Raw genomic sequence first — 57,671 nt, forward strand, 5'->3', positions numbered from 1 at the left:
TAATGCTCCTGTATTGACTTTCCTTTAATCTGCTTGTAAATTAGATGCATACATGATCCATGAATTATTCCTTTTGCAAGTGAATCATAAAAGTACCGATCCCTGCCTCTGCTTTTGTAGGTGGCACTTCCAATACGCAGCCAAAAATTTCACTTTAATTACAAATAAAAAATATTGCAGACCCATACTGTATAAGGTACTAAACCCAAATATTATCCGAAACAATTACTATCTCCGACAGTAATCAAGATGAACTACAGATATTTTTGACACGTCTATTTGATACAGATACTCTTGTTTAGGAATTATTGCTTCTGCCTGGAAACCACATTAAACAGTCTCATACTTAAGTCAACTTAAGTTATCCTATAAATTAAACCATGCCAATTAACCCGATTGGCAGAATTCTTAATTTAAAACCCAAACAAAATGAAACAGACTTTTACTTTTTTACGATTTAGAAATTTATGTATTCTGAACCTGTTGCTATTAATTGGTTTAATCTTAAACGCTCAAACGGTAGTTTGGCAGGAGGATTTTGAAGGTGACTGGACAAATGATTGGCATGTTGATTATGGTACATGGGATGCTGGTATCCCAACATCCGGCCCTGGTTCATCTTTTGAAGGAAACAACTGCGCTGCAACAAATCTTTCTGGCAATTACACTGAAGAAATAGCAACGAGATTGATACGTCATACAAGTATTCTTATTCCACAGGCATCTGAAAACCCACGTCTCCGTTTCTGGCATTGGTTTAGTATCGCAATTGAAGATGCCGGATATGTGCAAATTCGTCGTGTAGGGGAAACTGATTGGACAACTTTAGAAAATGGTAGTTTTTCAGCTGGCAGTGGTAATACACTGCATAGCTGTTCTAAGTGGACAAGGCCAATGTTTGTTCTTTCAGATTATGCCGGAGAATCAATTGAACTTGCTTTTTATTTTACTTCACATAATTCATATCATACTGCAGATATAAGTGCAGGTTGGTATATCGACGAAATAAGGATAGAAACAGGTGATTTTGTTTTCAACAATCCGGAAAATTGGGAAAGTGGAATTGACAATTGGTATACCGATCGAGGAATTTGGGAAATTGGCGAACCATCAAGCGGTCCAGGGAGCGCGCACGACGGAACTAATTGCGCAGGGACAATACTTGACGGTAGTTATTCTGATTATTTACATAGTCGTCTGATAAGTAGTGAATTTATTGTCCCTGAACTGTCAGAAAACCCACGCCTCAGGTTCTGGCATTGGTTTAGTATTGCTATTGAAGATTTGGGATATGTTCAAATTCGAACTTCAGAAAATTCAGAATGGACAACACTAAATGGTGGAAATTTTTCGGCTGGTAACAGTCATACTCTTCATAGTTGTTCCAAATGGACACGGCCTTTACTTGATTTATCGGAATATGCCGGACAAACCGTTCAACTCTCCTTCTACTTTTACTCTAACAACACATACCATACTACAAACACAAGTACAGGTTGGTACATAGATGATATAATGATAGAAACAGGTGACTATGTCTTCAATAATCCCGAAGATTGGGAAAGTGGAATAGATGATTGGTATACCGATCGGGGAATCTGGGAGGTTGGCCTACCAACCAGCGGCCCTGAGAGTGCAAATAACGGAACTAATTGCGCAGGAACAATACTTGACGGTAATTATTCAGATTATTTATATAGTCGATTGATAAGCCCAATAATCACTATTCCTACTACAACAGCTAATCCTGCCTTAAGATTCAACCATTGGTATAACTTTAATATTGAAGACTTTGGATATGTTCAAATTAGAGTTTTGGGTGAAAACAATTGGGAAAATCTAGATGAATATAGCGGATATGTTGGCAATGGTGGATGGACACCTCTTACATGGATATCGCTCATTGATTATGCGGAACAAGATGTTCAACTATCTTTCTACTTCTATTCAAACAACACATACCATACTACAGATGTTAGTAGTGGCTGGTACATAGATGACATTACTATTACTGGAATTCCTACCAACATTGACAAAAGTCAACATGTAGCTAACGAATCTTTCATACTCCAAAACTCCCCCAACCCATTTACCTCTTCCACAGAGATAAAGTACTCTTTGGAAAAGACAGGATTAGTCAGTTTGGAGATTTACAATTGTAGTGGAGTCAAAATAAAGTCTTTGGTCAATGCAGTACAAAGCACAGGGGATTATTCTATTTCTCTTGATGCAAGTGATCTTTCAAGCGGTATGTATTTCTATAGTTTACAAGTGGACAATAAAACAATTGCCACCAAAAAGATGGTGGTTGTGAAATAGTATTATGACCCAATCGATGGCTATGCAGGAAAAACTTTCTGCGTAGCCATTGACACTCAAATAAACTAATCACTTAAATTTAATTATTATGAAAAAAGCAACAACATTACTATTGGTAACAGCAATAAGCTTGTTGAGCTTTCAGACCTATGCCCAGACCTTTGGGATAAAAGGCGGTTTAAATCTTTCAAATGTGCTGGCAAAGGATGATGACGATACCTATAGCGACGATTTTAAAATGAATCCCGGATTTCACATTGGCCCTACGGTAGAATTTCCATTAAACGAAATGGTCTCATTTGAATCCGGCTTACTTCTTTCCACCAAAGGATTCAAATCAAGTGAAAAAGAAACAGATATGGGCGATACCTGGGAATATGAAGTGAAGCTGAATGCTGTATATATTGATATACCGTTAACTGCTAAAACCACATTTGATGTAGGAGGAGCTAAAATCTATGGGATTTTTGGCCCTTATGTTGGAATTGGTTTAAGTGGAAAAGAAAAAGAGGAATATACCCAAGATGGTGAAACTGAAACTTACGAAGCGGATATTGAATGGGGCAATGACGAAGACGAAGATCATTTGAAACGTTTGGATTATGGTCTCACAGCCGGAGCAGGAATAATAGTAAACAACATCCAGCTTGGTCTCTCCTATGATCTAGGGTTGGCCAATATTTCTGCATATACCGGTGATGGGACAAAAATTAAGAATAAAGTATTGAGATTTTCTGTTGGTTATATGTTTGGAGAATAAAAATGTAGACCTTTTCTAAATTCTAAAGACTAACAGTTCAGACCATAGTTTCATTTATCGCCAAGGAGCTCTTCCGGGCAGTATCAAACTTTTGGATACAAATGGCGATGGTATGATAATGTCCTATGCCAGGGTGAATCATAACGCAATCTACGGGATTACATCAGGAACGGTCGTCATAGAAAATTTTTATATAGGGGAATAATGACAGATTATTTATTTATTACTCGACCTAAAGCCATATGGTTATATAAGTCCCAAGGGCATGGGCAAAATAAATGAACAGTTTCTTTGGAAGAAAAGGGAAAGTTTTTCGGTTAATTGTTGATAGCACAGGTAATAACGGATCGGGAAGTATTGTCCACTGCAAGCTTGTCAGCGGGCGTATCCCCCAAGAGGGTGGAAAGTTCTGCATTGAGCGCTCGGGGAAGATTGGAACAATAACCACCTCAACTTCTCTGGCTGAAGCTATTTCGGAGCTTAATGTAATATCGATTGGAGGTGGTTTTGGCAACATGAATGCATCGGTATCTTTTTTAACCCCCGACATGGCCCCTCATAACTTTTTAAATGGCGATATAATCCTAAATATTTAACTCTCCATGGACTACAAAATCATAACCAATAAGAAAAAGAATACCACCCAGATTAGAATTCCGCTCGATTCGTCGAAAATTGCGGAACCAGAATTTGGAAGCCTGATGTTATCGGCCAAATACGAGCACCTGCTAAGCAAACAATGGACTCTTGGACATTTCAAGTTAGATACTACGCCCGGAGTCTTTCTTTTAATACGGGCAGATGGGTATGTCCCTTTGGTAAAAGAAGCTTCTCTCGAATTGGTGTATTCGTTTTATAAAATGCCTTCCGGTGGTATATTTGGAATTTTTTTACACGTTGATTCAAAAAAATTAGCTGGTGTGTCTCCGCACGGTTTTCCGGTTTTTGAGTGCCTACTGGGACTCGATTACCACGAAACCATTGACTTAATAGCCGAGGCACTGGAGCAATACAAGGTTCATTTGTGCGTTGCCGATAAATCACCCAATGCAGAAACCACTGTAATGTCAGATAGTGGAGATTGGATAGACCTGAGCAATCCTGAATGCATTTTTGATTTGGTACAGGAAATTACCCCTGAACTAAGAAGTGCCATAATAGAAAACTTTAAAGACCTACTTATGTATCATGCCAAAAGCCCGGGTAATTTCCAGCAAAGCATGCACGAATTAGATGAACTTTTTCCAACAAGCGAAAGCCCATTGCTGGAGCCCCCAAAACCAGGATTCTTCCAAAGGTTATTCGGGAATAATAAATCTAAGGATATAATTGAAGCTAATCCTTTCGACGAAAAAAAGAAACACCTGGTAGGGCACATGGAAACGCAATACCCTAAGTTAACCAACGTACCTGATGAGATCATCGAACGGTACAGGAAAACATTCGATCGCAACCTGGACAATATTGTGCGTAACATAACCGACTGTGAATTAAAAAATAATGATTCCGATTTTGAATATTTCGATGAAGAAACGTGTGTGTATTTGTTTGTATCGGTGTTTAATAAACCCAAAGAACAAGTAACCGATTACTATGTAGACATTTCAACAGAACCCGACTTTGCATATTTAAACTTTTATGCCAACCAGTTTTTAAACAACTGGCCTTCAACCAAATTGCGCTACCTTATGCACCTTATTGTATGCAACTCAAACGATGGTAGTTTCCAGATTCATAATGCCGTTAGCCAGTATGGTGGCAGTCCTAAAGCCCGTGGTGATTTTATTGTTTTTCCTATCGATATATTAACGGAAAATGAGAGAGTTATGCTTTTTAACAATTAATTGTAAATAATTTATCTATTATGCGTCTAATCATCTCAATCATCATCATGATTATAATGGCAACTATTGCCAACAAGAAGGGTTTCAATCCTTGGCTGTGGTTTTTAGCTGGAGGAATACCTGGTTTTATTATTTTGTTAGTGCTTCCATCTGCAAATGCAGAAGATATCGACAAAGAAATAATTCTTAAAAGGAAGAAGATTGGAAATAATACTGGTGCAGTTATTACCACAATTGCAATTATAGCTATTGTGATTGTTTTTATAGTACTCAGCAGCTTGTAACAACCATTGTATTAATACGATATATAAAGCCCCCAATTGGCGGCTTTTTTTTGTTTTGTATAATTAAATTCTACATCAACCCTTTAGCCTTCAGCAACCCTGCCATTTCCTGCTGAACCTCTTTGGCTGCTTCACCCGCTTTTTCGGCAAAGTCTTTATCAGAGCTGGCGTAAATAATCCCACGTGATGAGTTGACCAACAGACCGCATTTATCGTTTAATCCGTTTTCAGCTACTTCTTTTAGACTACCACCCTGAGCTCCAACTCCAGGAACCAATAAAAAGTGGTTAGGGATGATATCCCTGATTTCTTTTAGTTTTTCGGCTTTGGTAGCACCAACCACATACATCAGGTTTTCTTCCGTACCCCACTCTTTCGAGGTTTTGATTACCTTTTCAAAAAGTTTTTCACCGTTTTCGGTTACATACTGAAAATCAGCTGCTCCTTTGTTGGATGTCAGTGCCAACAGGATGACCCATTTGTCCAAATGGGTCATAAAAGGTTTTACCGAATCCTCGCCCATATATGGGGCAACCGTTACCGAGTCAAAATCCATGGTATCAAAGAATGCCTTGGCGTACATATTTGATGTGTTTCCGATATCGCCACGTTTGGCATCTGCTATGATAAACATATCAGGGTAATTGTAACGGATATAGTTCACTGTTTTCTCAAGACTGTTCCACCCCGAAACGCCCATACTTTCATAAAATGCCAAATTAGGCTTATAAGCTACAGCATACTCATGGGTAGCGTCGATTATCTCTTTGTTAAAGGCAAAAAGAGGGTCGGTTGTTTCCATCAGGAAACGGGGAATTTTATTGATGTCGGTATCTAATCCTACACAAAGAAAGCTTCCCTTCCTTTTTATGTTTTCAAATAGTTCTTGAGAAGTCATATTACTTAGTTTGTAAAGTTGAAAGTTCTTAAAGTTGAAAGTTCTTAGAGTTGAAAGTTTGTAAAGTTGAAAGTTTGTAAAGTTGAATGTTCTTAGAGTTGAAAGTTTGTAAAGTTGAAAGTTCTTAGAGTTGAAAGTTCTTAGAGTTGAAAGTTTGTAAAGTTGAAAGTTCTTAGAGTTGAAAGTTCTTAGAGTTGAAAGTTTGTAAAGTTGAAAGTTTGTACTTTATAACTTTACAAACTCAATACTTTATAACTTTACAAACTCAATACTAGAGAGTTTTTATCAGACCGGAAAGCATTTTTGAAATTTCGATGGTTAAATCTCTTAATTCGTTACATTTACTCTCTTCGATCATTTGAAGTTCTGAAACCAAATACAACATAGACCTAACTTCTGCACAAGAGCCTTTCGCTACATACAAAAAATATCTAAACTCTTTGTTACCTTGTCTTTCAAAACCTTCTGCAATGTTATTCATAATTGACACAGAAGCTCTTTGAATTTGATCTTTAAAAGAATAATCTCTACTTTCTGAAAGCTCTTTATAAATTTGAACAGTAAGTCCTTTAGCCTTTTGCCAAGCTTTAATATCTTCAAATCTTTCAATCTTCATATCATTTTTCTTTTAACTTTATAAAGTTCAGACCTTTTCACTCTTTTACAACTCACTCGCTTTTAACCTTTCTGCGTTTTCCTCTACAATTAGCTTGTCGATGATCCCTTGAATGTCGCCATCCATCACGGCAGGTAAATTGTACATCGTAAAGTTAACCCGGTGATCGGTTACCCTTCCTTGCGGATAGTTATAGGTTCTGATTTTTGCCGAACGATCTCCTGTAGACACCAATGTTTTACGCTTAGATGAAATTTCATCCAAATATTTTTGATACTCCAGGTTGTAAAGACGTGTTCTTAACTCGACCATCGCCTTATCCAGGTTCTTCAGCTGCGATTTCTGATCCTGACAAGTCACCACAATACCCGAGGGAATATGTGTTAATCGTATGGCTGAATAAGTGGTATTTACCGATTGTCCACCAGGCCCTGAAGAGCAGTAGGTATCTTTACGGATATCCTCTGTACGCAAATCAATATCAAACTCTTCTGCTTCCGGCAATACTGCCACCGAAGCCGCAGATGTGTGCACTCTTCCTTGTGTTTCGGTTTGCGGTACACGTTGCACACGGTGCACCCCGGACTCGTACTTAAGGATACCGTATACACCATCACCGGTTACGTTAAACACCACCTCTTTAAAGCCTCCCGAAGTGCCTTCGCTCTTGTGGGTCACATCAACCTTCCAGCCTTGCTTTTCGCAGAATTTGGTGTACATACGGAAAAGGTCACCCGCAAATATACTGGCCTCATCTCCACCTGTACCGGCACGAAGTTCTACCACACAGTTTTTACCGTCTTCCGGATCGGCAGGGATCAACAATAGTTTGATTTCCTCTTCCATTTCTGGAAGTTTTCCTTCCAGCTCGTCCAGCTCCATTTTGGCCATTTCCTTCATCTCGGCATCATCCTCTTCTTTCAGGATCGTTTTTGCCTCCGAAATATTTTCAAGGGTTGTTTTATATTCGTCGTGGGCTTTTGCCACACGTTCCAACTCTTTATATTCCTTGTTAAGCTTTATGTATCGTTTTGTGTCGGCAATCACCTCAGGATCGGTTATCTGCTCCGATACTTCCTGAAAACGGATCACTACACCGCCCAACATTTCCAATAATTTATTTTCGCTCATTTTTAATTTTTTATGCTATTACATTTTCGATTTATACCACAAATACGCAAAGAAACACAACAGTTTCTTTCTCCCCAAAACTCAAATAACTTTATATAAATCCTGAAAATAGCATTACAGTATTTTTAATTATCTTATTCAGATTACAATGTTTGACGATATTTGCATATATTTCTATCACACAGAATTACTTTACAAACTTTTTATTTTAAGCACTAAATACTAATACTTAAAAGTACCAAACTCACTTTTGATGGTAAGCTCCTTTTTGTCGCTCGCTTCACATCGTCCAACAATCTGTGCATCTATATTAAATGACCTACTGATTTCGATTAAATCAACAGCAATTTCTTCCGGCACATACAGTTCCATACGGTGTCCCATATTGAATACCTTATACATCTCGTCCCAGGCAGTTCCTGATTGTTCCTGGATGGTTTTAAACAATGGAGGCACTGGAAATAAGTTATCTTTGATTACATGTACATTATCCACAAAGTGAAGCACTTTGGTTTGTGCTCCACCCGAACAATGCACCATACCGTGAATCTGTGAACGATACTTATCCAACATCGTCTTAATTACAGGTGCGTATGTTCGCGTTGCCGACAACACCAATTTTCCTGCATCGATTTTCACCCCTTCAACAGCATCGGTTAGTTTTAATCCACCTGAATAAACCAATTCCGTTGGCACTGTCGGGTCAAAGCTTTCAGGGTATTTTTCTGCCAGATAATGGGCAAAAACATCATGACGGGCCGAGGTCAGTCCATTACTTCCCATTCCCCCATTATATTCTTTTTCGTAAGATGCGGTTCCCGAAGAAGACAAACCGACAATAACGTCGCCAGCCGTGATATTCTTATTGTCAATCACATCAGATCGCTTCATGCGGCAAGTCACCGTAGAATCAACAATGATGGTACGCACCAAATCACCCACGTCGGCAGTTTCGCCACCCGTGGAATAAATAGACACTCCCATTTCCCTAAGCTCGGCCAATAATTCCTCGGTACCGTTGATGATGGCTGAAATTACTTCGCCAGGTACCAGGTTTTTATTTCGGCCAATGGTAGATGAAAGCAGAATATTATCTGTAGCACCCACACAAAGCAGGTCGTCCAGATTCATGATCAGTGCATCCTGGGCAATTCCTTTCCATACTGAGATATCACCCGTTTCCTTCCAATACATGTAGGCCAGGGAAGATTTTGTGCCCGCTCCATCGGCATGCATTATATTACAGTAATCCTCATCGCCACAAAGAATATCGGGAATAATTTTACAAAATGCCTTAGGATATAAACCTTTGTCGATGTTTTTTATGGCGTTATGCACATCCTCTTTAGATGCGGAAACCCCTCTTTGATTGTACCTTGAATCTGAACTCACTGAAAACTTTATTTACAAAATTCGGAGCACAAAAATAATACAATTATTTGGGAAAACAGGACAAGTAGCGTGTTATAAATTAATAGATCTTTAGAATTTAGACAAGAGATTAAGTACTTATTTACAAAGCACTTAAATCCAATCATTTATCCAAATAAATTTTAATCACACAAATTACTCAGAATCTGACGATTAAAAACCAGCCAGTATCGATAAGTAGTAATTGTAAAACTTCTGCATTACTTGCCTCCCTCTTCAGCTCTCCAACATCCATTTCGAAAGAAGACACCCACTTCTCTTTCGTAAAGGCTGCACTGCCTATCCTGGCAGCATTATGGGAGGTTAAGTGAGTCAATTATTTGCACACTGACTGTGCCAGACTGGCGGCTATGCCGGATTTAATTATTAACAAGCTTGTTTATCATCTTGTCAACAACCAGCAGTAATGCTAATCCAATTGCCACCATATAAACCAAAGTAGGGATGGACTCGAAAGCGGCCAAAGAACTACCCATCAACTGTATTAAAGACTCTTTAAACGCATCAACACCAAACCATGATTTTTCGCCACCCATCTGTTTTACGTCGACAAAATAAACCAGAACGACTGCCAATACACTTGAAATACTTATCCAAATTTTATTTTTGACACTCATACCGGTATTCATGAAAATAGGCTGGCTCGACCACTCTTGAAGAACGGCATTCATGGTTCCCTTAATAAATCCTTTGGAAGGCGCCGATGGACTAAAGGAATCAAAAAGCTCCCTCACCAATCTATCTTCTTCGTTATATTTTTCTTTATCTTCCATGGCTTACGCTTGAATTAACGACATTGCCCGACCGTTCATCATTGTCTGCAATTGTTCGTACATATTTTTACGGGCTCTGTGCAGTTTAACTTTTACATTACTTACCGAATACCCTGTTAGTTCGGCCAACTCTTCTATATTTAATTCCTGATAATAATACAATATTAACAAAAATCCTTCGTCCTCCTTCAACCTGCTTATGGCCGTTTTAATAATCTTTTTCCTGTCGAGTCTTTCCAATGATTCCGGTTGGTTTTCACTTAGCTTTTCCGATTTCACTTCATTTTCATCTAAGGATTGCCATTGTTGTTTCTTAATTCTCATTTTACTTAGTGCGGTGCGATAAACTATCTGGTACAACCAAGTGCTAAATTTTGATTTCCCTTTAAACGAACGCAAATTTTTATACGCTTTTACAAAGGCATCTTGTGCCACCTCTTCGGCATCTTCATTATTTTTAGTTATGCTAACAGCCAAGGAATATGCCAAATTCCGGTATCTATCGACCAAGATGGCGTATGCAGAAACATCGCCCTGTTGAATTTGTTTTAGAATTATTTTATCACCTTGGCTATTCATTCTACACAATTTGACGCTTGACCCTACTGGCAAGTTACAACAGAATTCATTTTTTTTCAATTCTAATCGATTTCACCATCGGTAATATTAAATTCTTATTTTTTTAACTTTATAATAGATTGAAAAATAAACACATATATCCCGTACAAAAAAAAACATTCAAAAAATCACTTAACACTATTGGTTGATAACAAATAATCACATACATTTGCATCCGCAAAAAAGAAATAAATGTTCTAACGAAAACATACGGTTTTGCAACAAAATGGCGAGGTAGCTCAGCTGGTTAGAGCGCGTGATTCATAATCACGAGGTCGGCGGTTCAAGCCCGCCTCTCGCTACAAAAAAAGAGGTTATAACTGCTTTAGTTATATCCTCTTTTTATTTGCACTTAATTTGAATAAAAAAATTCTAATCTATTTTAGGGATCACCCACAAAGTTATTCAGCTGTTAAATACTGTTGCCCTTATTTTAGGATGTTTATTGGCAGCAATTGCTACACCTTCTGCACTGCCACAAATGAGTATCCCTAATTCAACCTTATTACTTTCAACGGTTTCAGCCAAAGGGTGCACATAATCGGGATAATCAACTGAGTCGTTTGAGTCAGTCCCAAGGTTAATCAATTCGTATCCTTCTTTAGTCAGAAACTCAATTAATTTAAATTTCAACTCCGTTCCGGCATGGTCGTTTGCTATTGCTAATTGCTTATTCATTGTTTATTTATTACTGATGAAATTACAACAGTATATTGGTAAGTAAAAAATTGTATTAATTGGATCCCCAAAACAATCAATATTGTTACCTCCTTCAATACATTTTAAGTAATGCTGATTTATTTATATTTTTTGTTATTTATTAAAATGAGTACATCACTCCAATTATTTTATCAACCCCATTTTTGAAACATCTAATGGCTCAATACCCAGATTTAAAGCCGGACTTCCCTCCTTAAAACTAAAATCTCCACCTGCAGGATCAGCAAACAATGGATCGGCAAATACACTTTCTGTTTCTTTACCTATGGCATGCATTCTATGCAAATGCTCATCCATCCATTCAGGGTTTGTTGGATGATAATAAATATTGGAGTCCATTTTGGTTTCTTCAATATCAGGAAGATTAGTCGTTTGATCTTTACGAGGTCTTTCGTTATGCGCATGACCACCATCGGGGTGAGATATAATTATATTCTTGTAGACCTTTGAACCCGGAACCGGTACCCATTCATAGCTAAGATAACCAGATCTGGGAGCATTACTCGGAGCAACAATAAAGTTATTGATAATGTCGTTCACTCCTTTTGAGGCAATTCTTGCACTAAATCCAAAGTTATTGTAGAGGACATTACCATAAATAAGCGTTTCATGTTGATCGTCGTCGCAACGGATAGGTGCTGGCATAGACTTTTCTATATTGTCGTGCAAATAATTGTATCGGACAATATTCCCAGTACCTGCTCCTGAAACATAAATACAATTCCCATCGGAAAGTAATTGTACGGCATGTGTTATCTCATTGTATTCAACAACATTATGACGGGCATGATTATACTTTTCACGAACCTTCCAGTTTTCATAAGTTTCTGTAGTATTCTCAATAACTTCCATAGGAATTTCATGGTGCCGTACTGTTCTTCCTCCTTCTCCATCCAATTTTCTATTTGGCTCAATACGATTGGTTATCAATACGCCTGCATATCCACTATGATGAATATAATTGTTGGCTATGCGATTCGATCCACTTTGCCAAGCCCAAATACCAGGAGAATGCCACGTTATCTGACTAAAATGATGAATGTGATTATTCACAATTTCGTTGTGGTGATTCACGTCTTTGGTACCAGGTCCATAACCCGCAAGGAGAATCCCCGCTTCACCCAAATGGGCAAATTCACAGTTTTCAACTTTATTCCGTTGTGCATGCAAATCGAAACGAACACCCGATCCACCAGAGTTTACAAATTTACAATTGATAACCTGACAATGCTCAGCTCCTCTAAAACGCAGTGCTGCAGTTGGTCGATCGAACATATCCCAATCGTGTTGCATCCCCCACCCTAGCTGATCCTCATCACTCGTCCATGCACGGCGGTCGGCCTGAGTAAAGGTTATGCCCAAAAAGGCAATTCCCACAACAGGTTTATCTGTAGTTCCTCGATAATCGATTTCACCTTCTACACGAATAAGTTCGGTGGTAGTTGGTGCAAGAATTCCCTTTGGTGAACCATCGCTTGCTGGATTCGCAGGCCACAAATAAACTTTACGAGTTTTAGAATTAATAACCCATTCTCCAGGTTCGTCCAATGCTTCCAGCGTATTTTCAATCCAAGCAGAACAACCATCCTTAGAGTGCACCCAAGCGGATAAAGGAGACATTTCGTAAGTTGCAGTAACGCTAGTTTTTGCCATACCCATTTCTTCATCAACCATGTTTATTGGAAGCATATTTATTGCCCAAGCTCGTCGCGGCCTAATATTTAATTCTACATCTTGAAGGTTATCCCAATTTTTCATTTTTCCCTTAGGAAAATAGACCGTTCTTTTATCTCCTGCCTTAACGGGAACAAAACCTTTTGCTCTTGCACGTTTTAATCGTCCATTCCTATCATAAAGCGTATAGAATTTTTCAAGGCCTTCAGGAATTTCTGCAACCCATATTTTAGCAACAGAATTTATGGGTAAATCGTCAAGGCTTGCTTCCAGTAATTTCCATCCTTCAACAGGAATTCCTGAACTAATCATTGGTTCTTCTCCCGGATAGGCCGCAAAAGTTAATTGAGCTTGTGCTAATTCTCCCGCACCTGGCTGTCCCGTGTTTTCATGGTGAGGTATTGAAGATATCCCATCTTCAACTCCCAACACCAATGTTTCACTTAAATTATGACATCCTTCTCGTAAGTATATGGTTGCAGGATTTGAATTACCGTTATTTCGCAACTCACGAACTGCCTCAACTGCTTTTTGAATGGTTGCCAATGGTTCTGTAATACTTCCGACGGCATTGTCATTTCCATCAATAGAAACATACAGCTCAATACTTTGTTTTGTATTGCAAGCTACACACATTAAGATGGATAGCATTCCAGATAGAGCAAGCTTTTTCCAATTATTTATAAGCTTAAATGAAATCATAATTCAATTTGTTTATCTATATTTCTCTTTCAAAACTACATTGTCCCACCAGCAAATTCCATTAAAATCGGTAGTTGTTGTACAACGCAGATTTATTTTTTTGGTGTCTCCACTGTTAAAGACACTTTTAAACTCAATCCATTCATCCGCTTTTGTTTCAGCATCAAGGTCGAATTTGCAAATTTCATCACCCCCCTCTTTCGCATCGAATATTACTTTGCCTATGGTTCCTGATTTTATTCTCAGCATAACACTAAACCTGTAGTCTGTATGGGTAGTAACCTTTACCTGTTGAACTATCTCTCTTGGACTTCCTTTACCTTTGTATTGAAGAGAATAATATCCTTTAGCTGTATTATCTAATTGACTAGTAAACTGCATACTTTTACTTCTCCAATACTTAACTAACTTTTGCGTTGTTAGCTCAAAGGATGGATTTTTCACCAAGTTATCCACTTTAACCTTCGAAACCTTTATTGATGAAATAATATCACTACAGGCCATTTCATTCAAATCAATTCTATCTTCCTCAAAAGTCCAGTGTTTGCCTTTAAAATTATCCTTTTCGAAGCATTCAACAACATAACCTTCGGGAATCTGAATGGAAGATATCGCATTTACCAGAATACCTGCTTTTTGCATTTTAGTTTTTTTGTATTCTCCAACTGGCAAAGTCCCAAGCATTTCGTTAAAATTAATCGCCTTATGGAAAGTTGGCAATTTTACACCCAAGGATTTACTTACCTTTTGAATAGTACCATCTTCGTTAAAATTTACAGGATCGAAACAGACTGAACGATTGGTGGCAATACCTCCTGACAATTCTCCATTATGATAGAATATGTACCATTGCCCTTTAAATTCTACCATTGAACCGTGCATGGTAATAATGTTGTTATGTTCCAGGATAACTCCTTTTGGTTTCCATGGTCCCAACGGACTATCGCTCATAGAATATTGCATCTCGTTATAAGGTCGTTTATGGTCGGGATACAACATATAATATTTGCCCTTACGTTTAAATACAAACGGACCTTCACGATGTTCATCTACACCAACTTGGTGAGCCATTTCACTTTCAATCTCCATCATATTATCCTTAAGCTTAGCTGCATAACACTTAGCATCTTGAACCGCATAAAGATAAGCCTGGCCATTATCGTCGACAAAAACGCATGGGTCGCAAAAAGCATTACCTCCATTAACATAGCCTTGTAACTCAAAATTAGCTGCAGGGCTTTTACTGGTAGCTATTCCGATCTCCCAAACTCCCTTTTTATTTTTATGTGGAAAATAGAAATAGTAAGTTCCATTTTTGTAAGCACAATCAGGCGCCCACATTAATCCACCTTTGTCTGTTCCCCAACTCACGTCTCTGGAATGAAGTATTTCGCCATGATCCGTCCAGGTAATCATATCATCTGTTGAAAATATATGATAACCATCCATTGTTGAATATCCTCTTGATGGTGCCACATCTGTTGAAGGATATACGTACAGTCGTCCATCGTCCCATACATGCGCTGAGGCATCGGCGGTAAACATATGACTTACTATGGGATTTGAACGGCGCTGTTGGGATTTTAATTGTGTTGCTGTTATAAACAGTAATGTTACAACAAATGTTATTAATTGCTTATTCATGTATTTAGATTTTAATTCAATTATTTTTTAGGCGTTTGCCAACCTCTGTTAGTGTTGTTATATCATCAGGAAAAACAGAGCCATCGGGAAGTGGTCCAATATTAAAAAGTAAGTTGGCATTCTTTGCTTTGGTTTCTTTGAGCATCTCCATCACTTCATCTGCAGTTTTATGTCCTATGTCATTATCGCGATCGTAGCCCCAGGCGTATGGCTGCATGGTGTTACATAGTTCTAATGGCACATCCGATTTTCCAGTAAAATGACGTTCTGGAGCTTTAAAATCCTCTGTTCCTAAAACTCCTTGCTTATAAGAAACCAAGACTTGTGGTTGTAGGGAATGAATATGATCATATAGCTCCTGAATTTTTAATTCGTGTCTCTTTTCTGGTCGTGAACTAGGAACAGCTCTACCATCTAACCATATACCAGCAACGGGGCCATAATTAGTTAGTAATTCCGTAATTTGATTTTTCATAAATTCCACGTAAAGCTGCAAATCGTGCTCTTCTCCATATTTGTATGACTCAACTGGTGTATCATAATCGGGTTTAGGATTTCCTCCCCATTGATCTCTATTTGGAGAATGTGGATGACGCCAATCACGTCCGTGCGAGTAATAAAAGAATAATCCCAAGCCTTTTTTATGACACTGCTCGGCTAATTCTGCAACCAAGTCTCGTTTTGCAGCACTGTTGGTGCTTTTAAAATCCGTATATTCTGAATCAAACAAACAAAACCCATCATGATGCCTAGTGGTAATATTAATATACTTCATACCTGCATTAATGGCTAAGTCAGTAATCATATCAGCATCAAAATTTTCGGCGGTGAATTTATCGGCTAGTTTAGCGTATTCATCGGGTCTTATTTTAGCGCGCAATTGCACCCACTCGGCGGGTTTTGAATGAATATCACCCCAATACCCTTCCGTTAAGCTAAACAAACCATAGTGAATGAACATTCCAAATTCTGCCTCTCTAAACCACTTTAGTGCAGCAGTTCTTGGATTCTCCTTATAATTATCCTCATATCCTTTAAGGTAAGAAGGCACATTGGTGCTTTGGTTGCATCCTGTTAAACCCAAGCAAAAGATGCATACACCTATTAGCACCCTTGTTATTCGTTTATTATTTTTCATATTACTTAGCATTATTGTTCGCTATAATTTTATCTAATCGTTTATATTCTATCACTATGGCATTAACCATAACAGCGTAGTGCCATTATTACTCTCGCGGCCATCGGCATTTACGGCCGTAACTTTTATCGTCATTTGATCATGCGATTTAAGATTACTCACATCAAAATTAAATTTTGAACTTTTAACATCAGAAGCCACCAACTCATAACGTGGAGCATTATCTCCAGCGTAATATATGTTATATGATTTAGCATCAGCACTGGCATCCCAAGAAAGACCTATTTTATTAGGAGTTGAATTATTATCTATTTTTAGATTAGATGGCGCAATAACAGGCGCAATAGCAGATATTTTCGTAATTACATAGGTTTGTCCTTTTTGGGTATGAATGCTAATTTGATCATCATTTATAACCTTAAAATCTACTTTCTTACCCTTGCTATTTCTAATACTTGCTTTGGCAACATTTGGATACCTTAATTTTAATAATTCACCCGATTTAGACAATACCTCAATTTTGCTAGCATGCCCATCCGACCACTTGGCAGAAACCTCGAAATTACCTCTTGCCAACAAGCCTTGGTAGCTACCTTCTGACCATGATTGGGGTAATGCAGCTAATGGAGCCACTACGTAATCATGACTCTGCATCAGCATTTCAGCAACTCCTGCTGTGGCACCATAGTTGGCATCTGCCTGAAACAACGGATCCCCCCTATGGTCGTTAAACAAATTGTGCAAATAGTTCTCGCTCAACAATTCTTTATAGTACAAATAAGCTTCTTCTCCATCGTGCGCTCGTGCCCACATTGCTATTCGCTCGGCACGTGCCCAACCAATGTTCGTTTCATGAGATCTTTTTTGCAAGCTAACCTTGGCAGCATCGAGCCAAGCCGGCGTATCGTCATTTATCAACTGCCCTGGGTATAAACCTAGAAGCATAGAGGCATGTCGATGATTTGGATCACCTATGTCATCGAAGTATTCCTCTTGACGAAACTCTTTAATCTGTCCCGACTTCCCTACCTGAATAGGGTCCAGTAAGGGAAGTTGAGTTTTAAATGTACTCAATTTATTATCGGAACGATCTAATACCTTAGACGCTTTTATGGTGTTATGATGATTCTCGTAAAACATTTGCTGATCAAAAGTAGTACCTACTGTATTTCTAAGTTTTTGCTCCGGACTTGACGATGGGTTAGCTAACAAAACACCATTAACATCTTTTACAAATCGAGATACGAAATTGGCCTGTTCGTAAATTACGGGATAAACCTTTTCTGCTAAAATAGATTCATCACGAACAAAATCGTAGTAATCCCAAAATAATAATCCAATCCAAGAACCTGTTCCAAAGCCAGCTACCTTCGATTTCCCTGGAACATTAAACGGATTACTCCAGAACGGTCCTGACCAACCATTGTCTCCATTGGGATCGAACTGAGCGCTATTGTACTGCTTTATATATTCGTTGGCATACAAGCGTTGGCGTGGTTCAAAAGTATTAAAATAATCGACATAGGACTCAAACAACTCAGACAAGTTGGTAGAAAACACCGGTGCATAGGCCATTTGTAGGTTGGTATCATGTAAATACTGCGACGACCAAGGTGGTTTTTCATATACATTCCATATGCCCTGAAGATGAGGAGGAAGTGTGCCTTTGCGTGAAGAGCATATTAACATGTAACGTCCATACTGAAATGCAAGCTCCTCAAGATATGTACTAAACTTACCCTCTGGGTAAGCATCGACCAACTTGTTTGTTGGAATAGTTGGTTCTTCGGCACCAAAATCGACATTCACACGATGAAACAGCTCTTTATAATCCTTTTGGTGATTTTTCAATAACTCATTATAAGACTTTGCCGTGGCTTTGTTCATATAATCGGTCACCTTAATATGAGGATCAGGAAAACCCGCTAGCTTTTGAGTTGCTGATTCGGTTAAGAATACCTGTGAATCGATTTTATAGTTGGTTCCTACTGCTATTAAAATAACAACATTATCAGCATCTACAACATTAATAGTCCCATTATCGCTTGCCGTAATCTCACCTCCCTCTGATATCACTTTAAATTGTCCTTCGTACTTAATATTGTAATAATGCATGGTACCTGATAAGGTAACCACATTGCCCTTAGCTTTTACCGTTCCAGATTTTCCTTCGTTTAAGAAAGGAATAGTTGGGCGTAATGTAAACGACAATTTCCCAGCCTCAGATGCATTTAAACGAATCACCATTACTTTATCCGGATAACTAGTAAAATATTCTCTTGTATACTCAACTCCATCCTGCTTATAAGCTACAAAAGAAACTCCTTCATTTAGATCTAATTCTCGTTTATAGTCGGTAATATTATGGTGGCCAAAATCTATAAATACCTCCGCAAAATTATTTAATCCCCTACGCTTCAATCCTCGATCCTCTCCCCAATCGTATAAACTATTTTCTGTAATTTGTATCCGATCAGTTTCTGTACCTCCAAATACATTCACTCCCATATATCCATTCCCCATAGGTATTGAAGCATTTACCCAACCAGTATTATTGTTTGGAGCAGGTTCATTGTACCATAGTCTTACATTTTTTGTTTTCCTATCAGCATTGCCAAAAGTTTCTTTTTTTGAGTACTGGGCCGTTTTATTTCCCTCCTCAGCACAAACAAAGGTTGATGCGCCAAACATCATCACTGCCAACAGTCTTAAACTCAAAAAAAACATTCTATTATTTTCTTTCATCATCTATTTTTTTCAAACACATTCATTTCACACTCTACTTCCAGGTAATTCTAGCTTCTCTCTGTTCCGTATCTACCCAAACACTTGCCTGTTCAAATTCACGGGTAAATACCCAAGCATTAGAACTAAGTCGCTCATATGCACCTTTGGGCGCACCAAGCGGTTTTTGCATCTCGGGGTAGTTAACCAATGGACCTGTTGCTAACTTCCAGCCCCAGCTATACATAAAATACGAATACGGTTGTGCACCAATTAGGTAACACGCTAAAGCAAATTCTAACTTCTCTTGAGACAGTTCGGGCATATTGGGCTTTAGATTTCTGCGCCCTGTACCCTCAACTCCAAGGCGAAATACCGAAATTTTTCCTTCTTGGGCATTTGTAAGCATTTGCTCCCACTCTTTAAGTAAGCTCTCTTTACTAGATCTTGCTGTTGCATAATTTTCGAACATAACTGCATCGCATGGTGGATAAGCATATCTTGCATCCTTATTATTGGCATTATTCCCCAATAAAATTTTATCAGTACCCATCTTCTTTTTTAGTGCCTCCATCATTTCTCCCATGGCCTTTTCTATCTCTGGTTTTTTCTCTGTACGAAACTTGCTGTTGCCATGCATCTGATCAATAAATACTCCATCGCTTCCAGATTCTTTAACACCTTTAGCCACCGTTTTAACCCACCACTTTCTAAATTTTGGATTTAATATATCAAAACAGTAAGCTCCATAATGCTCAACCAACTGACCCGTTTTGGGATCTGTAATGAGAAACTCCTTGAGTTCAGGATTTTCATTGATATTTTTCTTGCTAAAATTTTTAGTATAGGAAGTATAAGTCCAGGCATAGGCAGAATTAAAGTAAAACAGCACTTTTATGTCCGGATTAACATTTTTAAAAGCTTTTACTTCGTGCTTAGCACCGAGCTCTGCTGCACCAAGTTGTCCCGCTGCATGTCCTTTTTCAATACATATAAAATCGGTTCGTGCCGCTATAAATTCAACTTGCTCTGGTGTAAGAAGTCGCTCTTTATCTTGAAACATGAAATATTGCGGAGGAGTATCCCAACTAAATTTTGGAAAATAATCCTTAGGAACAAAGCTACTTCCATCGCTATTAATAAAAGAAGGCGTAGAATTTTGTGCGAGGATTAACTGATTTAAAATAAGGACAAGAAATATTAATAAAACCCATCTTTTCAATTTTCCTATTTCCATATTATTGAATTTATTATAACTGTTCTTAATAAGCTATTTATATTTTTCAGAAAAAATCTGACCCTCTATTTCGATACATCTGAGAAAACTACTTCACTAGTAATAGTTGCTCCTCGGTCATCTGTTACAGCCAAAAACCACATAGTTACTTCATTAGGTAAATTTTGTGATTTTATCTGATTACCTTCAATAGTTGCTGGTACACTATGCCAATTACGTTTATTAACGGCCTCTGTACCCATTGTATAATGAAGCTTTGCAGAATCAATATGTGTTTCGCTCTCCACCGTTGCTTTAACCACACCCTTATGTAATTGAGGGTTTAAGAGCACAGGCAAAGATGATCTTCCATTTAAGTAACTATCAATAAACATCCCTATCTCTTGAGGAGCCCATCCAGGAGGATGTCCATGTTTCATATTCACAGTAAGACGGAAATTACGTTTGCTTTTTACCAAACCATAAGTTTTCGCATAACTATCCAAAGGATAAGCTTTGTCGTTTGTACCGTTAATAAAGAACATAGGCATAGTGGCAGAACCAATGTATTGAGATGGATCCCATAATGTCACCCACTTGTTTTTCTGCTCAGTTGTCATTTCGTTAAAATTACCCAACCAAAGGCTATTATCACTTAAAAAGCCGCATCCATAAACAGGAGCAGCTGCTTTAAAACGAGAATCTAAACCAGCTACAATACAGGTTAGATAGCCACCCCAACTAATTCCTGTTATAGCTGTTCGAAAAGCATCCACTTCATTAAAAGTACGTATTAAAGAATGCGCAAGAATTACATTAGCGACACTATGATACGTCCACTGATCTTTAGGTGCTTTATCAATACATTTAAACTTTGTAGAATCACTTTGACTAGGACCACCGTCTGGTAATCGCACTTTATTCGGGCCACAACCAGCTAAATCCATTGCAATAGCAGCGTAGCCTCGTTCAGCCCAAATTTTTGCCCATTGTTTAAAGGCCTTACCACCTCCTCCATGCACCAATACAACTCCAGGATAGGTTTCACCAGTATCAGTTCCGCTTAGTGTTGCTGGACTTGCATAATAAGCAAATACTTTGGTGGGCAAGCCCATATAGGGTTCTCCTTTGTAGTAAAGCGAATGAACTAAACTGTCCTTATCAGCCCATTCAAAACTCGGTGCTTCACTCAACCTTACCAGATCCCAAGGTAAGGTATTAGGCAATGAATTTGCAGGCTGAATGACATGACTATCCTGTGAACTGAAACCACAGGAAGTAGTGCATAAAAGAATTATTACAGCAACTTTTATTTGTATTAACATTTTATTCTTCATAACTTTTTTCTCAACCTTATAAAGGTAGCACTCGAATATTACGGTATTTAACCATCATAACAGAACCATTATGAACTTGAAAACCTATTGCTCCTTTTACAGATGCATTAGGGTCTTCATCCATATAGTCAATGATTTTTATGCCATTTAACCAATATTCTATACGGTTTCCAAGTGCACGAATCGTCATACGGTTCCAGTCCCCAGAATTATATACCTCATTAATAATCTCTTTATCTGGAAAAATACGCAAGCTTGGACGAGCGTACCAATCACCAAGAGTACCCCGCATGTTTCTTTTTCCTGGGCGATGATAGCCAGCATCAAATTCATACCCCGAGGCTGCTTCATAAGATACATTGCGTTTCTTTTCCTTAAACAGAAAAGAATTAGCTCTAAAATACACCCCTGTATTACGAGATTCATCACCTGTTAACTTCATTTCACAAGTAAACTCAAAATCACTAAAATGCTGTTTCGTATAAATCCATTCAGGAGCATCTAAGGCTATATCACCTGTATTTGCTACAATGGTAATACCATCTAGAGCCCAATGCTCAGAGGGTACCTTCCAACCATCCAATGTGCCTCCTTGGAGCAGATCAATTACTGCTGAACCCTCAAACCTTGGTTCAATGGCTTGGTTTACTCCTTGAGAGTATGCCGAGGGCGATGGCATACACCAAACGAAGGATAATACTAGTGCCATATATTTAATTGAAAAATGCATAGGTTTTACCATTTTAATTGTATTGACTGTCCATCAGCTAAATCGATATATTTTTTCCTACCCTTATATTCCAAGGTCGTTTTTCCTCCTTTTTTAGCCAATATTTCTACTTTATCTAATTTCCCTTTACTCCATACCATTGATACCTCAAAACCACCTCGGGCACATAGGCCTTTTACCGAGCCCTCGCTCCAAATATCAGGCAAGGCAGGTAGTAAATGAATGTAACCTTTATGCGATTGTAATAACATTTCTACAACCCCCGCAGCTCCACCAAAGTTTCCATCAATTTGAAAAGGAGGATGCGCATCTAATAGATTTGGATAGGTACCACCTCCCTTGCTATAATTAGTATATAAGCCAGATGGCTCAACATAATGAAGTAAGGTACGGTACATTTTATATGCATGGTTTCCATCCTGCAGTCGTGCCCATAGGTTGATCCTCCAACCTTTTGACCAACCAGTTGATTCATCCCCTTTAATGTCAAGTGTTTTTCTACATGCTGTGGCTAATTCAGGAGTCAATTCAGTAGTAATATGAGTGCCTGGATGCAAACCAAATAAATGAGATTGATGTCTGTGCTGGGAATCGGCATCCTTCCAGTCGTGATACCATTCCTGCAAATTACCTTTTTTCCCAATCTTGTATGGAAGCATTTTTTCTAATGCCTGTTCTAACTCTACCCTAAGATCGCCATCAATATTCAATATTTTCGAGGCTTCTATTAGTTGAAGAAAGCTCTCACGAATCATGGCCAAATCAGCTGCACCTCCATACAAAGTATGTCCTTTATAGCCATCATTGGTTAAGTAAGTATTTTCAGGCGACGTTGCAGGCGATGTAATAAGCTTACCATCTTTATCTTCAATCATCCAGTTTAAACAAAATTCAGCTGAGCCTTTCATTAATGGATAGGCTTCGTTTTTTAGAAAATCCTGGTCTTGTGTAAATTGGTAATGCTCCCAAAGATGGGTCACCAACCAAGTTCCGCTCATGTTCCAATTGGCCCACTGTGGACTTCCTTTACCAAAGTCGCCCACTGGATTACTCATAGCCCATATGTCAGAGGTATGACAAGCGGCCCAACCCTTATCAACACCATAAAATGTTTTGGCTGTTACAGCTCCGGTTTGTGAAAGGTTTTTGATGTATGAAAACAAAGGTGTATGCAATTCTGAGAGGTTGGCTGTTTCAGCCATCCAGTAATTTTCTTCCACATTAATATTCATGGTATAATTGCTGCACCATGGAGGTTGCAGATAAGGGTTCCAAATACCTTGAAGTGTGGCAGGAACACCTTTGGTGCGTGAACTTGAAATCAGCAAATAACGACCATATTGAAAATATAACACTTCTAAGTTTTTATCTTCAGCTCCATGAAAATATCTTTTTAAGCGTTCGTCGGTTGGGATATTGGGTGCTGTTGTTTCACCTAAATTCAGGTTTACACGACTAAACAAGCCCTGATAATCAACAAGGTGTACTGTTTTAATTTCGTCAAAGTTCTTTTTAATAGCTAAGGACAACTGTTGATTTGTAATTGCCTTATTATCTACACCTTCTTTTGCAGGATCTTTATCAAACCCATTAAAGCTGGTAGCTATAGAAAGGTATAATATAGCTTCATTAGCTCCAGTAACAATAAGCGAACTATCCGTATAACTTACCTCACCCCCTAGATTTTTTATTTTTATATAAGATGAAAAACGAGTTCCACGATCCTCATCGAAACGAATAGGATCCTTTACATACTTCTGGATATTATGTGCAACATAGTATGGTGCATATCCGTCGGCTTTAAAAATATTATTTTCAACTACTGTTTTATATTTCAATAAACTATTAAACTTTACCCTGAAGTTAAGTGCCGATTCTTTATCTGTTGTTAGTTTTACCGCCATAATTTGATGGGGATGTGATATTAAATATTCACGTGTAAAAGTTACACCATCCACTTGGTAAGTTACTTTAGAAACAGCATTGTTAATATCTAATTCTCGGTAATATTTTTCAGCATTCTTCTGATGATCAAAATCGATAAACAAAGTCCCTAAAGGTGCATACGACTCTGTAAATTTACCCTGAACATTGCGATTCAATTTATCAGCCAGTTCATAATCTTCATTTGCCAAAGCTTCTCTAATTTGAGGAATAAAATTATGGGCATCTGGATTCATATTCGGATTAACAGGCTCACCGGACCAAAGAGTAGCATCGTTTAAGTATATTTTATCAGATACGACTCCTCCAAAAACAGAAGCACCCATTTTACCATTTCCGAGCACAAAACTTTCCTCGAAACATGTGGCCGGTTTATCAAACCAGAGTTTGGTTGGAGATTGAGCTACCATACTATGGACCAATAGCATACAAAGCACAGTAACTAAGGTGTGGTGTAATCTTTTCATTTTAATGCTTTTAGAAGTATAACCCAATCCTGATCTGTAGTATTAGGAGGATTTCCTAAGAAAATTTCTGTAGAGCCACCCTTTATTACTGAAAGTTCATCGTTAATTATATCACCAGTACGCGGATTATACCATTGTACTGTAAACTCTTTATCGTTTGCTCCCGACAAATCGACCATGGCTTGGCCTCCATTTTTTAAATAGAATAGATAAGTCTCCCCTTCATTTGCCATTGCCCAGTTATTATCCCCAACAATTAAAGTATCATTAGGAATCATATTTACCATCTCTTTTGCGAAATAAGTATTTACAAAAACTGAAGCATACCCAAGCGTTTGCCAAACATCTTCGTAAGTAGTATAGTCTATGTGTTTAACATCATCATTTCCGGCATAGTACTCCATATGTCCTCCAGCTAATATAGCACCCCAAACAACTTCTTTACGTAAAGTAGACACCAAATCGTTAGGTCGTTTTCCATACCACGGTTCATCAACTGACACCACCCATTTATGGCCACTTTTGGCACTTAAATCATACCATTTCTTCACCTCATCATGGTTAGACAGCATATTGGGTTTACGTTTCGTTTTATACAAATACGTTTGAAGACTCGGTCCTGTATAATTCTTAAAACCGATAAGTCGTGGATAGATATTATCAAAGACACCTGCTGGACCATTATGAATAGAAATAGCATCGTTATAATAAGTTAAGGCTCTAACACGCGTAGCAAACTCTTCTCTTTGAGCATCTGTATTGGGCTTTTCGAAGCCTGATCCTTTTGCTTGATTTTCTTCACCTATATTCCAAGTAATAGCCATATGGTGACCAAAGCGAGCAACGAGTTCTCTATAAAAAATTTTGCGTGCATTAGTAAACGTCCCTTTCTCATCCAGAGATTCAAAATAATTGGTGTTTTCTGATTCTGAAAGCTGAAAATGAACCATCAAACCCATTCTATCAAAATGTGTAAAGAGCACCTCCCACTGGGCTAGTTTCGATACATCATAAATATCAACGCTATCGGCAGCTATCCATGGCCAGGCTTCTCTGCCATCGCCATAAGCATTCATAGCTAAAAAATAATGTGAGTTCACTCCAAATGATGATAAATAGTTTACCATCCCAATAATTCCCTTACCTAAACCTTCTTTCCAAGTAGGATCACCCTCTTTCCAATCTTTAACATTAGCAGTATATAAATCATTTTCATGACCAGGCGTACCATCAAACTCACCATACTCTAAGAGTACCTCTGGGCTATTAGCTCCATATTTTATAAAATAATCTCCATCGGCAAAACGCAAATAATGTTCTCCCACATATTCCAGTTTTCCCTTAGAACGAAAATCTTTACCTGATTTGTCCTGTTTGCCAATGATAAAAGTTCCTGTTTCACCATCCGGATAAGTTCCGCCGATTCCTCCAGAAAGGTTTGCTGCCACATTATTACCGGTAACAAAACTTGTTTTGTAGGACCATTCACCTTCTTCACCTCCCGTAAAGCGAGCTTTCCATTTATTACCAATGGATGCTGAAGTATTTTCAGCGTTACCATCGGCATCGAAGAAACCAGGTACCTTATAAACTTTACCACTCGGAGCAGTAAAAGTCACATCTAATCTGTAATTCCTAAAAGTTACGGAAGACTCACCCACTTGCGGTCCATCAAAAACAACTTCTATACGATGCCACTTTTTAAAGCTGTCATCTGCATTCTTATCCCCAACTATTATAGCAGAGGACGATGTACAAGCCAAGGTGAAAAACATAGCTAAAAGAGTAAATAATGCGACTTGATACCTTTGTTTATATTTCATTTGTTTATGGTTTGAGCAATCATCTAAATCACAATTATGGTAATAAGTACAACCATTATTTTGTGTTTATATATCCAGTTCTAATAATTAGCTAGTGAATAGTTTTTGCATTTAAAGCTTTTTTTCGGGCCCAGTTTGCCTCATTTCTGTCTGCAATTTCCTGACTGATTTTAATTGCTGAATTTGGATCCATCAGCTTTAGCATTTTTTCATCAGGGCCTCCTCCAAACTGTTTCCAGTAGGATTCTTTCATGGGGTTTATTTTTGGTCCTATCAGATTTTCATTGATAAGATAAGATTGAACATCGTCCCACCACTGGTCGTAAATAGCACGTAACTCGGCAACTACCTCAGGATGCTTTTCGAAGACATTATTATTTTCACCAACATCAGGTTTTATTTCGTAAAGCTCAGTATTGTTTACTAACGAGAACTGGGAATTCTGAATGGCCGATCTACGGTATTTACTTTTAGACGCATTTCCCTGAGCCCAATTACCAAAATGATGAATAAGGGTACGATCAGCCCACTCAGATTGAGGATTTTGAAGTATAGGCAACAAACTTCGTCCTTCAACTTGTTGCATAACTTGTGGAGATAACTCTGCCCCTACGATTTCTGCAAAAGTGGGAAAAATATCCAGGTGGGCACTCAAAGCATCTGTCTCTATACCTTCTGGTATACCACCATCTGGCCAACGAAAAAAACAAGGAACACGCGTGCCACCCTGATATGGAGAACCCTTACCCTCTCGCATCCCTGCATTGTAGATTGGCACCCCCTTAGTTCCACCATTATCTGATCCCATAAAGATTACCATTGTATTATTAGCTATACCCCACTCTTCAAGTTGAGTCAACAATTGACCAAAATTGGTATCAATATTCTCTAACATGCCATAAAACTTGGCTAAATTATCGTTCAATTTAGGATGACCTAGATATTGCTGATAATACTCGTAGGGTAAAACAAATGGACCATGCGGTGCATTTAGGGGGAGATAAGCAAAAAAAGGCTTACCAGCCCGGCGTTGTTCATCCATCCATTTGGTAGCTTGATCGAAAAAAAGATCGGTACAATATCCCGTAGCTTTCTCCCATGTGCCGTTGTGCCATAAAGCTGGATTGATATTACTATTGTTAGGAGCATCGCCACAGGAACCGGTAAAAGTTTGGCCAATACCACCACCGCCATGAATATAAACCTCATCAAATCCTCTTTTTTCTGGAAGATAAGCCTCCTCATCACCAAGATGCCATTTCCCAAATATACCTGTGGCATAACCCGCACTCCTAAGCATATCAGAAAGTGTAAATGTTTCTAAGCTCATTCGTTCTCGCTCAAAAACGGTATGAGTTACACCATTCTTAAACTCATGTCGTCCGCTCAATAGTGCAGCACGAGTTGGTGCACACTTAGGACTTACATGAAATTGTGTCAGAAGCAAACTCTTCTCTTTAAAAGCATCAACTACCGGAGTTTTAATGATTGGACTCCCCAGACAAGCATAATCGCCATAACCTGCATCATCAGGCATAATCAATATAATATTGGGTTGATTTGACTTAAACCTAGCATTAGTGCATGACACCATAAATGCTGATACGAATATTAACAAGGTAATTTTAACAAGGTAGTATTTCATATATAAAAGGGTTCTTACAAAGACACTAAGACACAATGAAAACATACTTATTTCCCTTGCATCTAAGCTCTTTATTATGATTATTAGTTTTTTATTTAGTAGATACTCACCATTAGCTATTTAATTTGAATTGATAAGTCGATATTTTGCTGCTCCCGAACTACTTTAAGTTTAAGTGGTGCAGACTGATTTGCTTTAACCAAATTTATAAATTGACCTACTTTATCCACTTTTTGTCCATTAACGCTTAAAATTAAATCGCCTTCGGCAAAGCCTAATTGGGCAGCTTGCGAACCTTTAGGAACTGTAGTAAGCGCAATACCACCATCTTCTTTTGAAACGCCATAAGCCGAAAATTCCATCCCAACTAAACCATTTATAGTTGCACCCATCCAAGTTGTAGCTTTGGGTGTGCCTTTCTTTGTATTCTTTCTATCCAAAGAACCTAATTCTCCTAAAACAGGTATTTGGGGCGTACGAGCAATAGCCTTAAGCGAAGTCTTTTTCACTCCAAACTGGTCCATCGGAAAGTTTTTAAAACCAATATCGAAAGCAGGTGAGCCTTCTTTTACACGAAAATCGCCATTTTCAGGATCGACAAACATTGGATCGGCCAATATAGAGTTTTCACCCCAACCAAACTTTTGCGTTAACTCAGAATTAAAAACAAGATTACTGTCAACACGTTTTCCCGGATTCTTTTCTGTGGGTACTTTTACTCCTTTATATTTATACATAAAGATATTAGAATAGACCTCATCATTACTATTGGCATACCATACGTGAGGATGAAAAGTGTTATTTACTGTGATATTATTCCAAGCTTTACGACGAAATCCTTCACGTAATTTTAAGCCTCCAGATAACATCAAGTTATTATAAATATCATAATTAGTTGATCCATCATCCAAATCAATATCCCAACCATGGTCACATCGCCAACGACTATCGCGAATAATTGTTGTTTCTGTAGCATCCAGAAATGGCAAGTTCGGATCCTCATCTATCATCTCTTGAGAATAGTTACGGTTTTTGTGCCAGAAACGGTCACGACCCCAAGAGTTAAAGGAACCATGGTCGTGAGTTTCCTGCACTGTTTCAAATACATCACAACGCTCAATCAAATGACCTCCCCAAGTACCTTCGCTAATATTAATACCCGAACGAGCACAATCGTAAATTGAAGCATCACGAACCGTAATATTCTTAGCCATTGAAATTTGCACCCCAGCTGGTTGACGCTCTACACGACCAATACCATGAATTAAACAATCTTCTACTATACCTTTTGCTGGATAGTTATTGGTTTTTGGTCCTGGTGTACGGTCTATTTTAGATAAATCATTCGTCTCATTATATTCAAAAAGAGGATCACGCACTGCATTAGGGTCACCCACAAAACAAACACCACTTGCACCAGTATCGTGAATATGGCATCCTTTTACCAAGGTATTTCTATTGTAATTATTCACAAAAATGGCGTTTCCACCTACCTGATCAAATTCCATATCTAAAATTTGAATATTTTCTGTACCAGTAAGCATAAAGGCGCCTCCTCGATATATAGCCCAATCAGAACGTAATAACTGCTCTTTACAATCCATAAAAGTACGTGCAGCATGTTTTACTACAAAGCCTTGTAAAGTAATGTACTTAACGGGTGATGCTTCTGTCCCCTGAAACTCAAGTAAGTGACTTAGGCGAACAACTTCAACCTTAGCTTTCGACAATTCTGTATTAGTTTCAGGCTTGTAATACAATACATTGGCCTCTGCATCATGAAACCACTCACCAGCAGCATCTAATTCTTCAAAAATATTTTCTACCATACGAAAATCTGAGTGCATACCCATTTTTCTGTTATTTTGCCAACCTCCTTCGTAGCTTACCTCACCACTAGCATTTTTTCCGGTGATGATGTAATGATATCCGCCCCAGCGCTTGGTGTGCATAGCATGAATATATCCACCCTCAGGATTCTTCCACCCAGCCGCTCGTTCTTTTGAAAAAGCATCAGCTGCATATCCCTGGTAGGCATCTGTTTTTTTTGTAGCATCGTAGTTTGGATAACGAGCCATTCGTTGGTTTTTTCCATTCACAAATAGTTGATCGATGCTCAAGTTTTTGGGTGTGTTGGCCTGATAAATTCCATCAAGATAAGGTTTCCATGTAAGTTCGAGCATGGTTCCTCCACTTAGTACAGCGCCGCCTTCGTTAATGGCTTTATACAGTATTGGGTACTTCTCTGATCCAGAATCTTTGGGTTCAAAAACCAGCGTTTCGCTTAAATAATACACACCATCTTGAACATGTATAGTTACGGACTCTTTACCTGCATATTTTTGAGCAGCATTTTTTGCAGCTAAAAGAGTAGCAAAAGGCTTCTTCTTTGTTCCTTTATTTGAATCTGATCCTTTAGTACTTACATATATATCAGCTGCCTGTGCAACATTAAACACAAAAGCTATAAGAATTAGAGTACTCAGTTTATAAATATTCATATTAATTATTTGTGGTTTTTTATTAATAACCTTTCACAGCTTTTCGTACCTGTTTCATTATTTCAATACAAGCCGGATTAAAAATGGGATGATCCTTATTTACATCAGGAGTCATAGCTAGATTTATTGTTATAGGTACATTTTCAGCATCTGCTTTTTTAAAAATTTCGATATACTTTTCGGTAGAGAATTTAGGTTTTTGGGTAAAAACACCATTGCCTGTTTTACTAGACCAACCATCCATATAAAACCAGCTGGCAGGGTATTGACCTTCTAACTGGCCTCCTTCTTCAAATAAAAAAGGAACTTGAATTTCGGGTACTCTTCCCGATCCATCAGAGACAACTAAGTCGCTAAACGGCGTTAATCTAGGAAATAAGTTTTGGCTAAAACCTATGCAAGCATTAGAGTTACCAGCTTTTATGGCTTTTGCAAATTTTTCCCATGGAGGATCAAGTTGATATACTTTCCATCCGCAATCATCGATATATCCTGCTGTAGTTGCTAGATCCTCGCCATAGCGAAGACTAACCTCACGAAAGTGAGCTTCGAGAAAATTAAAATAACCTTTTGGATCTGGCCTTTTTCCATGACCATATGTATTTCCGTACAAATCCTCCATTCCACTATTGGGATTATAATACAGCATGAGTCGAATATGATGTTTTCCTAAACCATCAATAAGTTCTCTTATGAGATCGCGTTCACAAGTAAACCCTGGTTTTAATTTATCGATGGTATTACTTGGACCTGGCCAATGTTGAGTTCCATGCGCACAGGTAAAACATACCCAAGAAGCTCCAATTTCAACTACTTTATCTACAAATGCATCGACATCGAAATTATTAACGATATTTTGGTATTGATCTCCTAATTTTAGACCACCATTAAAAGGAACCGAGCCTGATGAAAAATGCACAAAAAGGCCATATTTTCCATCCACCATCCATTGCACATCCGCTTTCATTGCTTTGGCACGCTCCTTTATAGCCACTAAAGCTTTTGGTTGTACCATCTCAATAGACCAAAAGGCAAATGGGTTAGGTTTGATGTTTGCATTGGCTTTAATTTCAGCATTTTCTTGGTGTTGTTTTTCTTCGCCAAAAGTTACTAATCGAAAACTTATTTTATTAATCCCTTTTTTAAGTTTTATATTTTGCGATAAATAATGTCGTTGAACAATGGGACGAGTTTCCCAATTTTTTATTTGCGCTTTTTCAATTATTACCGAAGATTCTGTTTTAACTTCGAAGGTAGATTTGGAAAGAATATTGTTGCTGCCTGTATATAATAACGCTACACTATACTCGGCATCAGAAGGAGCATCTACGGTCCAGGTCATCACATCATCTTTTGTAAGAAATCCGCGAATAAAAGCATTATTAACTACCATAGGAGTAGGACGTTCTAGGTGGTTTAATTGTCCACTTAGTTCAGCTCTAAATCCCATAATAGTGGTAATATCATCTGCGCGAATTGACCAAGTTTTTGGTGCCCAATACGGATGAATTAGGCTCTCTTTTACCTGTATTTGATTTTGTGCAGACAATTTCGCTCCAGAAAATAAGGCCAAAAACATCATTAACCAACACAGAATATTCTTCATCAACTTTATCATACAAAAAAATTAAGCATTTAGCATTTCTGCTTTTATAAAAAACTAATTGATAATATCTCCAATTTGTATCCAACTGTCCATTCCTTCATTTGCCTGTTTTTTTCCAGCAGTGCTTCGTCCATCTAAAATGATTTTCTTTAAGGCTTGCTTTAATTGAACTGCTTTTTCAGGATAATCACCAATAATATTTTTGGTTTCACCGATATCGTCTTTTAAAGTGAACTTCCTTGGAGAATTGAACCCTTGTTTAATTATAATATATTGATTAACCTGAATTGATATCAAATTTTGAATTCAGGATGTTAACGATGTGGCTGCCATTTTACATCACAAACTATTCAATACTAGATGGAGCCCATTCTGGAATTCCATACTCTTTCATTTGTTTATTGTAACGCTTTGCGAATGGTTGATCTTCGGGTTTAACAAGTGGTAAACCCTCATTAACCATTAGTGGAACTGCACTTTCCCACCATGGATTATAAACCGCCTGTAGCTCTTTTAATACATCAGGATTACTGTCTGCCACATTATACTTTTGTCCCGGATCATTTGAGATATTATATAACTCTTTGTTGTTAATCAAGCGCCATTCTTGACTTCTAACAGCACATTTTACATACTTGGCTTTTTCTACTTCTCCTGTCTTCCATCTACCACAATGAATAAACAGGTTTCTATCTGGCCAATCTGCATTAGGATTGTCTAACAATGACACTAAAGATTTCCCTGATACGATTTGATGGTCTGTAGGAATTTTAGCACCTGTAAGCTCACAAAACGTTTTGTATAAATCGATATGAGCAGTTAATGCATCAATATCAACACCTTTTTTTATTTTTCCTTTCCAATACCAAAATGCAGGCACATGTGTTCCTCCTTCGTGAGGAGAATTTTTAGCGCCCTTCATATTGTAATTAAAGTGCGTTACATTTTCTCCGTTAAGCGTTCCTTTTAAGTGAGTAGCTCCATTATCTGTCATAAAAATAACCAAGGTATTATCTAATGCATTCCAGTCTTCTAGTTTTTGCATCATCATACCAAAATTATCGTCAATGTTTTCAATCATACCATATCTACCCGCAGTTGTTTTATCATAACCCATATCTAAAAAACGTTTTTTATATTTATCGGGAGCAATAAAAGGACCATGAGGCGCATTTAGTGAAACGTAGGCAAAGTATGGATTTTGGGCTTCATGTTGACCTTTGATCCAAGCCAATGCCGAATTAAAAAACACATCGGTACAGAATCCTTTGGTTTGAACTATAGTATCATTATGAAGCAGTACATTATCGAAATAGGGATTGATTTCGTTGGCCGGAAAATCGCCATATTTAGTCTGTCCAATACCTCCTGCTCCATGCATTAATACTTCGTTGAATCCCCTATTTGTAGGCAGGTATTCTTCTTCATCACCTAAGTGCCATTTACCAAATAAACCTGTTTTGTATCCTGCTGTCTGCAAGGCTTGTGGTAATGTAAAAACATCTGGTGCCATTCGTTCTCTTTGAAATATGGTATGCGTTACACCATTTTTGAACGGAACTCTTCCACTCATAAGAGCCGATCGTGTAGGTGCACAGGTTGGACTGACTTGAAAATCAGTAAACCGAGTTGAATTTTTGTAAAAGTTGTCGATAAAAGGCGTTTTTAGCACCTGGTTTCCCATACAGCTTAAATCGCCCATTCCCTGATCATCGGTAATTACAAAAATTATATTAGGACGAGTTCCTTTTAAAGATTGTGCATCTGTTTTTACAAAAATTGCTACCAATAATAGAGCAATAAAATAGATTTTTAGTTTTTTCATCTCTATAGATTTAGATCTAATATTTTAAAATAATAACTAAGGGTAAATTTTTCTTTTGATTATAATAGAAAAAGAACATTAAAGTGCGTTCTGGAATTCATTGGCAATTATACCGTAGGATCAAATATTGTAGCTGTATTCAAGATATTTTTTTATAGCTTTATAAGAGATACATTATCCCAATAGCAATGCCCGTCAAAATCAGATGATGTTGTACATCTTAACTTTATAACATTTGCTTCACCACTGTTAAATGTACCTTCAAACTCAAGCCATTCGTTAGCTTTTACATTTGCATCCATTTCAAACTTACAGCTTTCGTCAAAGGCTCCGCTGGCATCAAATATTACCTTACCTTTTGTATCTGCTTTAACTTTAAGCATAACGCTACATTTATAGTCGGTATTGGGCATAATATTTACCTGTTGAACTATTTCTCTTGGGCTTCCTTTACCTTTGTATTGAAGAGAATAATATCCTTTGGCTGTATTATCTAATTGACTAATGCACTGCACACTTTTACTTCTCCAATACTTAACCAGCTTTTGCGTTGTTAGCTCAAATGATGGGTTTTTTACCAAGTTATCCGCTTTAACCTTCGAAATTTTTATTGATGAAATCTTATCACTACAAGCCATTTCATTCAAATCGATTCTATCTTCCTTAAAAATCCAGCTTTTACCCTTGAATTTATCCTTTTCGAAGCATTCAACAACATAGCCCTCGGGAATTTGAATGGAAGATATGGCATTTAATTGAATACCATGCTTGTTCAAATCCGAGGTAGTATATTCACCCGTATCTATGGATCCGAACATTTCATTGAAATTAATTTCCGCATGAAAAGTAGGCAACTCTACTCCAAGGGTTTGTTCAACCATTTTAATGGTTCCATCTTCGTTAAAATAGATAGGATCGAAACACATAGATCGATTTGTAGGAATTCCACCGGAAAGATTTCCGTTGTGATAAAACACATACCATTGATCCTTATATTCAACCACAGAACCATGCATTGTTATTACATCGGTGCTACCCACAAATACTTCGTTGTTTTTAAAAGGCCCCAAAGGGTTATCACTCATGGCATATCGCATTTTATTTCGTTTAGGAAAATCATCAGGATAAATGATGTAGTAAATTCCCTTTCGCTTAAACATCCACAAACCTTCTCTAAAGCCATCTAAACCTTCAATGGAATGAGCTTCACCATCAATTTCCATCATATTTTCCTTTAACTTATATCCTGTGGGATCTCCTTCGCCACCCTGAAATAAGTATGCCTGACCATCATCATCAATATAAACACAGGGATCTATTAAAGGCTTTATTCCTTTTATATAACCCTGAACCTCAAAACCAGAAGTTGGACTTGTACTTGTAGCCACTCCTATTTTCCATGTTTCTCTTCCGTTACCCGTGCGGTGCGGAAAATAAAAATAGTAGGTACCATCTTTATATGCGCAATCGGGTGCCCACATAAATCCCCCTTCTTTCCGTCCCCATTCAACTTGGCTTGAATGAAGAATTTGACCGTGGTCTGTCCATGTAATCATATCATCGGTAGAAAATACATGATAGCCATCCATTGTTTTATATCCTTTAGAAGGAGCAACATCTGTTGAAGGATAAATATACAAACGTCCATCTTCCCATACATGTGCTGAGGGATCGGCTGTAAACATATGGCTTACAATGGGGTTTGACCTCCGCTGTTGCGCACACATTTGTGATACTGACGTTATAAATAGTATAAGAGAAAGTATTATTATATTTTTCATTGTTATTGTTTTTCAATGCTGTATAAAGATCTCGAAAACTTAAATAATTGAAATTTTATCAACTCTTTTCTGATGCCTTCCTCCTTCAAATTCTGTGGCTAAAAATGCCTGCGTAATTTCATAGGCCTCATTTTCTTCTAAAAATCGAGCAGGTAAACAGAGCACATTGGCATTATTGTGTTGTCTGGCAAGCGATGCTATTTCTTTTTTCCAGCAAACAGCAGCTCTTATGTTTGCATGTTTATTAGCTGTTATAGCAACCCCTTGTGCACTGCCACAAATGAGCACACCAAACTCCGCCTTTTTGCTTTCAACAAACCCTGCTAAAGGATGTACATAAGTAGGATAATCTACCGAATCCATTGTGTCAGTCCCCAAATTAATTACCTCGAAACCTTTATTTTGTAAGAAACTAATGAGTTTAAATTTTAATTCTGTTCCGGCATGGTCGTTTGCTATTACTATTTTTTTCATTTTCGATAGATTTAATAAATTGTTCTGATTAATTGCTATTTCTTCAATCCCATTTTTGAAATATCTAAAGGTTCAATCCCTAATTTTAAAGCCGGACTACCCTCTTTAAAACTAAAGTCTCCATTATTGATATCCGTAAACATAGGATCGGCAAAAATACTTGCTTGTTCATTACCTGATTTGCTCATTTCAGTCAAATGTTTATTCATCCAATTATTATTTGTGGGATTATAATATAGGTTTGAGTCCATTTCTATTTCAGCCAATAATGGTAGTCCATCATATGGTTTCTGGTTCATTCTTGGTCTTTCTCCATGAGCATTTCCTCCCTCAGGATGACTAACAATTATATTATTATAAACTTTAGAACCTTTTACACTCACCCATTCGTAACTCACATAACCATAACGAGGAGCAACTAATGGATTCACAATAAAATTATTGATAACATGGTTAACACCCTTTGAAACAATACAAGCTGCAAAACCATAATTATTGGCTAACACGTTTCCGTATATAGTCGTTTCATGCTGGTCGTCATCGCATCGGATAGCAGATGGCATAGAATGTTCTTCGTTGTTATGGATATAATTGTAACAAATCATATTACCTGTTCCTGCTCCTGAAATATAAATACCATTTCCATCAGAAAGTAATTGCACCGAATGAGATATTTCGTTGTATTCAACTACATTATGACGAGAATGATTGTACTTTTCACGAATCTTCCAGTTTTCATAAGTTTCTTTTGTATTATGGATAATATCCTTTGGAATTTCATGATGTCTTACAGTTCTTCCTCCTTCTCCATTTACTTTTCTGTCGGGCTCTACTCTATTGGTCAGCATAATAGCCGCATAACCGCTATGATGAATATAATTGTGTGCTATATGGTTGTAACCGCTCTGCCAAGCCCATATTCCCGGAGAGTGCCAAGTTATTTCACTAAAGTGATGTATGTGGTTGTTTATAATAGAATTATGATGATTTACATCTTTAGTTCCTGGTCCATAACCAGCCAACAAAATACCAGCTTCGCCTAAATGAGCGAACTCGCAATCCTCTACCTTATTTTGTTGCGCATGCAAATCGAAACGTACACCAGAACCGCCAGAGTTTACAAATTTACAATTGATAACCTGGCAATGCTCAGCACCTCTAAAACGTAGTGCTGCAGTTGGCCTATCAAACATATCCCAATCGTGCTGCATTCCCCACCCTAGTTGGTCTTCATCATCAAGCCATGCACGACGATCGGCGTGAGAAAAAGTAATTCCTGAAAAAACAATTCCAACCACTGGTTTATCTCTTTTTCCTGAGTAATCAACTTCTCCTTCAACACGAATAAGTTCAGTTACTGAAGGTGCTAAAATCCCCTTTGGAGCGCCATCCTCTGAAGGATTGGATGGCCACAAATAAACTTTACGAGTTTCAGAGTTAATCACCCACTCCCCAGGTTCGTCCATGGCTTCCAAGGTATTTTCAATCCAAGCAGAACAACCATCCTTGGTATGCACCCAAGCGGATAAAGGAGACATTTCGTAGGTTGCCGTAACCTTAGTTTTTGCCATCCCTTTTTCTTCATCAACCATACCTATGGGAAGCATATTTATTGCCCAAGCTCGTCGCGGCCTAATATTTAATTCTACATCTTTCAGGTTATCCCATTTTTTGATTTTTCCTTTAGGAAAATAGATGGTTCTTTTATCTCCATCCTTGGTAGGCACAAACCCCTCAGCTCTTGCACGATTTAATCTTCCTTTCTCATCATATAAGGTGTAAAACCTATATATACCTTTAGGAAGGTCAGCAACCCAAACTTTACCTTTAGCAAGATGTGGTAATTCGGAATGATCAGTTTCCAACCTTTTCCATCCGGTAATAGGAATTCCTGAACTAACTACTGGTTCCTCACCCGGATAGGCAGCAAATTTCAAATAAGGTTGTACCAATTGACTAGCTCCTGGCTTTTCCGAAATAGCCTTTTCTGCTACCGAGCTTAATCCATCTTCGAGCCCAAGCACCAAGGTTTGAGTTAGTTGATGTTTACCCTCACGAAGATAAATAGTGGCAGGATAGTGATTCCCTTTTGCTCGTAAGGCACGAACAGCCTCAACCGCTTTAGGAATGCTTGCAAAAGGATTGGTGATAGCGCCTGTTGCATGATCGTTTCCTTCAATAGAAACATATAATTCTATTGGCTTATTGTTATCACATCCTGATAGAGCCAAAAATAATAGTAAGCCAATAGTTATTACTTGTATGCTTCTGATGTTTAATCTCATATTAGTAACTTATATATTATGGAAAAATCAACTTAATAACCTTTTAAAGAGCAAACTCTTTAAGCCCATCTATCACAGTCTAGTTTTATCACAAATGTCAGTTCCAGAAATTGTAGGGATGCGCATGATGATAAAGTATGAGCATCAGTTAAAACCATACCTTGAGAACCAAATTCATCGAGATGCGGAGTATGTATTTGACTATTTTGTTGTAAATACTTAAATCACCAATACCCAAATCATCTGCCAAAATGTAAATAATATTAGGTTTTGTTTGTGCCTTAGTACCTATGGTACATACAAATAGAGAAAGAAGAACAAAAGTAATATGACGTGACATAATAGATAGCATATAATAATGATTACTTGGTGAGAATTAACTCCAAACCTTTGAATTGATAATTGTGTTTGGTTGCTTTTGATGTAGGTACTTTAGGATATACTTTGATTTGATGCATTCCTTTGTCCAAAAACAATCTTCCTTCCTGTTCCTTCTTGGTTAATTTTCCGATGTGCCCCTTTGCATTTAACTCCAGGATGTCTTTTCCTGAAATCAAGTTGTACACAAAACCTTCGTCTCCTGAATCTTCACTTATCACTTTAAAAGAACCTGGTTGTTTTACATTCACCGTCCAAATTAAACCTTGTTTAATATTCTCCCCCCACCTATGTGTTACCAGCTTTTCGTAGTCGTAGCTGATACGTCGAATGGCAAACTCACATTTTGAAACTGGCATTTTTATAGAACCATCTTCTTCTTGTTGGAGCGTTTCGTCTATTACCTTTGCCACTTCATCTTCAATTTCCAACACAACTACGGTTACTTTAGGCTGATGAAGTTCCTCGGGGACAGAAATATTCAAAATATCTTTTTCCTGTTTGAATCGTAAACTTTGTTGTGATTTATCAGCTAAACAATATGCCTTCTGCACTTTTGACAAAATGCCATTAAGCTCAATCTGTGTTTGCACCAAATCTTGCAGATGTAAATATATATTTCCGGGTTTACTGGTAATGGCATAAGGAGGGAACTTTAACGGGCTTGGGTCGGCACCGTAAATGGCCTCTCCATTTACTTCGAGCCACTCACCTATCGCACGTAAACTATTGGCCTGCGACTGCGGAATGGTTCCATCAGGACGAGGTGCTACATTTAATAAATACACACCTCCGTTACCAACAATGCGGCAAAAACTATAAATAAAATCGGAGTAACTGGCCGAACGATCGATATCGCCACCAAATTTTGTATAACCCCAACCACCTACAGTAACCGATTCGTGTGTTTGCCATGGCACTTTTAAATCTGGCAACCACGTTGCTGTGCTCACACTTGGAGTTTTGCCATTATCAATAGAAACATCAAAATGACCAAATCCGTTACCCAAACGAGAGTTTACCAGAGCTCCCGGTTGATTCTCTTTTACAATATCCATCAACAACTGGCACTTGTCGTCGTCCATTTGAATAGGAGTATCGAACCAAACCATAAAAATATCGCCATAATTTTTAGAAAGCTCTTCTACTTGCATAGCTACTTTATGGGTAAAATAATCATCGAAATCTTCTTGTGGTTTTAAAACACCATCAAAATCCCAATCGTTACCTACTCCGCCTTTCTCATGCCAATCCTGACTTTGAGAATAATAAAAGCCCAGATTCATGTCTCTTTTGGCACATGCAGCAGATAATTCTTTAAAGATATCCCTTCCAAAACCTGCAAAATCCACCAAATTATATGAATGTGCAGATTTATACATGGCAAATCCATCGTGGTGTTTGGCTGTCAGCACAATGAATTTCATACCCGCATTCTCTGCGATGTCAATCCAATCGTTGGCATTAAATTTTTCCGGTTTAAATTTACCTGCTGCTTCTCTTTCGTAATCTTGTATAGATATTGGACCTCTTTTCATGATCCATTCAGCACTTACTTTTTCACCCTTCCACATACCTTCCAGCTGGGCATAAGGTCCCCAATGAACAAACATGCCGAACTTATCTTCGTACAGTTTTTTCATGTTTTCTCTTATTTCTGGTGTATAAGCCGAAACATCAGTTTTTCCAAAATCTACTTTCCCTGAAGTTTCAGTGATGAAATCGACAAACTTAATATCCTTATTTTGGCTATGGCAACTTAATTGAAACAGGAAAAGAACCGTCATCAACAGAATCACTTTTTTATTTAGTAACATATCTTGGCGTTTTCTAAAGTTTTTCGATATATAAATAATAAGCAGGGTGCACTTTACCGTCTTTGTCAATTAGCTGGGCTTCCATGTCGTATTTTCCGGCAGGTATATTTCCATTGAAAGTGACTTCCTCTTGCCCGGGTTGAATGGGAATGTTTTTATTGAGGTTGGCAACATACAAAAACGCCTTTTCAAAATCTGTTTTCACACTGGCTGGCATAGGTCTTTCCTTTTCAACAACATCTTCAACAGCTGCAAATGTCTCATTTATTGCCAAGCCACTTTCTCTTGGAAACCTACGAAGGGAAATTGCATACTCTCCATCCTCTACGAACTCAATTTTCCATCTTCCAGTAGCCTGAACCGCTTTTGCAGCACCATGTTGATGCCATGAACCTGCATGCTTACCGGTAAACATATCATGCGCTGATATTCTGCTAGGATTCTCTTTGGGTGATCCTACTTTTATGTAAGCATATCTTTCGTTAGGATCTTCTGACATTATTGATTGCCACCATGTTTCATATCCAACAGCTAGCCTAGCAGCTACTTCAGGATACAGGTTAATTACATTTTCTGTTTGGCTTCTATCAGAATTCATATTGTGTAATTCTTTACCATCCACCAAACGCCAATTATCATCCATTACAACGTAGGATTTATACTTTATAAGATTTTGCATCCGCTGTGTATCCATGTACAAAATCCTATTTGTCCAATTAGGTTTAGCATCGTAAAGTAGTGGTTGTAAACTCTTTCCATCGAGTGGTTTTACCGGTGTAAAATCCAGACCAAGTAAATCTACAAAAGTTGGCAGCAAATCATAATGAGCCACCAGGTTGTCAATATCTTTGCCGCCTGTGAGATTACCGTTTGGCCAGCGAATAAACAAAGGAACACGATGACCACCTTCGGTAACTTGTCCTTTACTTCCTTTCAGTCCTGCATCGAATACTTTGTTCCCACCAGCTGTTCCATTATCGGTGGTAAAAATGAGAATTGTGTTATCTGCTATGCCTAAGGCATCCAATTTATTTTCTAATATTTTAAAATTATCATCAATATTGGTGATCATCCCATAGAATCGTTTAATCCGCTCAGGAATATCATCTATATTCTTATATTGATTGTAATATTCTTCAGGAAGATTTAGTGGAGCATGAGGCGCATTTGTTGATATATAGCAAAAGAAAGGATTGTTTTTGTTGGTTTCAATAAATTTAAGTGCCTCATAAAAAAACACATCTGTGCAATATCCTTTGTATTGTTCAAGTTCACCATTATGCCAAAAGGTATCATCAAAATAATCATTTCCCCAGTAATCAGGCCCTTGAGCAATACCTCCGCCACCATGGCGCACAACTTCATGAAAACCTCTATCTTCAGGACGATATGGATAATTATCTCCCAAATGCCATTTACCAAACATACCGTTAGTATATCCGTTTTGGGCAAAAACCTGAGGAAGAACCACTTCATCTTCAAAAAGTAGTGACCGCCCAGTAATTGTATGAAAAACATTTACACGATTGGTGTGCCTCCCCGTCATTAATGACCCACGCGTGGGTGCACAGGTTGTTGACACATGGTAATTGGTAAAACGAACGGCTTCTTTATAAAATTCATCAATGTTAGGTGTTTTAACATAAGGATTTCCCATACATGAAAGATCTCCCATTCCCTGATCATCGGTAATTACAATTATTACATTGGGTTTTTCCTGTGCTAATACAATAAATGGATTTATGATTATGAACAGCAATAACCCCACCCAGAGATTTCGAAGAAAATGATTATTCATAGTAGCAGTATTTAAATATTAATGAATTAGATGTTTCATTTAAGTTTTTCTATTGTAAACCAACTTTTGTAATATCGAATTGAACAAAGCCCATTTTTAAGGCGGGAGACTCTGGCTTTAACCTGAAATCGCCATTTTCGGGATCTACGAACAGAGGATCTGTGGCTAAACTATTGAGATCAGAATTGTAGTCTTTTTGAAGACTTGATAATGTTTGTTCTGCAAGGTTATTGTTTTCTTTACAATAAAAGATGTTGAAATCGGAATCTACATCTTTAATCGTAGCTGTCACTCGCCCTCTACTATCCTCGCCAACCAAGCCTTTTCCTTTACCTGGTTGCGAAATAAAAGTACAACCATCATTAACAGCATAAAATATATTGCGCTTATTACTAGCTCCTGTCATAGGTCCCTCTACCAGTTTTAAATAAACCAAACGTGGCTCTGTAACATCTGCAATGATATTATTCTCGAAACGATTGTTGAGTTTCAAAGTCATTCCTTGCGAGGTACATTTATAGATCAAATTTTCACTTATAAGAACATCCATTTGTCCTCCGTCTGTTCTTATTCCGCTCTGTTTTCCTGTTTCTGCAACCAAATGATGCACATAATTACGACGTATAATGTTTCCCGGACCAGCCGCCCGAATGTAAATTCCATTGCCATCACCTAGTTTTTTCATGACGTGATGAATTTCATTGTACTCAATAATGTTATTTCGGCTGTGCCAGTATGCTCGTACATCGTCTGGCGTTAATTCTTTTGGCAACTCGCCAATCTCGTGCCAGCGAATAGCCCTGCATTGTTCGCGTTTATTAGAATGGGTAAAAAACCTAATTACACAGCCTGAAACTATTAGCCCGCAATAATTACCATCATAAATTAAATTGTTATACACATGATTTTCGCCACTATTCCAAAGAAAAATACCTGGTGAGTGCCAATAAATTATGCCAATATCGTGTACATGATTATTATAGACTGTATTCTTTTTATTGACATCTTTTGTACCAGGACCATACCCACACAATAGAATACCTCCGCCTCCCATTTGCTCAATATGGTTATTTGAGATGTTATTATTTTGTCCGTACAGATCAACACGGATGGCTCCACTACCACTATGTAGAAAGTGACATTTTTCGATTGCGCAATTCTCAGCACCTCGGAAACGGACAAGGGCATTATCCTTATCCAACATGTCCCAATCATGTTGCAAACCGGCATCATCCTCATCTAAAGTATATCGATCTCCGTGTTTAAACGTCAATCCACTAAAGCGTATGTTACGCGCAGGAATATCCTTAGGCTCATCTTCAGCTATTTTACCTTTCACTAAAAAATATTCGATCAATTGAGGTGCTACCACTTTGCTATTATTTCGTGGCCATAGGTACAATTTACCTTCTTTTGAATTGAGTACCCATTCGCCTGGCTCATCCAACTCCTCCAACACATTTTCTACCCAGCACCCTTTTTTATTCATTCCGTAAGTTGCCTCTATGGCAGTATGAGCAATGCCTGCATCAGCATCAATTGATGAGAGAGGTAATATGTTCATCATCCAATCTCGTGTGGGACGTACTAATATTTCTACATCTTCAACATTATCCCAGTCCTTCATTTTACCTTTCGGAAATAAAAGTTTAGTATTAGAGCTGCCCTTTAAAGGAACAAAGCGCTTAGATTGAGCCCTTGGCAACATACCCGTTTCATCATAAAGAGTTTTAAACTTATGCGACACTTCTGCTACTAAAATTTTTCCTTTAGCTTCGGCAGGTAAACCAGGAAGGTCTTCCGTAACTTTTTTCCAATCTGCTATTTCAAGTCCTGAACTGAAAATAGGATTTTCTCCAGAGTAAGCAGCGTATGTAATTGTTGATTCTCCTTCTCCTGAATCTTCCAAGCCAAACACAATTGTTTCTTTTACCTGATAGTTTCCTTCACGAATATGGACAAGAATGTCCTTTGTTTTATGCTGTTTAAGTTCTCGCACTGCCTCTCTAGCACGATCCAATGTGGCAAAAGGACCATCTGTTCCTTCTGAATTAGGTTCGGCCAATGTGCCGGACCAATTATCGGAACCATTGGGAGACACATAAAAGTCGGCTTGGACCGTATTTTTTGCACAGCTGCAAAAACTTATTGCTATCAATGCTACTATTATTATCGATTTTAATTTAACATTTTTCATGCGTTAAAACAATTAGTGTCAAGAATTAAGACTGATGGACACGAAGTTACGAAGCCTTCTGATCATTACCCTGTGCCCAACGGCAGCCAGGTGTTTAATAATTAATCATGGTACGTTTCATTCGATTTTTTTTGTTGTACCAAAGGTGTATTGACCTTGGTGCATAAAATTGTCACCATTTAATCTGGTTACCAAGTAAATTAAATGGTGACATTAAATTTTTGAACTAAAATACCAATTAATTCAAAGTAATCTTCTTGGTATTCACCGCTTTATCAGATTCGATTTTAATGAGGTAAATTCCTTCGCTAAACATACTCATGTCCAACTCTAATGATCCATAGGCAGTTCCTTGAAGTAGTTTTTCTCCACTTAAAGAATAAACTTCATAAATGGTATGTTGTTCTTCTTCCAAAGTCACAAAAACAGTACCTTTAGATGGATTCGGATAAATATTAAATGCTAAAGGATTTAAGGTTTTGTTGTCGCTATCAATACTGGTAGAACCTCCTACTGAATACTTTACAGTCACACTAGCCACACTCCATTTGTTTTTTGTTTGATCAGCACTAGTTCCAACTCCAATAGAAAATTCGTAAGCATCTTGTAAATCGAGTACAAAAGGATTTGATGCTAAATTACCAAGATCTGTTGGAGTATTATTTATTGTATAAGCCACAGCATCCTTTCCTGCTGACTGTCCGTTAATTAATGTAATAGAACCAAAAACGATATCTCCAAAATCTTCAAAAATCATGTCGCCACCATTGGCTTCAAAGTTTACTATTTGAATATTATTAACCTCTACTACATCTCCCAATTCACCATAAAAAATATCTACCTTAGTATCATCTCTATCATCTCCTCCAAGTCCCCAAGCATTTTTTTCAGCTATCCCACCAGAAGCTCCAGTATTAATACCTTTTCCTGTTTCAGGTGTAACATCAATCGACATCTGAAAAGTTGCTATACCATCTGGGGCTATTACGGTTTCTGAGGTCATAACTGCAACGGTACTTACCCCATAATCTGTATTATTAGTTGCAAAAATCTCAACAGGAACAAAATCTCCAACCTCATAATCAATAACAACAGTTATTTCACATGTAGCTGTAAATTGTCCATCTTCTGATTCTGCAGTAATAATTGCAGTCCCTTCACTCAATGAAGATACTACGCCATAGATATCTACTGTAGCTACATCAGGGGCGTCACTGCTCCAAGTAAAATTTTGATTGGTTGCATCAACTGGTAATACGTTAGCTGTTAGCGTTAATGTTTTACCTGGCCAGTCAAAAGATTCACTAGTAGAAGAAATCTCCATACCAGTAACATCAATTCTTTCTGTTATAGAAATTACACATTCGCCTACAAATCCTCCATCATTTGTAGTTGCTGAGATGGTAACAGTACCTTCAGCTACTGCAGTAACCAAACCATCCGTTACCGTTGCAATTGATTCATCACTTGTTGCCCATACATAGTCTTTATCACTTGCATCACTCGGATAAATGATTACAAAAAGTTGCTTGGTATCACCTAAATATAACGAAGCACTATTTGGAGAAAGCAGTATTTCAGTAACAGCAATATTTCCAGCATCAATAATGCTTAAATCTACTACTCTATCTGAAGCACCTTGTGCATCCTCTACCTGTAAAGTAAATTCATATTCAGTATTTTCAGTCTCAGTTGGGCTACCACTTAAAGTCCAGGTTCCTGTTTCTGATGTTGATTTACCGACAGATAACCATGATGGTGCATTTCCATCATTCACAATTGTTACATTCAATATCTCGTCACCTTCAGAGTCCCAAAAATCAACGCCATCAACTAAATCTCTAGAAAAATCCTCCCCAATATTTACTACAGGTAAATAAGTTTCTGCTCTAGACCAGTTTGGTGCCCCTGGAGATTCGAGCTCTTTCAAATGAGCGTCCATTTGATTTAATTGAGCCAAAGCCACATCATTAGCCACTAATTTATCACTAATGCCTGAACTTTTACCTACCAAAGGCAAGCCCCAAGAGATAGCTCCATTATTTTGCATAGCCTGCAAGTTCCACAGATTAAATTCATCATCAGTGAATGCCATTGTATATCCTCCATTCCACGAAGTAGTACTCATTGGTGGATCGTAATGAGCAATCACATTGTCGTCCCAAGTCCACTCATGTGCATCACTGCCTCGATGCGCATATCCGTCCGTTTCAATCATCTTTTCGATATGAGCGTAATTTCTGTCGTAATTGGACGGATCACCCTCATGGCTCCCTCCATTTTTACCACCATTATATGGATGGCCGAACATATAATCATCCGCATGCGTGGCTTCAGAAAAAGGATTCAACTCCTCCGTAACTCTATTTGGACTATTTTGGAATGAACACGCAGCATCGGGGTTTCCTGCACGCACAGCCTCTGCAAATGCAAGATATATCATTTGATCTTCATAAACGCCATTGGTTGCATTGTCACCACTCAACACCATGTAACTTCCTGAATCGAAACACCAAGCATCAATCAACTTTCCATAGCGCATTGCATATACTTTAAGTACAAATTCAGCATAACAAAACATGTATTTACGATTAGGATAGGTATCAGAAGCATCCACATACGTTTCTGTATCCGCATCCCACACACCAGTATGGTAGGATTGACTCGCTATAAAAGCCTGAGCTTCAGGATCAGTATCACACCAAGCTTTCCAACGCTCCGTTATATTAGGAATAGATTCTGGATTAACATCCCCATCACGATTAAGCATATTTGAACTATTCACATAAACCATCACCTTCATCCCATTTTGATGCACTGCCTGAATAATCTCAAGGAAAGGATCTTCGCCATATGATGCACGTGGAACCACTAGATTAATTATCTCACCACTTATATCAGTATCTCCTTGCCAGAAACTCTCTAGCAAAGGGTGAGGACCAAAATGTACAGGAGACTTAATAGATGACTCTCCAAGGTGTACTTGAATATAGTCAATCGAATTTATATGACTTATCTGATCTAGAAAAGGCTGAATTGATATACCTTCATGCACGCCATTCTGTAAATCAACAGGTTTCCAGTTAAGCCCCCAAGTTCCTCTAAGCCAATTAGCACGTAAACCTAAATCAGGATCCAGATCTTGTGCATCTAGCTTAATTGCAGAGAATAAGCAAATGGAAATAATAAATACTCTTGTTATTACATTTGTTTTTGCCCTTGATATTGAGGCAAATAAAGATGATAAAAACAACAATTTTAACAATTCGCTTTTACCTAATAAAGATTTTGTTTTCATGTAGATTTTGTTTTGTAGATTTTAAGGAATATTACATACCCAAAATAAATTTTCTATAAACAGGCTTTCAGGTACATAACTATTATTTCGGTTGACATCAAGTACTTTTAGGGTTTAGTACGCAATCCCATTTTAGACATATCGAATGGAACAATACCCATCTTCAATGCAGGAGAATCTGGTTTTAAACTAAAATCCCCATTTTCAGGATCAACGAACATTGGGTCTACAGCTTTACTATTTTTGTCAACCCCATTTTTTTGATTTTTTTCTAAAAGAGCTTGACCTTTAGTATGATTAGCTTTGCAGAAATAGATATTATAATCAGTATCTGCATCCATTACGCGCGCAAGCGATCGTCCACGACGATCCTCACTACTTCCTGCTTTACCTGGAGGTAACTCATCTATAAAACGACATGTATCAGATGAAGAATATAAGATATTTCGCTTGATGGATGCTCCGGTTAAAGGACCTTCTCTTACAGAAAGATAGTAACCTCGTGGCGGTGCAATTATATCGACTACAATATTGTTTTCTACTTTATTATCTAGCTTGGTAAGTATCCCTTGCGATGTACATTTATACAGTAAGTTTTCGGCAATTAGTGTTCCCGTTTGCCCTCCATCTGTACGAATTGCTGCTTGCATAATTGTTTTACCTACCATATGATGTATGTAGTTACGTCGAATAATATTACCCTCACCAGAACCACGAATATAAATGGCATTACCATCTCCCAACCTTAACATTGAGTGATGAATCTCGTTATATTCAATTATATTATTACGCGAATGCAAATAAGGAAGTGCAAACTCTCGGCTAACTTCTTTAGGTAAGTCAGGTAGTTCGTTTAATCGAAGCGTTCTGGCTAATTCTCGTCCCTTCTTTTTGAAAAAATGCGACATACAACCAGATACAATTAAGCCCGTATAATCGGTATGATGAATTAAGTTGTTATATACATGGTTATCGCCACTCTGCCAAAGAAAGATTCCTGGCGAATGCCAATACACTTCACCTACGTGATGAATATTATTGTTGTATACAATATTCTGTTTGTTTACATCCTTTGTGCCTGGACCATAGCCACAAAGTAAAATACCGCTTCCACCGAGATGCTCAATATGATTGCTTGATATATTATTTCCTATGCCATGTAAATCAACCCGGATAGCACCACTTCCACTGTGTAAAAAGTGACACTTTTCGATGACACAATTCTCAGTACCTCGCAAACGAAGCATAGCATTATCTTTATCTAACATATCCCAATCGTGCTGCAAACCTTTATCATCCGCAGTTAATTGATAACGTTTAGCATGTTTGAATGTTAAGCCGCTAAAATGTAAATTACGGACAGGCACATCGGTAGATCCATCAAAATCAATTTTACCTTCTACACGAACCAATTCATTTAATGTTGGAGCAATAACAGGAGAATCATTTCGTGGCCAAAGGTAAACTTTACCTTCTTTTGTATTCAATACCCACTCACCAGGTTCATCCAACTCTTCTAATACATTTTCGAGCCAACAATTTTTTTCGTCTTTTAAAAAATGTAAGGAATTCATGGCATAAGTTGCATCCAAAGATGTCGTTGCCATTCTTGTTTCTTCACTTACTGATTCTAGTGGCAGCATATTTACAATCCAGGCATGGTGCGGACGTACTTTTATTTCTACATCCGAAATATTTGACCAGTTCTTTATGAATCCATCAGGATAGTGAAGTTTGTTTCTTCCATTCTTTCCTATCCCGGTAATGATTCCTTTTGATTGCGCACGAGGTAATAAACCATCTTCATCAAAAAGGGTAAAAAATTGTAAACCATTAGTATTAGCAACCATTATTTTTCCTTTTGCCACTTTTGGCAGTCCAGGTAATTCCGCTGTTACTTTTTTCCAAGCTGTAATTTCCTGTCCAGAACTAAAAACCGGAAGCTCATCTTTGTAGGCTTTATAGTGTATTGTTTGCGCACTATTTCCAGAATCTTCTAGACCAAAAACAACGGTTTCATTTAATTTATAATTTCCTCCACGAAACCAAACCGTGATGTCTCCTTTGGTAGAAGATTTTACTTTTCGAACCAACATTTTAGCACCTTCAAGGCTAGCTAAAGGCTGATCAATACTACCTGAATTGGCATCATTACCAGTAGGCGATACAAATATATTTACCTCATCTGACTGCGCACAAGAATAAAATAATATACCTATGACAGATAAAAATATTAAAACTAGCTTTTTCATTTTAATTCGTTTTATCTCAAATATTAAAGGCTTACTTTTAAAGAATAACCATTCGGATTTATTTTCTCACCACCAATGGTTACCTCTAATCCTTCGTTTGTTTGTTTCCACTTCAATTTTGTCTCACTACCTAATAACTGTAAGTTTTTTACTTCACCTACAGCATCTTTAGTTAAACTTTTAACCAATATTTTATCTTCGGGATATTCAAATGCAATCAAGTATAAGTTGTTGTCTTTTTGAGTGAACCAAAAATCTTCTGATGTAAATTCGGCTTTAAAACCTTCTGCAGCACGAGTGTGCGTTCCCGACATGTCCAGCTTTGTTGGCCCCTCGTGAGTAACTTCCCATTTGCGTGTATTATAAATAGCCTCACCATTTACTTTTAACCATTTACCAACTTCCAATAAATTATCTATTGATTCTTGAGGTACTTCACCTGACGCCTTTGGACCAATATTTAGCATGTAGTTTCCTCCTTTACTAACAATTTCGGTCAGCCAGAACAAAAGTTCCTTTACTGATTTCCAATCATCATCATACGATTTGTATCCCCATGAATTATTAGTGGTACCCACTGTTTGCCATGGTTTAGTAATAGATAAATGATCTTCAGGAATTTTATTATCCCCTGGAATATCGAAATCGCCCAAGTCATGACCTACTCTTGAATTAACCAGCATATTTGGTTGTAAATCATAGGCCAACTGATAAAAATTCATACTCTGCTCGGGAGTGATATAACGATCGTAATCGTACCACAGTGTGGTCATATCTGGGAATTTGGTTAAAATCTCTTTTACTTGCGGATAGGCTTTTGATTCTAAATATTCGGTAAAAGTATTTGGGCTAGGATCCCAAGAATTCATACCAGCCTTGCGCTTTGCTCTATCACTAATAGGTAAACCACTAGCTACTAGCTCTTCATAACCACAATCATTTCCATCCATCCAATCGATGTTATGCGAATAATACAAACCGAAATCAATTCCATACTTTTTACAGGCATCGTACAATTCCTGAACAATATCTTTTTGGTAAGGACTTGCATCCATAATATCGTATTCACTAACTTTGGAATCGTACATAGCAAAACCATCATGATGTTTCGATGTAATTACTAGATATTTCATGCCGGCATCATAGGCTAATTTAGCAATGGCATCTGCATCAAACTCTGTTGGATTAAATTCTTGGGCAAGCTGAGCATACTCGTTGCGCGGTATTTGCGCTCCATATTGAATCCATTCAGCTACTCGAGGTCCTCGTAGTTCTTCCATCTTTTTCCCTTTCCATGTACCGGCTGGAATAGAATATAGTCCCCAATGAATAAACATACCATACTTGGCATCATTAAATGCCTCTTTTGCGTTTGCTTTTGAGGCATTCATTTGCTCCCAGCTCTTTGTGTCCTTAGCCTGACAACTAAGTAAAAATGTGGCGAATAGGAATATAATTATCTTGTTCATCATTATTTTGCTTTTTTATTTTTTGCTTTAGATCTGACACTGGATAAACAGCTAGGTTTTGGCTCTGTAGGCAATGATTGTTTCCATTCTTCAATTAATTGAGAAAGCTCTTCTAATTTTTTAGGATTGCTGTCTGATAGATCATTCTTTTCGGCCCAATCGTCAGATAAGTTATATAACTCCTTTCTATCGCGACTAACATCCACCACTAATTTCCAATCACCGTATCTAACACCAAGTGTTGGCCAAGTAAATTCATTTTTCTCGCCACCTTTCCATTCCCAGAATATAGGTTTGGATCTTTCAAATTTTTCGCCTTTAAATGCTGATAAAACACTTTCTCCATCGAGTTTCCAATCTTTAGGAATATCAATTCCTGCCGCTTCATAAAATGTAGGTAATAAATCTACTGCTGTAATTACAGCGTTTTTATCTTCAACTCCCATTGGAACCATTTCTGGCCACCTAACAACAAATGGAACTCGAATTCCACCGGCAAATAAAGAACGTTTTTGGCCTTTTAATCCACCTGTTTCACCTACAGAATAGTATTTCCCAAGTCCAGGACCTTCTTTATGTATTTTATCGGCTACTGTACCTTCCCACTCAGGACCATTATCTGTTGAAAATACAACCAATGTATTCTTATCAATATCTAATTGTTTCAATAATGTTATAATTCTCCCCACAGCTTCATCGCCTTCAGCAATTATAGATGCATAAACTTGTTTCTGTTCATCTAAATTTCCAAATTCATCCATAAATTTCTCCAAGGGATAATGAGCAGTATGTGCTTCATGTAACCATAAGTTGATAAAAAATGGTTTGTCTTTATTCTTCTTAATGAATTCTTCGGCATAATCAACACCTACCGATCCATCTTTAGGTATTTCGTTGATTCGAGAGCCGTTAAAAGTAGCAAACTCATCGTAGCCATATTTATCTTCAGAAGGCCCATCGGGACTAGCGCCTAGATGCCATTTACCAAAATGGGCTGTTGTATATCCAGCTTTTTGAAATTCTCTAGGCATAGAAATACCATTTACATCCATCCAATCGGGCATACCTCTGTTGATATGAGCTTTAACTCCCTGAAAATGTTGATGTATACATTGGCGAGCAGGAAATTGTCCGGTCATCACTGCAACTCTACTTGGAGAGCATACAGGACTATTTACTGTGAAATTTGCAAAATCTACACCTTCGCTAACCATTTTATCGATATTTGGTGTTTTTACAAAAGTACTTCCGTGACAACTTAAATCGCCATATCCCCAATCATCAGCAAAAATAAAAATGATATTGGGTTGACTCTTCTTCTGAGCTTGTAGGTTTGCAACTATTAATGATATTGCAAAACAAATAGCTGTAATTTTAATGATTTGATTCATTAGTCTTTTTGCTTTTAGTGAATTTTTTCTGCTCCCATGGTATTGATCGATCAAACAATGTTACATATTGCTGATAATTATTATAGCTAACGGCCTCTTTTTTCCAATGCTTTAATATTGAATCGTATTTTTTTCGCATGTCCTTGAGAGCGTATTCTGATTCTGGATCTTTAGACAGATTATTCATTTCCAAAACATCGCTTTCGAGATTATATAATTCTTCAGTTGGAGTTATCTCATCATCTCCATACCACCAATACGTATATTTCCAATCCTTTGTAATACATGACAAACTCTGTGTTGGAACCACTCCCCATGTATTTATAAAAGCCAAATATTCGTGAATATTCTGATTTGGGTTATCTAAAAGTGGCGCTAAACTCTTACCATCCATATTTTCAGGAATAGAAAGTCCTGCTAAATCAAGTATTGTAGGAGCAAAATCAATATTTCCAGTTAAGGCAGCACAGCGAAGTTTTTTACCTGCTGTTTTGCTTCGAGGATCAAAAATCATTAATGGAGCATGTGATGATTCCTCCATTGGAAGAACTTTTGATCCGTACCCATGAGATCCGCATATATAGCCATTGTCGCTTGTGTAAATAATTACTGTATTATCGGCTATTCCTTGTTTTTCCAACTCTCCCATTATCATTCCAACCGCAACATCTATCCCATAAATAAGCTGATAATATTTTGCCATAACTTCATCATAATTTGTATCATACTTCCAACCATGAAATCGAGCATATTGCCTGCCCTGCTTACTTTGTTTAGACATGTGTTCTCCTGCTTCTCGACCAAAATTCGCTGGTTTGGTGAAGGTCTTTCCTGCATAAACATCGTCAAATTTAGGATCAGGCTGCACTGGGCGGTGAGGTGCCTTGAAACTTATAGACAAACAAAAAGGTTTATCTTGTTTTACTGCCTCGCGAATTACATCCTGGCCAAAGGCACCATACGACAATGTCGAATGCGGAAACTTGTCAGCATACTTAGCCATTGAGGGATTGTTTTTGGTTGGGTAATTTGTTTGACCAGGGCCACCTCCCCACATATCAAAATCATCTGCACATAAACCCAGTTCATCAACTTCAAAACCAAGTTTTCCAGCAAAGGCAGTAAAGTACCCAGCTTCGCGAAGCAAAACAGGATATGACTTTTCCCAAACTTCGGGTTTCATGTTACCATGATCGAAATTAGTACCTGTTTTAAACTCGTACATACCGGTAAAAACATTGGCTCTACTCGCCATACATATGGATGTAGTATTGTAATGCTTCATAAAAATGGCACCTTGATTTCCAATCTTATCCATATTTGGCGTAGACACTTCGGTATTACCGTAGCATCCAACAGATAAAAGATTTTGATCGTCAGCCATCAGATAAATAATATTGGGTTTTTGGCCAATACTTTCTGACACTATTAATGTACACAGGCCTATTATAAAAAGTAAGTGTTTCATATGACAATGATGTTATTTATATTTTATGAAAAAATCTACTGTTTTTTGTATGATCGCATCCGTTGATGGATCTATTTCTCCATCTACATTTCGCCAATTGTGTCCTGCATTCTTTGCAATAAATATTTCAACATTGGCATTAATCTCATCAGCTCTTTTTTTCATATGGTAAGCGTGAGATACTGGAATTGTAGTGTCATCTTCGGCCGCCATCATATACAATGGAGGACTATGTTGGTTTAAATAAAAGATAGAACTCATCTCCTTAAAACAGGTATCTTTTAATGATGGATCTGATTCTTTTCTGAGTATTCTTCCACGAAATCTATCCGGTTTTTTTGTTGGATCGTTTGTTTCAAACAGTTCAGTTTTTGTAAAGTCGCATGGTCCATACCACGATACACCTGCTTTTACTTTGTATTTATACTGATACAATTCGCTATCCCCTTCGAAATTAGAGGCATCTGCTAATGTTATCATTTGCGCCAATTGTCCACCAGCAGAATCTCCTAATACATAAACACTATTGGTATTTAATTTAAGCGTGCTATGGTGTTTTGATAGATAACGTATGGCATCCATAGCATCTATAACACAATCTCTCATTACAACCGATTTATATTTTGTAAGTCGATAATTGACAGAAGCTACAGCAAACCCCTGTTCTACTAACTTTGAGAATGTTTCGTTTACATACTTTTTAGTTATATTTTCTTTACTCCCATTAAACCAACCTCCTCCATGTACATAAACCATAACAGGGAATGTTTTATTTTTGGTTTTACCAGGAGGGTAATAAATATCTAAATATAAATCTTCCTCAGGAGTTGATTTATACTTAATATTTAAGTTCTTTTCACCAGAAGTATTTAAATATGGGATTTCAACAGCTGAGTATTCCTCAAGAGAAACAACATCATCTCCATTTGAATCGAATTTTTTAAATGTCTCCCAACGATTTTTTACTTCTTTTTGTTCTAGGACGTTATCACCATCTTTATCTAAACGCATAAACTCCCTTTGTGCATATACCAACTGATAAGGTTCTTGCCCATAAGCAGAGTATAAAAACGATAAGAGAAGTATATAAATAAAGTATAATTTCATGGTGTTTAGTTTAATTTCTCAACATAAACATAAAATGCGTTTGTTAAGGTTCCATCTTCCATTTCGAACCATCCAGTCAAGTCTTTTTCGCCTTTTTCTGTTTCAATTTCAAAGGATGTTGCTTTTTCAGTATTATCAACTGCAACGGAATACTCTTTCTCTCCAATCTTTAAAAATGCTTTTTTAAATTTAAAGGCAATACCTTTACTTCTGGCATTGGTATATGCTGTTTCTTTTACAGCATCGTTAGCTTCACTTTCTAATGTAAGACCACTCTCTTCTGGCCAGCGGCTAAGGCTGATTTTGTAATGACCTTCCTGCGTAAAATTCACTAAAAAATTTGCCGGTTGCAGGGCAGCTCCTTTACGTATCATTTCCTGATTCCAGTTAGGAAACTGACCCGTAGAATGAATATCCATACATGTAAGCACATCAACTGAATCAAGGCCTAAATCAATGACAGTGAATTTTGATTCCTTTATTACATCGTCCCACCACGTGTTGTAGAAATTATTCATTTCAACTACTCGTTCGGGATGTTGAGCTGCCACATTATTTTGTTGACCAGGATCGTTTTTAACATTATATAGTTCACTCCCGTTTACTAAACGCCATGAGCCATCCATCACACTACTTTGTTTTCCTTTCTCAGGCCATGGAACACGCTGAGTATCCGTGACAAGCATTCTTTGCTTTATCTTTTCACCGTTTTTTAAACAGTTGCTAACATCTATTCCATCAAGTACTTTTTCTGAAGTAAATTTAATGCCTGCTAGCGAAGTTAAAGTAGGCAACAGATCAACATGAGCAACAAGTTCATTTAATTTTTTACCTCCGGATAAACTTCCATTCGGCCATCTTATCATAAATGGTACTCTATGACCTCCATCGTATTCACTTGCCTTTGTTCCTCGCATTCCGGCATTATAACCGTGTATTTCCCCAGTTTCCTTATCTATTTTATAACCATTGGAGGTTCCATTGTCGGTAGTGAAAATAAGGATTGTATTATCTGCAATTTTCAATTCGTCCAATTTTGCATGCAGTTTCGAGAAATTATCATCAATATTGGTAATCATCCCATAAAAGCGTTTTTGGCTCTCTAAAATCGTATTTTCATTTTTATAAATATTGTAATACTCTTCCGGAACATTATATGGGGAATGAGGAGCATTTAAGCTTAAATAGCAAAAAAATGGTTGATCTTTTTTGTTTTCAATATATTTAATGGCTTCATCAAACCACACATCGGTGCAATAACCTTTAACTTTCTCTGGCACTCCATTTCTAAAGTAGGTGTCGTCGAAATAATTGTTGTTCCAATAATCGGGAGTCTGACCAACTCCACCACCTTTAAGGAAAAAAGCATCTTCAAAACCTTTGTCGTTTGGAAGAGAGGGATGATTATCACCCAGGTGCCACTTACCAAACATTCCGGTTTTATACCCATTTTGTTGAAATACATTGGCCATCGTTACTTCATCACCATTTAAAGAAGATGCGCCCATAATGGTATGCCATGCACCATTGCGGTTACAATTACGCCCGGTTAGTAAACCTGCTCGAGTAGGCGTACAGGTGGTTCC

Annotated in this window: 39 protein-coding genes and 1 tRNA gene (1 of these 40 running past the window's edge); 6 read left to right on the forward strand and 34 right to left on the reverse strand. The window is 37.7% G+C overall.

Annotated elements, in window-relative coordinates:
- Positions 1–429 precede the first annotated feature (429 nt).
- From ACRD64_RS00515 to ACRD64_RS00535, 5 genes are all read left to right on the forward strand, one after another.
- Positions 430–2,319, forward strand: coding sequence for a T9SS type A sorting domain-containing protein (locus ACRD64_RS00515; protein WP_430931187.1), 1,890 nt, complete (start codon positions 430–432; stop codon positions 2,317–2,319).
- A gap of 88 nt (positions 2,320–2,407) precedes the next feature.
- Positions 2,408–3,079, forward strand: coding sequence for a porin family protein (locus ACRD64_RS00520; protein WP_430931188.1), 672 nt, complete (start codon positions 2,408–2,410; stop codon positions 3,077–3,079).
- Between the two features lie 278 nt (positions 3,080–3,357).
- The gene (locus tag ACRD64_RS00525; RefSeq protein WP_430931189.1) at positions 3,358–3,675 is read left to right on the forward strand and encodes a hypothetical protein; all 318 of its coding nucleotides are present in this window, start codon (positions 3,358–3,360) and stop codon (positions 3,673–3,675) included.
- Between the two features lie 6 nt (positions 3,676–3,681).
- Positions 3,682–4,923 (forward strand): hypothetical protein, encoded by a 1,242-nt coding sequence (locus ACRD64_RS00530; RefSeq protein WP_430931190.1) that lies wholly within the window; start codon positions 3,682–3,684, stop codon positions 4,921–4,923.
- A 56-nt stretch (positions 4,924–4,979) separates the two neighbouring features.
- On the forward strand, positions 4,980–5,207 hold the full coding sequence (locus tag ACRD64_RS00535; RefSeq protein WP_430931191.1) for a hypothetical protein: 228 nt from the start codon (positions 4,980–4,982) through the stop codon (positions 5,205–5,207).
- Between the two features lie 70 nt (positions 5,208–5,277).
- On the opposite strand, the gene pyrF is transcribed toward ACRD64_RS00535, so the two are convergent.
- The 6 genes from pyrF to ACRD64_RS00565 all read right to left on the reverse strand — a co-directional run bounded on the left by pyrF (position 5,278) and on the right by ACRD64_RS00565 (position 10,635).
- Positions 5,278–6,105, reverse strand: a complete 828-nt coding sequence (gene pyrF, locus ACRD64_RS00540; protein WP_430931192.1) for an orotidine-5'-phosphate decarboxylase — start codon at positions 6,103–6,105, stop codon at positions 5,278–5,280.
- A 271-nt stretch (positions 6,106–6,376) separates the two neighbouring features.
- Positions 6,377–6,721, reverse strand: coding sequence for a four helix bundle protein (locus tag ACRD64_RS00545; protein ID WP_430931193.1), 345 nt, complete (start codon positions 6,719–6,721; stop codon positions 6,377–6,379).
- A gap of 45 nt (positions 6,722–6,766) precedes the next feature.
- Positions 6,767–7,852 (reverse strand): peptide chain release factor 1, encoded by a 1,086-nt coding sequence (prfA, locus tag ACRD64_RS00550; RefSeq protein WP_430931194.1) that lies wholly within the window; start codon positions 7,850–7,852, stop codon positions 6,767–6,769.
- Positions 7,853–8,074: 222 nt separating this feature from the next.
- Positions 8,075–9,244, reverse strand: coding sequence for an AIR synthase related protein (locus ACRD64_RS00555; RefSeq protein ID WP_430931195.1), 1,170 nt, complete (start codon positions 9,242–9,244; stop codon positions 8,075–8,077).
- A gap of 398 nt (positions 9,245–9,642) precedes the next feature.
- Positions 9,643–10,056: a hypothetical protein gene (locus ACRD64_RS00560; RefSeq protein WP_430931196.1), complete on the reverse strand. Its 414-nt coding sequence runs from the start codon at positions 10,054–10,056 to the stop codon at positions 9,643–9,645.
- A gap of 3 nt (positions 10,057–10,059) precedes the next feature.
- Positions 10,060–10,635 carry an RNA polymerase sigma factor gene (locus ACRD64_RS00565; RefSeq protein ID WP_430931197.1) on the reverse strand — a complete coding sequence of 192 codons (576 nt, stop codon included), beginning with the start codon at positions 10,633–10,635 and terminating at the stop codon, positions 10,060–10,062.
- A gap of 267 nt (positions 10,636–10,902) precedes the next feature.
- On the opposite strand from ACRD64_RS00565, the gene ACRD64_RS00570 reads away from it, so the two are divergent.
- A tRNA-Met gene (locus tag ACRD64_RS00570) sits at positions 10,903–10,976 on the forward strand.
- A gap of 103 nt (positions 10,977–11,079) precedes the next feature.
- Here the strand turns inward: ACRD64_RS00570 and ACRD64_RS00575 are convergent.
- The 28 genes from ACRD64_RS00575 to ACRD64_RS00710 form a co-directional block, all read right to left on the reverse strand.
- Positions 11,080–11,352, reverse strand: coding sequence for an RpiB/LacA/LacB family sugar-phosphate isomerase (locus ACRD64_RS00575; RefSeq protein ID WP_430931198.1), 273 nt, complete (start codon positions 11,350–11,352; stop codon positions 11,080–11,082).
- A gap of 165 nt (positions 11,353–11,517) precedes the next feature.
- On the reverse strand, positions 11,518–13,770 hold the full coding sequence (locus tag ACRD64_RS00580) for a right-handed parallel beta-helix repeat-containing protein (protein WP_430931199.1): 2,253 nt from the start codon (positions 13,768–13,770) through the stop codon (positions 11,518–11,520).
- 12 nt (positions 13,771–13,782) lie between these two features.
- Positions 13,783–15,414 (reverse strand): family 43 glycosylhydrolase, encoded by a 1,632-nt coding sequence (locus ACRD64_RS00585; protein WP_430931200.1) that lies wholly within the window; start codon positions 15,412–15,414, stop codon positions 13,783–13,785.
- Positions 15,415–15,430: 16 nt separating this feature from the next.
- Positions 15,431–16,552: an alpha-L-fucosidase gene (locus tag ACRD64_RS00590; RefSeq protein ID WP_430931201.1), complete on the reverse strand. Its 1,122-nt coding sequence runs from the start codon at positions 16,550–16,552 to the stop codon at positions 15,431–15,433.
- A gap of 54 nt (positions 16,553–16,606) precedes the next feature.
- The gene (locus ACRD64_RS00595) at positions 16,607–19,300 is read right to left on the reverse strand and encodes a glycosyl hydrolase family 95 catalytic domain-containing protein (protein WP_430931202.1); all 2,694 of its coding nucleotides are present in this window, start codon (positions 19,298–19,300) and stop codon (positions 16,607–16,609) included.
- A gap of 31 nt (positions 19,301–19,331) precedes the next feature.
- Complete coding sequence (locus ACRD64_RS00600) at positions 19,332–20,513, reverse strand: putative glycoside hydrolase (RefSeq protein ID WP_430931203.1); 1,182 nt, start codon at positions 20,511–20,513, stop codon at positions 19,332–19,334.
- Between the two features lie 65 nt (positions 20,514–20,578).
- Positions 20,579–21,829, reverse strand: a complete 1,251-nt coding sequence (locus ACRD64_RS00605; RefSeq protein WP_430931204.1) for an alpha/beta hydrolase family protein — start codon at positions 21,827–21,829, stop codon at positions 20,579–20,581.
- 16 nt (positions 21,830–21,845) lie between these two features.
- Positions 21,846–22,559 (reverse strand): 3-keto-disaccharide hydrolase, encoded by a 714-nt coding sequence (locus tag ACRD64_RS00610; RefSeq protein ID WP_430931205.1) that lies wholly within the window; start codon positions 22,557–22,559, stop codon positions 21,846–21,848.
- A gap of 5 nt (positions 22,560–22,564) precedes the next feature.
- Positions 22,565–24,970 carry a glycoside hydrolase family 95 protein gene (locus ACRD64_RS00615; protein ID WP_430931206.1) on the reverse strand — a complete coding sequence of 802 codons (2,406 nt, stop codon included), beginning with the start codon at positions 24,968–24,970 and terminating at the stop codon, positions 22,565–22,567.
- A complete protein-coding gene (locus ACRD64_RS00620; protein WP_430931207.1) occupies positions 24,967–26,793 on the reverse strand; it encodes a DUF5060 domain-containing protein in 1,827 nt (608 codons plus the stop codon). Before ACRD64_RS00620 ends, ACRD64_RS00615 begins: the two co-directional genes overlap by 4 nt.
- A gap of 91 nt (positions 26,794–26,884) precedes the next feature.
- On the reverse strand, positions 26,885–28,438 hold the full coding sequence (locus tag ACRD64_RS00625) for an arylsulfatase (protein WP_430931208.1): 1,554 nt from the start codon (positions 28,436–28,438) through the stop codon (positions 26,885–26,887).
- Between the two features lie 116 nt (positions 28,439–28,554).
- Entirely contained in the window at positions 28,555–30,939 is a 2,385-nt protein-coding gene (locus tag ACRD64_RS00630; RefSeq protein WP_430931209.1) for a PDZ domain-containing protein, read from the reverse strand.
- A gap of 22 nt (positions 30,940–30,961) precedes the next feature.
- On the reverse strand, positions 30,962–32,545 hold the full coding sequence (locus ACRD64_RS00635; protein ID WP_430931210.1) for an alpha-L-fucosidase: 1,584 nt from the start codon (positions 32,543–32,545) through the stop codon (positions 30,962–30,964).
- Positions 32,546–32,599: 54 nt separating this feature from the next.
- Positions 32,600–32,842, reverse strand: coding sequence for a hypothetical protein (locus ACRD64_RS00640; protein WP_430931211.1), 243 nt, complete (start codon positions 32,840–32,842; stop codon positions 32,600–32,602).
- A 49-nt stretch (positions 32,843–32,891) separates the two neighbouring features.
- Positions 32,892–34,370, reverse strand: a complete 1,479-nt coding sequence (locus ACRD64_RS00645; RefSeq protein WP_430931212.1) for an arylsulfatase — start codon at positions 34,368–34,370, stop codon at positions 32,892–32,894.
- Between the two features lie 152 nt (positions 34,371–34,522).
- Complete coding sequence (locus ACRD64_RS00650; RefSeq protein WP_430931213.1) at positions 34,523–36,151, reverse strand: family 43 glycosylhydrolase; 1,629 nt, start codon at positions 36,149–36,151, stop codon at positions 34,523–34,525.
- A gap of 39 nt (positions 36,152–36,190) precedes the next feature.
- The gene (gene rpiB / locus ACRD64_RS00655; RefSeq protein WP_430931214.1) at positions 36,191–36,625 is read right to left on the reverse strand and encodes a ribose 5-phosphate isomerase B; all 435 of its coding nucleotides are present in this window, start codon (positions 36,623–36,625) and stop codon (positions 36,191–36,193) included.
- A gap of 35 nt (positions 36,626–36,660) precedes the next feature.
- Positions 36,661–38,910 (reverse strand): right-handed parallel beta-helix repeat-containing protein, encoded by a 2,250-nt coding sequence (locus ACRD64_RS00660; RefSeq protein WP_430931215.1) that lies wholly within the window; start codon positions 38,908–38,910, stop codon positions 36,661–36,663.
- 362 nt (positions 38,911–39,272) lie between these two features.
- On the reverse strand, positions 39,273–41,105 hold the full coding sequence (locus ACRD64_RS00665) for an alpha-L-fucosidase (RefSeq protein ID WP_430931216.1): 1,833 nt from the start codon (positions 41,103–41,105) through the stop codon (positions 39,273–39,275).
- A 13-nt stretch (positions 41,106–41,118) separates the two neighbouring features.
- The gene (locus ACRD64_RS00670; protein WP_430931217.1) at positions 41,119–42,903 is read right to left on the reverse strand and encodes an arylsulfatase; all 1,785 of its coding nucleotides are present in this window, start codon (positions 42,901–42,903) and stop codon (positions 41,119–41,121) included.
- Between the two features lie 49 nt (positions 42,904–42,952).
- A complete protein-coding gene (locus ACRD64_RS00675; RefSeq protein WP_430931218.1) occupies positions 42,953–45,100 on the reverse strand; it encodes a right-handed parallel beta-helix repeat-containing protein in 2,148 nt (715 codons plus the stop codon).
- Positions 45,101–45,338: 238 nt separating this feature from the next.
- The gene (locus ACRD64_RS00680) at positions 45,339–48,398 is read right to left on the reverse strand and encodes an Ig-like domain-containing protein (protein WP_430931219.1); all 3,060 of its coding nucleotides are present in this window, start codon (positions 48,396–48,398) and stop codon (positions 45,339–45,341) included.
- Between the two features lie 107 nt (positions 48,399–48,505).
- Positions 48,506–50,650 carry a right-handed parallel beta-helix repeat-containing protein gene (locus ACRD64_RS00685; RefSeq protein ID WP_430931220.1) on the reverse strand — a complete coding sequence of 715 codons (2,145 nt, stop codon included), beginning with the start codon at positions 50,648–50,650 and terminating at the stop codon, positions 48,506–48,508.
- Between the two features lie 23 nt (positions 50,651–50,673).
- Entirely contained in the window at positions 50,674–52,122 is a 1,449-nt protein-coding gene (locus ACRD64_RS00690) for an alpha-L-fucosidase (RefSeq protein WP_430931221.1), read from the reverse strand.
- A complete protein-coding gene (locus ACRD64_RS00695) occupies positions 52,122–53,510 on the reverse strand; it encodes a sulfatase family protein (RefSeq protein WP_430931222.1) in 1,389 nt (462 codons plus the stop codon). Before ACRD64_RS00695 ends, ACRD64_RS00690 begins: the two co-directional genes overlap by 1 nt.
- Positions 53,494–54,978, reverse strand: a complete 1,485-nt coding sequence (locus ACRD64_RS00700; protein ID WP_430931223.1) for a sulfatase family protein — start codon at positions 54,976–54,978, stop codon at positions 53,494–53,496. The genes ACRD64_RS00695 and ACRD64_RS00700 overlap by 17 nt, the downstream gene beginning before the upstream one ends.
- A 12-nt stretch (positions 54,979–54,990) precedes the next feature.
- A complete protein-coding gene (locus tag ACRD64_RS00705; RefSeq protein WP_430931224.1) occupies positions 54,991–56,085 on the reverse strand; it encodes an alpha/beta hydrolase fold domain-containing protein in 1,095 nt (364 codons plus the stop codon).
- A gap of 5 nt (positions 56,086–56,090) precedes the next feature.
- Positions 56,091–57,671: the 3' portion of an arylsulfatase gene (locus ACRD64_RS00710; protein WP_430931225.1), read on the reverse strand. The gene runs 228 nt beyond the window's last position; the window shows 1,581 of its 1,809 coding nt (coding positions 229–1,809); its start codon lies off the right edge, out of view — the gene reads right to left on this strand; the stop codon is at positions 56,091–56,093.

Origin of the sequence: Saccharicrinis sp. 156 (genome assembly GCF_050589685.1) — a bacterium.
In the GTDB taxonomy this organism is placed as follows: Bacteria; Bacteroidota; Bacteroidia; order Bacteroidales; family Marinilabiliaceae; genus Saccharicrinis.

Bases quoted from the DNA above. Each gene is read 5' to 3' on its own strand.
- ACRD64_RS00515 (WP_430931187.1), top strand. From the start codon at position 430: ATGAAACAGACTTTTACTTTTTTACGATTTAGAAATTTATGTATTCTG.
- ACRD64_RS00520 (WP_430931188.1), top strand. From the start codon at position 2,408: ATGAAAAAAGCAACAACATTACTATTGGTAACAGCAATAAGCTTGTTG.
- ACRD64_RS00525 (WP_430931189.1), top strand. From the start codon at position 3,358: ATGAACAGTTTCTTTGGAAGAAAAGGGAAAGTTTTTCGGTTAATTGTT.
- ACRD64_RS00530 (WP_430931190.1), top strand. From the start codon at position 3,682: ATGGACTACAAAATCATAACCAATAAGAAAAAGAATACCACCCAGATT.
- ACRD64_RS00535 (WP_430931191.1), top strand. From the start codon at position 4,980: ATGGCAACTATTGCCAACAAGAAGGGTTTCAATCCTTGGCTGTGGTTT.
- pyrF (WP_430931192.1), bottom strand. From the start codon at position 6,105: ATGACTTCTCAAGAACTATTTGAAAACATAAAAAGGAAGGGAAGCTTT.
- ACRD64_RS00545 (WP_430931193.1), bottom strand. From the start codon at position 6,721: ATGAAGATTGAAAGATTTGAAGATATTAAAGCTTGGCAAAAGGCTAAA.
- prfA (WP_430931194.1), bottom strand. From the start codon at position 7,852: ATGAGCGAAAATAAATTATTGGAAATGTTGGGCGGTGTAGTGATCCGT.
- ACRD64_RS00560 (WP_430931196.1), bottom strand. From the start codon at position 10,056: ATGGAAGATAAAGAAAAATATAACGAAGAAGATAGATTGGTGAGGGAG.
- ACRD64_RS00565 (WP_430931197.1), bottom strand. From the start codon at position 10,635: ATGAATAGCCAAGGTGATAAAATAATTCTAAAACAAATTCAACAGGGC.
- ACRD64_RS00575 (WP_430931198.1), bottom strand. From the start codon at position 11,352: ATGAATAAGCAATTAGCAATAGCAAACGACCATGCCGGAACGGAGTTG.
- ACRD64_RS00580 (WP_430931199.1), bottom strand. From the start codon at position 13,770: ATGATTTCATTTAAGCTTATAAATAATTGGAAAAAGCTTGCTCTATCT.
- ACRD64_RS00585 (WP_430931200.1), bottom strand. From the start codon at position 15,414: ATGAATAAGCAATTAATAACATTTGTTGTAACATTACTGTTTATAACA.
- ACRD64_RS00590 (WP_430931201.1), bottom strand. From the start codon at position 16,552: ATGAAAAATAATAAACGAATAACAAGGGTGCTAATAGGTGTATGCATC.
- ACRD64_RS00595 (WP_430931202.1), bottom strand. From the start codon at position 19,300: ATGATGAAAGAAAATAATAGAATGTTTTTTTTGAGTTTAAGACTGTTG.
- ACRD64_RS00600 (WP_430931203.1), bottom strand. From the start codon at position 20,513: ATGGAAATAGGAAAATTGAAAAGATGGGTTTTATTAATATTTCTTGTC.
- ACRD64_RS00605 (WP_430931204.1), bottom strand. From the start codon at position 21,829: ATGAAGAATAAAATGTTAATACAAATAAAAGTTGCTGTAATAATTCTT.
- ACRD64_RS00610 (WP_430931205.1), bottom strand. From the start codon at position 22,559: ATGCATTTTTCAATTAAATATATGGCACTAGTATTATCCTTCGTTTGG.
- ACRD64_RS00615 (WP_430931206.1), bottom strand. From the start codon at position 24,970: ATGAAAAGATTACACCACACCTTAGTTACTGTGCTTTGTATGCTATTG.
- ACRD64_RS00620 (WP_430931207.1), bottom strand. From the start codon at position 26,793: ATGAAATATAAACAAAGGTATCAAGTCGCATTATTTACTCTTTTAGCT.
- ACRD64_RS00625 (WP_430931208.1), bottom strand. From the start codon at position 28,438: ATGAAATACTACCTTGTTAAAATTACCTTGTTAATATTCGTATCAGCA.
- ACRD64_RS00630 (WP_430931209.1), bottom strand. From the start codon at position 30,939: ATGAATATTTATAAACTGAGTACTCTAATTCTTATAGCTTTTGTGTTT.
- ACRD64_RS00635 (WP_430931210.1), bottom strand. From the start codon at position 32,545: ATGAAGAATATTCTGTGTTGGTTAATGATGTTTTTGGCCTTATTTTCT.
- ACRD64_RS00645 (WP_430931212.1), bottom strand. From the start codon at position 34,370: ATGAAAAAACTAAAAATCTATTTTATTGCTCTATTATTGGTAGCAATT.
- ACRD64_RS00650 (WP_430931213.1), bottom strand. From the start codon at position 36,151: ATGAAAAATATAATAATACTTTCTCTTATACTATTTATAACGTCAGTA.
- rpiB (WP_430931214.1), bottom strand. From the start codon at position 36,625: ATGAAAAAAATAGTAATAGCAAACGACCATGCCGGAACAGAATTAAAA.
- ACRD64_RS00660 (WP_430931215.1), bottom strand. From the start codon at position 38,910: ATGAGATTAAACATCAGAAGCATACAAGTAATAACTATTGGCTTACTA.
- ACRD64_RS00665 (WP_430931216.1), bottom strand. From the start codon at position 41,105: ATGTTACTAAATAAAAAAGTGATTCTGTTGATGACGGTTCTTTTCCTG.
- ACRD64_RS00670 (WP_430931217.1), bottom strand. From the start codon at position 42,903: ATGAATAATCATTTTCTTCGAAATCTCTGGGTGGGGTTATTGCTGTTC.
- ACRD64_RS00675 (WP_430931218.1), bottom strand. From the start codon at position 45,100: ATGAAAAATGTTAAATTAAAATCGATAATAATAGTAGCATTGATAGCA.
- ACRD64_RS00680 (WP_430931219.1), bottom strand. From the start codon at position 48,398: ATGAAAACAAAATCTTTATTAGGTAAAAGCGAATTGTTAAAATTGTTG.
- ACRD64_RS00685 (WP_430931220.1), bottom strand. From the start codon at position 50,650: ATGAAAAAGCTAGTTTTAATATTTTTATCTGTCATAGGTATATTATTT.
- ACRD64_RS00690 (WP_430931221.1), bottom strand. From the start codon at position 52,122: ATGATGAACAAGATAATTATATTCCTATTCGCCACATTTTTACTTAGT.
- ACRD64_RS00695 (WP_430931222.1), bottom strand. From the start codon at position 53,510: ATGAATCAAATCATTAAAATTACAGCTATTTGTTTTGCAATATCATTA.
- ACRD64_RS00700 (WP_430931223.1), bottom strand. From the start codon at position 54,978: ATGAAACACTTACTTTTTATAATAGGCCTGTGTACATTAATAGTGTCA.
- ACRD64_RS00705 (WP_430931224.1), bottom strand. From the start codon at position 56,085: ATGAAATTATACTTTATTTATATACTTCTCTTATCGTTTTTATACTCT.